Raw genomic sequence first — 42,529 nt, 5'->3', positions numbered from 1 at the left:
GACCTGAGATGCTCGTAGGCGGCGGCCGCGAGATCCGCGAGCGCCAAGGATGAGTAGGGAGCGAGATCCTCGGCGGGCACCCGGCCGAACAGCACGGGGACGAAGATCGGCGGGACCAGTTTATGCCTGGTTTCCAGCATCGCTACGGCTTGCGCTGTCAATTCGCTGCCGCTGGTTGGCGTTTCCAGCTTCATGCGCCTGCATCCTCAATCGACGATCCTTCGCGAGGGTTGGCACAGGTCCGTGAACCGCGCAACACCTGCCCGTGTCTTGGGGCGCAGAAGAGCCAAAATAGGATGCTTATCCTGAAAACGCAGCATTTTCGGCTGCGTGCGCGCAGTGAAAAGAAAAAGCCGCCCGTGTGGGCGGCTCGCACGAAAGAAAGTATTGCCCCGACTCTGGGAAATTGGCCCGGCCCACCAATCGTCCGGGGGGCTGGGGGGCTGACTATCCGGATGGACGATGGACCGGGCCGTCGAGGCAACGTTCGTTTTTCGCGCCGCAAAAGGGCTGCGAAACGGCGCGATTGCGGCAAGATTGCGGCTTGGTTGACGATGGCGTGAACCCTTGCGACAGGGCGGGTTGCGCCGGGCCCCGGGTCGTCCCATCATCACCAAACCAACATTCGCCGGAGGCATCATGAGCGAAGGTGAAACCGGGGAGCCGCGACGCGGCAGCCCGCTTCAGGGATCGACACACCATTCCGCCCCCGTGCTGTCCTTCCCCGTCACGCCGAAGCGGGTCTCATTCGACCGGCTTGAATTGCAGACCATCCTGAATGTCTACGGACGCAAGGTCGCCGAGGGGGAGTGGCGCGATTACGCCATCGATTTCCTGACCGACAAGGCGGTGTTCTCAATTTACCGGCGCAGTTCCGAAGTGCCTCTCTACAGGGTCGAGAAGGAGCCCCGTCTCGCCCGAAAGCAAGGCGCCTATTCGGTGGTCGTGGCGAGCGGCCTCATCCTCAAGCGCGGCAACGACTTGGCAACCGTCCTGCGGGTCATCGACAAACCCCTGCGGGTCGTCGGCGGCTGACGACGCCTTCCCGTTGCTGATTTACGGAACGGAAACCCGCGTGGGCGGCGTCGCGGTGCCGGGACCGAGCTGTCTCTGCATCAACACGCTGGCGAGCCACCGCCCGTGCTTGTAGCCGATCCCCGGCAGGCTCCCGACCATCTCGAACCCGAGGCTGCGGTGGAGAGAGATGGACCCGTGCGACTCGGCATCGCCGATCACCGCCACCATCAGCCGGAAGTCCCGCGCCTCGGCTTCGCGGATGAGCTCGGTCAGAAGACGCCGGCCGATGCCGGTGGCCTGCGCGGCCGGCGCGACATAGATCGAATCCTCGACCGTGGAGCGGTAGGCCGGACGGGGACGGTAGGGGCCCGCATAGGCGTAGCCCAGGATCTCGCCGCCGCGCTCTGCGACCAGGTAAGGAAAACCCGCCTCTACCAGCGCGACGCGCCGGCGGGCCATCTCGGCCGCATCGGGGGGCGTCAGCTCGAACGATGCCGTTCCGTGCGTGACCGCATGCGCGTAGATGGCGGTGATGGCGGGGATGTCCGTGGCGAGGGACGGGCGCACCAGAATGGTCATGGGTCGCTCATATCAAAAAAGCCCCGGCATCTGACAGCCGGGGCTTCTTGGCAAAAGTTTCGTGGACGATCTTACTGGTTACGGTTTCCGAACAGCGCAAGCAGGAATTGGAACATGTTGATGAAGTCCAGATACAAGGTCAGCGCGCCGAAGACCGACACCTTGGCGGCGGCCTCGGTGTCGTAATTGCCGTAGAGATACATCTCTTTCAGCTTCTGGGTGTCGTAGGCGGTGAGGCCTGCGAAGATCAGAACGCCCAGCACCGAGATGCCGAACTGAAGCATGCTCGACGCCACGAAGATGTTGACGATCGAGGCGATGATCAGGCCGACGACGCCCATGATCAGGAAGGAGCCCATGCCCGACAGGCTGCGGCTCGTGGTGTAGCCCCACAGCGACAGCGCCCCGAAGGAGGCCGCGGTGATGAAGAACACCTGCACGACACTGGCGCCCGTGTAACGGATAAGGAGCGTCGAAAGCGAAGCGCCCATGACCGCCGCGAAGGCGAAGAACGTCATGCGGGCCGAGGCGGCCGACATCTTGTCCATGCGGAACGAGAACATGAAGATGAAGGCCAGCGGCGCGAGCGCCACCACCCACATCAGAGGCGTGCCGTAAAGCACGCGCCCGAATTCGGTCAGGCCTAYGCTGCCGATGCGGGCGACGGCCAGCGACGGATCGCTGGTGACGGCCAGCATGTTCACGCCCAGGGCGATCACGGCCGAAATGGCCAGACCCAGGACCATGTTGTTGTAGACGCCTAGCATGAAGGTGCGGAGGCCCTGATCGACCTGCGCAGCCGACCGGGCAAAGCCGGTGCCGGCGGCATACTGATTCTGCTCATACGGTTGCATCGGAGCCCTTTCTCACGGTGTCCCGTTGTGTTCCCTCGAAAAGGTCGAGACATCGACCTTCGGCCGCCATCTCATGGCGACTTTCGGAATATGAGTTGTCGGCCGGGGATACGCAAGGGGGAAGGCCAAGCTTCAATTCTTCGTGACAAAGAATACTCAAGTTGTGCCGGCTACCGGGTATCGTAGCAACCGGGCGTCACCTGCGTGCGCATGCCGCAACCCCTAAAGGTTTCTTAAATACTGCGCAGGTTTTTGACTGAGAATTCTCCAGGTGCCGGCAAGGCCAAGACCCACCGTCACCAGCACGGCGAGGGCGGAGGCCAGTAACGCGCCCGACAGGTCGAACGAAAAACCGAGATTCATGACACGCGTGAGGATGAGATAGGCCGCGAGCGTGCCGGCCATCAGCCCGAAGACCGCGCTGGCGATGCCGAGAATGCCGTATTCGAGCGCATAGGCCGAGAGCAGCCGCGCCCGGGTGGCGCCCAGCGTCTTGAGCACGACCGCATCATAGAGCCGGGCCCGATGACCCGCCGCGAGGGCGCCGGCGAGAACCAGAAGGCTCGACACAAGGGCGATCGCGCTCGCGCCCCGGATCGCCATGACGAGTTGCGACACGATGTCGTTCACCGCCTCCAGCGCGTCCTTGACCCGCACGCTCGTCACCATGGGAAAGGTTTGCGCGGCCTGACGTAGGATCTGCGCGTCGGTCCGCGCATCCGAGCCGTTGGCAAACGTCACCGTGGCCAGGTGCGTGTGCGGCGCCCCCGCGAAGGCGTTGGGCGAAAACACCATGACGAAATTGATGCCGAGCGAACGCCACTCTACCAGTCGCAGATTGGCGATGGTGGCGGTGATGTTCCGGCCCAGGACGTTGACGGTAATCTCGTCGCCGATCGAGAGGCCGAGGCCCTCGGCGACCTTCGCCTCGAACGAGACCAGCGGCTTGCCGCGATAATCGGCCGGCCACCATTCGCCGGCGGTGAGGTTCGAGCCTTCGGGGATCTTCGTCGCATAGGTGATGCCGCGATCGCCGTCGAGCACCCACGACACCTCTTCGCTGGCCTTGATCTGGCTCACGGGCTGGCCGCGCAGGGTGACGAGCCGGCCGCGCATCATGGGCACCCGCTCCACATGGGCCGTCGGCGCCTCTCGTTTCAGGAAACCCTCGAAATCGTCCGCCCGGGCATTCGGGATGTCGAGGAAGAAGAAGCTCGGCGCCTTTTCGGGGAGCGTCTGCTGGAGCTGGCGGGTAAGGTTGGTGTCGATCACCGAAAGCGTGACCAGGAGCGTGATGCCGAGGCCGAGCGAGAGCACGAGCGAGGGCGTAAGAGCCCCTGGACGGTGCACATTGGCCAGCGCGAGGCGCGGACCCGTGCGCCGGGGACGCGGAAGATTCCGGGCGATCGCCATGATCGCAAGGGCAACAAGCCGCAACAGCGCGAAGGAGGCCGCCGCCGCTCCGACGAACATCAGCGCGATGCGGCGGTCATAGGCGGCGAAGACCGCAAGGCTGACCAAAGCGGCGACCGCGAGCGCCAGCGCCACGAGGTAGCGCTTGCGCGGCCAGGAGCGGTCGGGCTCGATCTGATCGCGGAAGAGGCCCGAAACCGGAATGTCATGGGCTCGCCCGAGCGGCGCCAGCGCAAACACCAGCGCCGTCAGCAACCCGTAGAGCAGCGCGATTCCGAGTTCGCCCCAGGCGAGCGTCGGCGCGATGGGAATGGGCAGCAGATGGCCGAAAAGGGCCGTGACGATGAACGGCAGCGCGGCGCCGACCACAAGCCCGATGGAGATACCGATGGCGGCGATCGCCATCACCTGCGTCATGTAGAGCGCCACCACCTGTCCGCCGGGCGCACCGAGGCTTTTGAGGGTCGCCATGGAGGCACGTTTGCGATCGACGAAGCCGCGCACCGCATTTGCCACCCCGACGCCGCCGACCAGGAGCGCCGTCAGGCCCACCAGGGTCAGAAACTGGGTGAAGCGCTCGATATTCTTGGCAAATCGCGGATCCGCGTTCATGCGGGTGCGGATGCTCCATCCGGCTTCGGGCAGCGCCCGCGCCGCCTCCGCCTCGACCTGCAGCAAGCCCGCATCCGTGGCGAGAACCGGCGGGAGCATGAGGCGGTAGGTCCAGCGCACGAGGCTCCCCGGCTGCACGAGCCCGGTCGCGGCGAGCGCCTCCTGCGAGACCAGAAGACGGGGTCCGAGGCCGATGCCGCTCGCGATCTTGTCGGGCTCGGACGTCAGGCTGGCGCGAAATTCGACGGTGGCGTCGCCGATCGTCACGCGATCCCCCACCTTCATGTCGAGACGCGCCAGCAGGACCGGGTCGGCGGCGGCCCCGAACGCGCCGTCCCGCCTCGCCAGAAGCTCGGCCGGCTGCATCTGCGGATCGGTCTCGAGGGTTCCGACCGCCGGATAGGAACCGTCGACGGCTTTCAATTCCACAAGGGCCGAGCCCTTTTCGCCGGCGATCGCCATGGCCCGAAGGCCCGCCACCGTGCCGACCTGGCCTTTGGCGGACAGAAACGCCCGCTCCACCGGATTGGCCTCCCGCTGCAGGAGCGAGAAGGCCATGTCGCCGCCGAGGATGCGGCGGCCCTCCCGGCCGATGCCTTCGGTGAGCGACCGCGACAGGGAAGAGATCCCGGCTATCGCCGCCACGCCCAGCGCGATGCAGGCGAGGAAGATCCCGAAGCCCCGCAGGCCGCTGCGCAATTCGCGTAACGCCAGACGCAGGATCAGCGGAGAGGCGGGCGTGGGCCGGGGACGGGGCTGGGGAAGCGCGACGGTGCCGTGCATCACGCCGCCCCTTCGGTCGGCAGGGATACGGAATCGGCTTCGAGGCGCCCGGATCGCAGCCGCACCATGCGGTCGCAAAGCCGCGCGAGATTGAGGTCGTGAGTTACGAGAACGAGCGTGGCACCGCGGTCCCGCTTCAGCGCGAACAGCAGGTCGATGATCGATTGTCCGGTGCTCTCGTCGAGATTGCCCGTCGGCTCGTCCGCCACCAGAATCGCCGGATTGGGGACGATGGCGCGCGCAATCGCCACACGCTGCTGCTCGCCGCCCGAGAGTTGTGCGGGATAGTGCTGGAGCCGGTGGCCGAGGCCGACCGCCTGCAACTCCGCCTCGGCGCGCTCAAAGGCATCGCGGCTGCCCGCGAGTTCGAGCGGCAAGGCCACATTTTCGAGGGCCGTCATGGTGGGAACGAGATGAAAGGATTGAAACACGATGCCGATGCGGCGGCCGCGAAACCGCGCCAGCGCATCCTCGTCGAGGGCCGCGAGATCGGTACCCTCCACGACGATCCGGCCGCTATCGGGGCGCTCCAGTCCCGCCATCGTCATGAGAAGCGTCGATTTGCCGGAGCCGGAGGGACCCACGAGCCCGACCGCTTCGCCGGTCGCGATGTCGAGGCTGAGACCCTTCAGGATGTGAACCCGCGCGGCCCCCCGGCCGAGGCTCAAATCGACATCGTGCAGCGAAATGGCCTTGTCGTGCATCCCCGGTCACCCGATCTCTTTGATGTTCTAAACTTGGAAATTCGCCAAAAGAAATCCGGCACACGTGAGGCCGGCTCCATCCGAACCATATGGGAAGCCATTTGATGAAGCGCCAACCCGGCCCATTCATGACGATCATTTTTGCGTGCGCGGTGGCGTTTGGCGCCACCATGGCGACTGCACCGCGGACCTTTGCCCAGAGCAAGCCCCTTTCCATCGTGGCCCTGGGCGACAGCCTGAGCGCCGGCTACGGCCTGCCGACCGAGGCAGCCTTCCCCGCAAAGCTGGAGAAAGCGCTCAAGGCGAAGGGCCACGCCGTCGAGATCGTGAATGCGGGAGTGTCCGGCGATACCGCGTCGGCAGGGCTCGACCGGCTCGACTGGTCGATCCCCGACGGCACCGACGGCGTCATCGTCGAACTGGGCGCCAACGACATGCTGCGCGGCCTCGACCCGGCAGTGCCGCGCCGCGCCATCGAGGAAATCGTCGAGCGCCTGAAGGCCCGGGGCATCCCGGTGATGCTCGCGGGGATGGTTGCGACTCCCAATCTGGGCGCGACCTACGCCCGGTCGTTCGACGGGCTCTACCCGGAGATTGCGGAGAAGCACGACCTTGTGCTCTATCCGTTTTTCCTGGATGGGGTCGCGGGCGAAACGAACCTCAACCTCCCCGACGGCCTACATCCGACGGCCCAGGGGGTGGAGGTGATCGTTTCGCGCATCCTGCCCGTCGTCGAGAGATTTCTCGCGACCCTCACAAAACGCTGACACGTCGTCGGCACCGTCCCGATCACACGCGAAAGGCCATAGGGGCCCCACGCGAGGAGTATTATCGATGGAATATCGCCGCCTCGGTCGCACCGACCTGAATGTCAGCCTGATCTGCCTCGGCACGATGACGTGGGGCCAGCAGAACACCGAGGCCGAAGGCCACGCCCAGCTCGATTACGCCCTCGATCAGGGCATCAACTTCATCGACACGGCCGAAATGTACTCGATCCCGCCGCGGGCGGAGACGCAAGGCTCGACCGAGCGGATCATCGGCTCGTGGTTCAAGGCGCGCCGCAACCGCGACAAGGTCATCCTCGCATCGAAGGTCGTCGGCCGTTCGACCAGTACGTGGCTTCGTGACGACGGCTCGCCGAGCGAATTGTCCCGCGCGCAGATCGAGGAGGCCATCGACAAGAGCCTCAAGCGGCTCGGGACCGATTATCTCGACCTCTATCAGATCCATTTTCCGGATCGGCCGATGCCATGGGGTTCGAACCCGACCGTTTTTCGGATGCAGGAGGGACAGTCCCACCCGATCGAGGAGACGCTCCATGTGATGGGCGACCTCGTGAAAGCCGGCAAGATCCGCCATTTCGGGCTCTCCAACGAGAGCGCATGGGGCACCATGACGTTTCTGAAGCATGCCGAGGCCCGCAATCTTCCCCGCGTCCAGTCGATCCAGAACGCCTATAATCTCCTGAACCGCACCTATGAGGTGGGTTTGGCGGAAATCTCCATGCGCGAGGAGGTTTCGCTGCTCGCCTATTCGCCGCTGGCGCAGGGCTACCTCACCGGCAAATACCTGGGCGGCGCGCGTCCGGCCGGCACCCGCACCACCCTGTTCAATCGCGGCCAGCGCTATGAGAATCCGGTCTCCGAACAGGCGATCCGCAAATACATCGCGCTGGCGCGGGAATTCGATCTCGATCCGGCCCAGATGGCGATCGCGTTCGTCAATTCGCGCCCCTTCGTCGCGGCCAATATCATCGGCGCGACCTCGATGGAGCAGTTGGAAACCGACATCGCCGCCATCGGCGTCACGATCTCGCCCGAACTCGAGGCACGCATCGATGCGATCCACGTGGAGCATTGCAATCCCTGCCCGTGAGTGGCGCGGCGGGGAACGGCTCCGAACCTGTTGATCGCCGCAATCGGCGCTTGTGGGGGCGAAGCCTTCGCCCCCATGATCGGCCGCGAGACCCAGCGGCGTCCGGGAGGTTTTCATGCCACGGCTGTTCACCGGCATCGAGATTCCCGCTGAGATCGGACAGGCGCTCGCAGCCTTTCGCGGCGGCCTGCCCGGCGCCCGCTGGATCGATCCCGAATTCTATCACATCACCCTTCGCTTCATCGGCGACATCGACGAGCGCATGGCGCGTGAGGTCTATGCGGTTCTGGCGGAGGCGCGCGAGCGCGCCAAGCTGACCGTCACGATCGAGGGCCTCGATACCTTCGGGGGCGGCAAGCCGCGCGCGGTCTTCGCCCGCGTGGCGCCGACGCCCGAAATCCTCGACCTGCAGGCCGAGCAGGAACGCCTCATGCGGCGCATCGGCCTGCCGCTGGAGGCGCGCCGGTTCACACCCCACGTGACGCTGGCGCGGCTGCGCACCTCCTCGCCCCTGGACGTCGCCGATTACTTCGTGGCGCGCGGACATTTTCCGCGGATCAGCTTCACGGCGGAGCGCGTGGCGCTCTTCTCGGCCAAGGATTCGGTGGGCGGGGGGCCGTACATCGTCGAGGCGGCATATCCACTCGGGTAGAGCTGGACGAAGCGGCCATGCTTCGTTACGGCGTTGCGCCATGTCGTTGATCATTTTCCTCACCCACCCCGAAGTCGTCATCGATCCCGCGCAGCCTATCCCCGAATGGCCGCTCTCGGAGGTCGGACGCGCGCGGATGAGCCGTTTCGTCGGCATGCTGTCCGCCCGCCGCGTGACCGCCATCTATGCGAGCCGCGAGCGTAAGGCGATGGACGGCGCCGAAATGGTCGCCGGGGCTTTGGGCCTTCCCTTCCGCACCGCGCGGGATCTCGGCGAGAATGGCCGCGAATCCACGGGCTACATCGCGCCGCCCGAATTCTGGGAGGTGGTCGCGGAGTTCTTTGCCCACCCGACCCGCAGCGTGCGCGGGTGGGAGCGCGCCATCGACGCGCAGGCGCGCATCGTCCGGGCGGTGAGCCAGATCGCCGCGACCGAGCCAAGCGGCGGCGACATCGTGATCGTGTCCCACGGGGGTGTCGGCGCCCTTCTCACGGCGCATCTCCAGAAGGTCGAGATCGGCAAGGAAAGCCGCCCGTCCCATCCGGGCGGCGGATGTTTCCTGATCGTCGATCGCCAATCGCTTGCGATCACACATGACTGGCGGGCGATCGAGGACGGCCTGCCCGCATAAAGGTGCGCCGGATCTTGAAACCGCCGCGCTGACGGCACATGACCAAAGGCAGCGCCACGAAAACGAGGGCCCGCCATGCCGAAACTGACCGACGAGGAACGCACCGCCCTGCTGCCTGCGCTCGAGGGCTGGGCGCTTGTGGAAGGCCGCGACGCCATTCGCAAGACCTTCGTGTTCGGCGATTTCAGCGAGGCCTTCGGCTGGATGACGCGGGTCGCCCTGCAGGCCGAGAAGCGCAATCACCATCCCGAATGGTCCAACACCTACCGCAAGGTCGAGGTGACGCTGACGTCACACTCGGCCAAGGGGCTGACGCGCACCGATATCGAGCTGGCGCAGGACATGGATCGGTTCGCCGCCGGCATCGCCAACCAGGAGTAAACTCACTTCGGCTGCATGCGCAGCGCGCCGTCGAGGCGGATGGCTTCGCCGTTGAGCATGTCGTTTTCGATGATGCTGCGCACCAGCGTGGCATATTCCTCCGGCCGGCCGAGACGGGACGGAAACGGCACGTTGGCCTCAAGCGACTTGCGGTAATCCTCCGCGATGTTGTCGAAGAGCGGGGTATGGAACAGGCCCGGCATGACCGCCATCACGCGGATGCCGAAACCCGCGAGATCCCGCGCCACCGGCAGCGTCAACGCCAGCACGCCGCCTTTGGAGGCCGAATACCCTGCCTGACCGATCTGCCCGTCCTGCGCCGCGACCGACGAGGTGTTGACGATGATGCCCCGTCCCCCATCGGCTGTGACGGGGTCGAGCGCCGCCATGGCGGACGCGCATTTGGCGATCATCCCGTAAGTCCCGATCAGGTTGATCTCGACGGTCCGCCGGAAGCTTGCGAGATCGTGCGCGATCAATTCGCCGGTTTCACGTTTCCGGGTGACGGTGCGCCGCCCCGGCGCGATGCCGGCGCAATTCACCAGGATGCGCTCGACCCCGTGGGCTTCCCGGGCCTTCGTCAACGCCGCGTCGATCGAAGCCTCGTCGGTGACATCCGCCTGGCAGAAAAGGCCGCCGATCTCGCCGGCCACGCGCTCGCCCGTCTCGGCATTCATGTCGAAAATGGCGACCCGGACGCCCTCGGCTGCGAGCATCCGCGCCGTCGCGGCTCCGAGACCGGACGCACCGCCCGTGACGATGGCTGCCATAGATTTGTCGAGCTTCATGGGTCTTCTCCTGCCACAGACGATTCTGTGCGGCATTGCCGCCCGGTGCACATAAACGCCCGAAACGCGGATTGTCGAAGGAGTTCTGGGTTGGACGAGATATTTACGAAGCCGTTCACGAAATCCGAGATGGACGCCATGCGCGGCGCCACTCGCGAGGAGGCGGCCATCCGACAGAACTTCTGGGCCAAGCTGAAACGGCTGGGCGGGCGGATTCCCTTCGCCGAGGACCTGATCGCGGCCTATTATTGCGCGGTCGATCCCGCGACGCCGAATCGCGTGCGGATGATTCTCATGGGTGCCATCGCGTATTTCATCCTGCCCACCGACGCGGTGGCGGATTTTCTTCCGCTGCTGGGTTTCGCCGACGACGCCGCCATCCTGGCAGCAGCCATCACGCAGGTCGCAGGCGCCATCAAGCCCGAACACAAGGCGCGGGCGAAAGCTGCGTTGGGCGAGACGCTTTCCCCAGCGGAGCCATCGTGACGACGCTGCGCCCGCACATCCACCATCCGCAGAGCCGCGAGGCTCGACTGTGATTTTCTGCCATCTTTGAGCCGTTCTCCTCAACGTAAGCCCCGCCGACACCTTCGCGAAAATCCTGCGTTGAGGTTTTTGATCCCGTTTATTTCTGTCTAATCTTATTGCTTTTTGTTTTTATACGATATATTGTTTCTGTATTACTTCTTTTGGTTTCAGCACCATACGATTTCCTCCCAGCCTGAGAGGCCGTCTCACAACGGCCTCTCTTTTTTTGCCCCGGTTCCTCCGCCTCCGTCATTTCGCCGCAGCTTTTTTGGCCCGCACGGTGAAGAGTTCTTAACCATCCGGTGTATAGGCTGCGCCTCATGAATCTCGCATCCCTTCAGCGCGGCCTCGCCGCAGGCGTTCTCTGCGCCGTCGCCGCCTTCGGTGTCATTCCCGAGGCCTTCGCCCAGAATCAGCGCCCCACCTCCAAGCCGGCAGCAAAGCCCGCGCTCGCCAAACCCGCGGCGACACCCGCCAAGCCTGCCGCGACAGCCGCCACACCGGCGGCGAAACCCGCGCCGGCAAAGCCCGCAGCCGCCAAACCCGCGGCGCAAGCCGCCACGGGCCCCGGCGGCGCGTCGCGCCTGGCCTCCATGGGCGATTGGGGCGTCTACACGGCGCAATCGGGCCGCTCGAAAATCTGCTATGCGCTGACCCAGCCCAAAGATCGGCTGCCCAAGAATCTCAACCGGGACCCCGCCTACCTGTTCGTGTCGTTCCGCCCGGCCGAGAACGTCAAGAACGAGCTCGCGCTGGTGCTCGGCTTCTCGGCCAGGGATAACGGCCCTGCCTCGGCCTCCATCGGCCCCTCGTCGTTCGTGCTGATCACCAAGGATTCGAACGCCTGGTTGAAAAATCCGGCCGAAGAGGGCCAGGCCATCGCCGCCATGGGCAAAAGCTCCGGCGTCACCATCAAGGCCCAGTCGGCGCGCGGCAACAGCCTGACCGACCAATACTCCCTGAGCGGCTTCGCGGCGGCCCTCGACCGCGCCCGCAAGGAATGCTCCTGAGGCAGGCGGTCCGCCGCTTGGCGGAAAATATCCGCGCTCTCACGTTTCCGACGCAATCGTGTTATAGAGCGCGCTCGCATTCCACAAAACGCAAGGCATGATCTCCCATGGCGACGGCGCTCGACATCGCCAAGCGTAACTCCAACGCGGCTCCCGTGACCGTGAGCGACGCCGCGCGCGCCGCCGGCCTCGACACCCTCGCCATCGAAAAAAAGGCCGAGCTGAGCGTCGTTCCCGGCATGGCTCTGGGCGGGACCACCCTGGTGGGCCTCACCCGCGACCAGCTCAAGGACAAGCTCGGCGAGATCGGCGTGCCGGAGCGCGAGCGGAAGATGCGGGCGGCCCAGCTCTGGCACTGGATCTACCTCCGGGGCGCCAGAGACTTCACCGAGATGTCCAATGTGGGCAAGGGCCTGCGCGCAGCGCTGAGCGAGGCCTATACGCTCGACCGCCCCGAGGTCGTCTCCGAGCAGGTGTCGAAGGACGGCACGCGCAAGTGGCTCATCCGCATGGCGCCGACGAGCGCCCACGACAAGGGCGCCGAGATCGAGTGCGTCTACATTCCCGAAAGCGATCGCGGGACCCTCTGCGTGTCGAGCCAGGTCGGCTGCACGCTGACCTGCTCGTTCTGCCATACGGGCACGCAGCGCCTCGTGCGCAACCTGACGGCGGCCGAAATCGTCGCGCAGTTGATGGTCGCCCGCGACCGTATCGGCGACTGGCCCGACCAGATGCCGCCCGATGACGGCTTCCTGCCCCGCGAAGCCCCGCGCTTCATCACCAATATCGTGTTCATGGGCATGGGCGAGCCGCTCTACAACACGTCGGAGGTGATCGATTCCATCGGCGTCATCGCCGACAATGAAGGCCTCGGCCTCTCCCGCCGCCGCATCACCGTCTCGACGTCGGGCGTGGTGCCGCAGATCGAGCGCCTCGGGACCGAGGCCAACACCATGCTGGCGATCTCGCTGCATGCGGTGCGCGACGAGCTGCGCAACGAGCTGGTGCCGATCAACCGTAAATATTCGACCAAGGACCTGCTCGATGCCTGCCGCGCCTATCCGGGCCTGTCGAATGCCCGCCGCATCACGTTCGAATACGTGATGCTGAAGGGCGTCAACGATTCAGACGCTGATGCCCGCGACCTCGTGCGGCTTCTCAAGGGCATTCCGGCCAAGATCAACCTGATCCCGTTCAACCCGTGGCCGGGCTCGAAATACGAATGCTCGGACTGGGACCGCATCGAGCGCTTCTCCGACATCGTGTACCGCGCCGGCTACGCCTCCCCGGTCCGCACGCCCCGCGGCCGCGATATCCTGGCCGCCTGCGGCCAGCTCAAGAGCGAGACCGAGAAGCTCCGCGCCCGCGCCCGGCTGATGCTGGAGCAGGGCATCGGGGCGGAAGGCGTTTATGCGCTGGGGGACAGCGAGTAGCGGGATCGTCGGCGCCGGTGCCGCGCGCCATCAGCGGCTGGATTTACTGGCGCATTGCAATCGGCGGACGGCCGCGCGTTCCCATGTTATAGCGGATTCATGACCCGCTACCTCCTCCTCATCCCCTTCGCCCTGCTGATCGCCATCGGCACGAGCTCGTTGTTTCTGTTGATCGCCTCCGTTTTCGATCCGGTAATGGCCGTGCTGACCGGCAATACGCTGCTGGTGGGGTTCTGGAGTTTCGTCGACGAGGTCTTCACGTCCGAGGACCCCGGACCCATCGTGGCGGCGGCGTTCGAGGCGGTGGGGCGGATCGTGTTCACGCTTCTGGTCTTCCCGCCCTTGCTCGTCGCGGCCTTGAGCGAGGTGATCCGGGCCCGCAGCGCCATCTGGTACGGCCTCGCCACGGGCATCCTGACGGCGGCGATTCCGTGGATTTTGCGCGGATCGGCCCGGATCGGATCGCCAGGGGAACTCCATGTGAGCTTTGTCCTGGGGCTCACGGGCGCGGTCGCAGGCCTCGTCTATTGGGCGATTGCCGGCCGCGACCCCGGCCGCGCCTCCCCCGCTACCGCGCCGACGTCGCCAGGATCCTGATCGCGAAGGCCGAGAACAGGCCCGCGAACGTGTAATCGATCGTGCGCATGACCCGCGGCTTGCTGCGCAGAAGCGAAATCACCTTGTCGGCGAACACGATCATCACCGCCGCCATGGGCGCCGTCAGCACCACGAAATAGATGCCGAGAAACATCAGTTTCTCCGAGGCAAACGGGTCGCCGGCCTGCACGAATTGCGGCAGGAACGTCACGAAGAACAGCACGATCTTGGGGTTGGTGAGGTTGATGCCGACCCCTACGAGGAAGGTCTTCCAGAACGGCAATTCGGCCTTTTTCTCGTCCCGCACGCTCAGCGCCGAGCCATTGCGGACGGCGTCGAAGGCAAGCCACAGCAGGTAGAGCGCACCCACCACCTTCAGGATCATGAAGGCCGTGACGGAGGCGGCCAGCAGCGCCGACAGGCCGAGTGCGGCGAGCAGCGTATGAACGCAGCACCCGGTCATCGCACCGAGCATCGCGGCAAGCCCCGCCTTGCGCCCGCCCGCCATGGTCTTTGCCAGAAACAGGCTCATATCGGGCCCCGGCGTAATGAACAGCACGAGGCAGGCAAGCGAATAGGTCAGCAGGGTGGCGGAATCGGGCAGAAACGTCATGAGCGGCCTTCGGGCGATATCGCGCGGCCATCATGCCCGAATCGCCGGAGGCGCTCCAGACAAAAGCGACTTGTTGAACCGGGCGGTTTGCCCCATTTGTGAAGCGTCTAGAGGCCGCAACGATTCGAAAGTCGAAACTCCATGATGTCGATGGCTCTGCCGAACCCGATCCGCATGGCCTTGACGGGCTTGGTCCTCGCCTTCGGCCTCTCGGCCTGCGGGATCAACAACGTGCCGACCCTCGAAGAGCAGGCGAAATCCGCCTGGAGCGAGGTACAGAACCAGTATCAGCGCCGCGCCGACCTCATCCCCAATCTCGTCGAGACCGTGAAGGGCTTTGCCCAGCAGGAGCGCGAGGTTCTCACCCAGGTGATCGAGGCGCGCGCGAAGGCGACCCAGATCAAGGTCGATGCGTCCACCATCACCGACCCGGAGAAGTTCCGGCAGTTCCAGGAAGCGCAGAACCAGCTCTCCGGCGCGCTGAGCCGCCTTCTCGTGACGGTGGAGCGGTATCCCGAACTCAAGTCGAACGCCAATTTCCTGGCGCTCCAATCCCAGCTCGAAGGCACCGAGAACCGCATCGCGGTGGCGCGGCGCGACTACATCGAGACGGTAAGGGCCTTCAACACCGAGCTGCGGACCATTCCCGGCCGCTGGATCGCCGCCATCCTGTACCCCGATGCCAAGCCGATGCAGACCTTCGCGGCGACCGCCGGTTCCGACAGGCCGCCGGCGGTAAAATTCTAGCATGCGGCAGCGCTCGCTCGTGTCGTTCCTTCCATCTCGATGGGGGGCCATCTGCGGCGCGGTGATCCTTGGGCTTTCGCTTGTCGCCGGGGCCTTGCCTGCCTCCGCCCAGACCTTTCCGGCGCTCACCGGGCGGGTGGTCGATCAAGCCAACATCCTGAAGCTCGACGAACACACCGCCCTCGAAGCGAAACTCAAGGCGCATGAGGACAAGACCAGCGATCAGGTGGTGGTGGCCACCGTGCCGTCGCTCGAGGGCTACGAGATCGAGGATTATGCCAACCGTTTGTTCCGCCAGTGGAAACTCGGTCAGGCGAAGACCAATAACGGCGCATTGCTGCTGATCGCCCCGAAGGAGCGCAAGATTCGCATCGAGGTCGGTTACGGGCTCGAAGGAGCCCTGACCGACGCCTTGTCCCGGGTCATCATCGCGACGGCGATCGCGCCGCAATTCCAGAAGGGCGACTTTGCCGCCGGCATCAACGCGGGGGTCGACGGCGTGCTGTCGATTCTCACCGGCGATGCCGAGGAATGGCAGCGGCGCGCGGAGGTTCGGGCCGACGACAAGTCCGTGCCGATGTCGCTCTTCCACTTCGTCGTGATGGTGATCGTGATCGTGATGATCCTGCGCGCCATGCGTGGCGGGCTCGGCGCGCAGCGCCACCGCACCCGAAGCGGCCGCTGGATCACCACCGGATCGGTCCTGGGCGGAAGCGGCTGGGGTGGCGGCGGCGGCGGCTTTGGAGGCGGTGGCGGCGGGTTTTCCGGCGGCGGCGGATCGTCGGGCGGCGGCGGCGCATCGGGGAGCTGGTAGAATGATCTCATCGGAGGAACAGGACCGGCTGGCGCTGGCGATCCGCGAGGTCGAAAGCGATACCGATGGGGAGATCGTGCTGGTCGTAGCGCGCGAGGCCGACGATTACCGGCTTTTTCCCGCGCTCTGGGCGCTCGTGGGGGCGTTCTTCGTGCCGTGGCCGCTGATCTGGCTCACGCAACTCGGCCCCGCCACGATCTTTTTCATTCAGGCGCTCTCGGCGCTGGCCTTGAGCCTGCTGTTCTCGATCCCGGCCATCCGCTGGGCCCTGATCCCTCCCGCGGTGAAACGAACCCGCGCACACGCGGCCGCGGCGCACGAATTCATGGCCCACGGGCTGACCCGCACGCGCCATCGCTCGGGCGTGCTGATCTATGTGGCGCGGGCCGAGCACTACGCCGAGATCCTCGTCGATACGGGCATTGCCGAGCGTGTCGGCGCCGAAGTCTGGAAGGACATCGTCGCGACGCTCATCGAGGCCATCAGGGCGGGACAGGCGGCCGGCGGCCTGATGAAGACGATCAGGGATGTGGGGGCGATCCTTGCCGTTCACGCGCCGGCGCGGTTCGACGACACCGACGAATTGCCCAACAAGGTCATCGTTCTTTAGAAACCGCTAAAGTCCCTTGCTCTTGGCCGCGCCGAGGATCGCGCTCGGAATGTTGTCTTCCACCGTCTGCAGCAGAACCACGTAGCCGTCGCCCTTGCCCCGGGCCGTATCGACCGACACCTGGTAGCGCGCCGCGCCCCCGCGCCATTCCCCGACGCGGTTCATGCCGCGGACAACGTTGGCGTAAGTGACCGTGCGGCCCCGATTCTCACCCCGCCCGATCTGCACGGTCTGGCTGCGGGAGACGGGCAGGATCCAGATTTCGGCGACCCGCGTGATGGTCTGCGGTGTGTCCCGGACCAAGATGGTCACCGTTCCGTTGGACTCGGCGATCTCGAGATTGACCGGCAGGGCCCCGCCGGCCGCGCTGGTCGCCTTGATGGATTCCTCGACCCGCGCGCGATCCGAACCGATGCATGGCTTGGTGCCGTTGACGATCATCTGCGGGGTATAGACCTGCCGGTCGCTGCGCGATTGCGCGTAGGCCTTCTGGCGCGCCGTGAAGGCCGAATGGGCCAGCGTGTCCTTCCACCCGAGATAATCCCAGTAATCGACCGGGAACGACAGGGCGACGATGTCGGGCTGGCGCGCAAGATCGGCCAGGACCGCATCGGCGGGGGGACACGAGGAGCAGCCTTGACTGGTGAACAATTCGAGGACGGCCCGGGGCGGCTCCGCCAGAGCGGGCCGAATCAGGAGGACGAGGCCGCAAGCGACCGCGAAAAACTTCAAGCGTGAAACCATGGTGGGCTGCATGGAACACGAAACAAGGCCGCAGGGGAACTCACTTTAGCTTGAGGCAGTGGGGGCGACCTTCGGGGCCGGGACGCGCCAGCGCCGGTGCATCCACAGCCATTGGTTCGGATTTTCGCGAACCCAGCCTTCGACGACGCTGGTCATGGCCTGCATGGCGCCCTGGACGTTGATCTGCCCATCCGCATCGCGGGGCAGCTCGAGCGCCGGCGTCAATTGCAGCCGGAACCGGTGATTGGGCAGGCGGATGACGCGGACCCCATGGACCGGGCAATCGAACCGGCGGGCGAACTTGCCCAGGATCGGGTTGACGAGGGCGGGCCGTCCCATGAACTCCACGATCACCCCGCGGGTGAAATGCTGGTCGATGAGCATTCCCAGATGGCCGCCTTTTTCCAGCGCCCCCTGCATTGCGAACGCCGCGCCCTGGCGGGCCGCTTCCAGCCCGCCCATGGTGCCGGACCGGATTTCATGGAGCACGCGGGCGATCGCCGGGTCGTTGGGGGCGCGGAACACCGCTGTGGCATCGAGCCCGAAGCGGGCGGCGCAGATCGCCGGCAATTCCCAATTGCTTAAGTGCGCCGAGAAGATGATTCCGGGCCGGCCATCGTCCCGCAATTCCAGAAAATGCTCGATGCCGTCGACTTCGGTGCGGCCGGGCACGGGGCTGTCCGGGTCGAAATCGAACAGCTTCGCCAGATGCGGATATTCCCCGCCGGTGCGGCCCAGATTGTCCCAGGCGCCCTTGGCGATCGCCCGCGCCTCGACGTCCGATTTCTCCGGGTAGGCGGCCCGAATGTTGGCAAGCGCGGTCTTGTGGGCGGGGAGCAGCGGACCGATCAGCCGGGCGATCCCGGCCCCGAGGCCGCCGGAACGCTCGGGCCCGATCAGCCGCGCGAAGCCGAACACCGCGCGCACGAGCCCCACCATGACCATCTCGATCAGGCGGGAGAGCGCGGTGCGCCGTTTGTGGGGATGTGCCAACGATCTCGTCCCGCCCGCTCTAGAACGTCACCACGATCTTGCCGAAGGCCTTGCGGCTCTCCAGCCGTTCGAGCCCCTGCTGGAAATCCTCGAGCGGGAACACCGAGTCGATGACCGGAGCCATGCCGCCCGCCATCTTGTCGAGGGATTGGCCGATGTTCTCGATCCGGCAACCGAAGGAGCCGAAGATCCGGTATTGCTGCTGGAAGAGCTGCATCAGGTTCATGGTGGTGGAAACACCCGAGGTCGAACCGCAGGTCACGAGGCGGCCGCCGCGCTTGAGGCAGAGCAACGACCCGTTCCAGGTCTCGGCCCCCACATGCTCGAACACCACATCGACGCCTTTGCGCTTGGTGAGGCGGCGCACCTCCCCTTCGAACCGTTCGGTGCGGTAATTGATGACGAAATCGGCGCCCAGCGCCTTGGCCTTGGCGCCCTTCTCGTCGTCGCCCACCGTCGTATAGACCGTGCAGCCGATGGCCTTCGCCATCTTGATGGCGGCCGTGCCGATGCCGGACCCGCCCGCATGGACGAGGATGGATTCGCCCGCCTCCAGCTTGGCGTTGTCGAACAGCATGTGTTGCACCGTGCCAAACCCGATCGGCGCACAGGCCGCCTGCTCGAACGAGACACCCTTCGGCACCGCGATCACGAGGCGCTCGGGCCGGTTGACGTATTCGCGCGCAAAGCCGTCGATATGAAAGCCCATGATGCCCGCGACGTTCTCGCAGAGATTGTCGCGGCCTTCGCGGCAGGCCTTGCAATGACCACAGGTCTCGGCGCCGTACATGGTCACCGGATCGCCGACCTTGAACCGCGTGACGCCTTCGCCCACCGCCGCGATTTCGCCCGAAGCCTCCACGCCCACCACCTGGGGCATCTTGCGCTTGGCGAACGCCATGCCGCGAAAGCCCCAGACGTCGAGATAGTTGAGCGCCAGCGCACGCACCCGCACCTGCACCTCGCCGGCGGCGGGGGGGGGCGGCGCGTCTATCTCGGTAATGCGAAGATCGCGGTCGCCGAAGAGCTGAAGGGCACGCATGAGAGATTCCATTGTGAGCGTCGTCCTCGGTTTCATCGGGACCCGCACGGAGGGCGAAGCCAAGCCGAAAGCGCGGGCGGCCGGAAAAACCCGGCCCTGACGGAATGAAGCTGCTAGCGGCGGCTTAATGGGCCAGCCTCAGAATGACAAGCTCCGCGCGTCGCTGCCGAGCCGGATGAGAGGCCGATAAGGCCGGGCCGGGCGCTAGCGTCCGGCGATGTGCCGTTCCGCGAGCAATATTGCCAGACAACTGGAAGCGTGGACGATCTTTCCGTTCACCACTCCCTCGACCGCATCGGACAAGGACATTTCCACCGGTTCGATATATTCACCCGGATCAGGCCGCGATGGTGTGGGGGCGAGGCCCTCGGCCAGGAAGAGGTGACTCGTCGAATTCACACCGGCGGTGAAGGGTTGAACGACGGTCAGAGGTGTCAGCCGCGTTGCCGCGAATCCGAGTTCCTCGGCGAGTTCACGATGCGCCGCCGCCGTGGGCGTTTCCCCCGGTTCGATCGCCCCGCTTACCGCCTCAATGCTAAAATCCCCCAGGGCATGGCGGTATTCTTTCGCGAGGATGAGCGTGCCCGAGGAGGTGAGCGCCACCACATTGACCCCCGCAGGCTTGGTCACCACCGCATAACTGCCTCTATGCCCGTCCGCGAAATGCACGTCATCCAGACGGACGTGCGTCCACGGATCTTCATAGATGGTCTCGGAAGAGGTGGTCTTGCCGCGCATCGAAAAACTCCATCAGGCGCAGAGGTCTATCCCGGCGTCTCTTGTTTCTTCAAGGGGCGTCGAAATGCGCGAATGGTTTCGGCAAAGACGTCGGCAATATTTACGTGCCCCACCATCCCGCGCGAACCGCCAGGCTTGACGGTCTCCCCATTATCGATATTATTATTGATAATAACTCATTCTGGGGAGCCGATGTACGCCGCACCCATCAAACGGCCCCGCGACGTTGTCTATGACACGGTCAAGCGGCGCATCATGATGAACGAGATGAACCCGGAGGTCGCGTTGACCGAACTCGGGCTCGCTCGGGAATTGGGGTGCAGCCAGGGCACCGTTCGGGAGGCGCTCTTCCGGCTGCAGGAGGATGGACTCGTAGCCCGGGCAGGACATCGCGGCACGACCATCACCCGCATCGACCCCGAGGAAGCCGACGAAATCCTGGCGCTCCGCCGCCGGATCGAGATCCGCGGGGCCCCTCGCGCAGCGCAAAACGCCACGCCGGAGTCGATCGAGCGGCTGAGGGACATCCAGGCCGACATGGAGATTGCGGCGCGCAAGGGAGACGAATACGGGCTCATCGAACTCGACATGGTGTTCCACCTCACCATCTTCCGGCTCTCGGGCCTCGAGGCCCTCGAACAGATCCTGACTCGCTGCACCCTGCATTCGCACCGATCGAAGCTCTGGGCCCCCGGTCACCGCCGGCCTCTGCTCGACACCGCTCTGCGCCACCGCCCCCTCATCGATCTTCTGACCGCCGGCGACGGCGCTGGTCTTGCCCGGGCCATCGGCGAGCACATCGACACCATCGTCACCCGCGAGGATCAACCATCGTGAGCCCTGCCGACGCGACGCCCTGGATCGATCCGCAGATGGATGCCATCCTGCGTCGGCTTCGCGCCGAGCCTGCGATCGACCTCGGTGCCCTGCCCGTCGCCGAGGCGCGCCTCCTGTCCGACGCGGCGACGATCCCGTGGAGCGACGGCGCACCGGCGATACCGGTCGAAAACCTTGCGATCAGGAGCGGCGAGCATGTGCTCCGGGCGCGCCTCTATCGACCGGTGGGTCAAGGGACKCTGCCCGTCATCGTGTTCGTGCATGGCGGCGGCTGGACCTTCGGTTCCATCGACACCCATGACGGCACGATGCGCAACCTCGCGGTGGAATCCGGCTGCGCGGTGCTCGGCGTCGATTATCGTCTCGCGCCGGAGCACCCGTTTCCAGCGCCCCTCGACGATGTGCTGGAGACCATCGCGTTCGTGGAACGCGGCGGGCTCGGCACCGGCTTCTCCAATTCGGACATCGCCATCGCGGGCGATTCCGCGGGCGCGAATCTTGCATTGGCGGCGTTGATGGCGAGGCGGGATGCGGGGCAGAAGAAACTTGGCGCCGCGGCCTTGTTCTACGGCTGCTATGAGCCTGATTTCAGCACCGCGAGYCACGCCGCGTTCGGCGGCGGCGATTATCTGCTGACCACCGAAAAAATGCACTGGTACTGGGGCAATTTTCTAGGGTCTGAGCGTCACGACACCACGAGCCTCGCGGCGCCTTCGCGCGGCGATCTGGCGGGATTGCCGCCGCTCTACCTGTCGGCCGCCGGACTCGATCCCTTGCGGGACGACACGCTCGTTCTCGCGGCGCGCCTCACCGAGGCAAGCGCCTCGTTTCGCTACGATCACTTTCCCGGAATCGTGCATGGCTGCCTGCGCATGACACGGGAGCTCGATGCCGCGCACCGGATGATCGCGGCGGGCGGGCGCTATGTTGCCCATCACCTCAACGATAAAACAACGGGAGGATTACAACCATGGAACGTCGCGAATTCATCAAGCTAGCGGGTGCCGCAGCTCTTGCGGCTCCGCTTGCAAGCCCCGCCATCGCGCAAGGTGCGACGAATGTGCGCTGGTGGTATCATTTCGACAACCCGCAGCATTCGCCCGCCGAGCTCGTGTCGAAATTCGAAGCCGAGAATCCCGGCATCAAGATCCAGGCCGAAAGCATTCCGTGGGGCGGCGGCAACGATTATCAGACGCGCCTCTTCGCAGCGCTCGTGGCCGGCAACGCACCCGACTGCGCGATGGTGCGGCTGTCATGGCATGCGCGCCTACAACTCATGAAGGCGCTTGAGCCGCTCGACAGCTTCATCGGCGGTTGGGCCGGACGCGCCGACATCGCCGACAACATCTGGAAGATCAATCGCGGCGCCGACGGAAAGCAATATTACCTGCCGCTGCAATATGTGGTGCTCTACCTCTATTACCGGCCGGATCTCTTCGCCAAAGCCGGCCTGAAGCCGCCGACGAATTTCGAGGAGTTCCGGGGCGCGGCGAAAGCCCTCACCAAGGACGACATCTCGGGCTTCGGCCTTCGCGGGGGAGCCGGCGGCTTCGACCATTGGGGACCTTTCGTTCTCGGCGGCGGCGCCTCCTTCGAGAAGGGCGGCATGGTGACCGAGAAGGCGCTCGCGGCGAATCGCTGGTTCGTCGACCTCGCCACCAAGGACAAGGTGGTGCCCGCATCCGCGCCGACCGACAGCTTCCGGCAGATCGTCGATGCCTTCAAGGCGGGCCGCACCGCCATGACGATCCACCATGTGGGCTCGGCCAACGAGGTCGTCGGCGTGCTGGGCGACAACGTCTCGGCGGTGCCGGTGCCGCGTGCGCCCGACGGCAAAGGCTGGACCTATTTCGGTGACGAATCGAATGCGGTCTTCGCCTCCAGCAAGGCGAAGGAAGCAGCGTTCCGCTGGGCCGCGTTCCTGTCGACGGCGGAAAACAACGTCGTGCTGAACAAGTTCACCGGACAATTGCCGATCGCCACCTCGGCCGCGGCGAACTGGACGCTGCATCCCAAGCGCTTCGTGGATGCCAGCATCGCCTCGCTGCCGATTGCCGCGTCGTTGCCGGATTCGCCGAAGACGCCGGATTTCATCGCACGCGTGTGGCCCACCAACATGCAGCGCGCGCTGCTTGGCCAGATCCAGCCGGACGACATGATGCGCGCCATCGAGCAGCACTTCCACGGCTGAGAGATCGCGGGTTCGGTTCGCCGATCCCGCCTTCCGGACGATCGGGTTCGCGGTGATTTCGCTTTCCCGGCACCGCTTTTCAGGATCAATATTGTGTCATCCATTGCCGCAATCGAGCGTCCATATTCGACCCGGCGTCGCCGCCGGGTCTGGACGCCGTTCTGGTTTCTTCTGCCGGCGATCCTCGTCACCTGCGGGGTCGTTCTTCTGCCGGTGGCGCAGACCGCGTGGCTCAGCATGCAGAATTATCTGCTGTACGATCCATCGAGCGCGGCTTTCATCGGCATCGGGAACTTCGTCGCCATCGCCAACGACGAGGTGTTTTGGATCTCGTTGTGGAACTCGCTCGTCTGGATCGTCGGCGTGGTCGGCCTGCAATTTCTGCTCGGCCTCGGCGCGGCGTTGCTTTTGAACCAGAGCTTCTGGTGGCGGGGTCTCGCCCGTTCCCTCATCATCATCCCGTGGGCGCTGCCGAGCGTCATCATCGGGCTGATGTGGACATGGATGTACGATTTCAATCTCGGCGTCATCAACGACATGTCGATCCGCATCGGCATCCTCGATGCGCCCATCGCCTGGCTCGCGCGGCCCGACACCGCTCTCGCCGCCGTCATGCTCGCGCTGATCTGGCAGGGCTTCCCGTTCTTCGCCGTCACGATTCTCGCCGGATTGCAGACGGTGCCGGCGGAACTCTACGAGGCGGCGGAGATCGATGGCGTCACGCCGTTTCAGCGCCTCATCTACGTCACGCTGCCCTCCATCGCCGACGTGCTGGCGACCGCGCTCCTGCTGCGCACCATCTGGGTGGCCAATTCCCTCGACGTCATTCTGGTGATGACCGGGGGCGGACCCGGCTATGCCACCCACACCCTGCCGCTCTACTCGTTCCTGCGCGCCTATAGCAGCATGGAATTCGGCTATGGGGCGGCGCTCGCGCTGGTCCTGACATTCCTGCTTCTGGCTGTCGTGTGGCTCTATGTGCGGCGGGCCTCGAAGGGATTGGAAGGATGATCGACCGTCGATCCCGCACCCGCCGGCTCCTCGAGGTCGAGCTGCCGGTCCTGCTCGTCGTGCTGTTCGCCATCGCGCCCTATGCGTGGATGATCCTCACATCGATCAAGCCGCAGGCGGAGCTTTCGATCTGGCCCGTGCAATATCTGCCGCGCGAAGGCACGCTGCAGCACTATCGGGACCTCATCAGCCGCACGAGCTTCACGGGCAATCTCGGCAACAGCATGGTGATCGCCTGCGGCTCGGCGCTCATCGGCCTGGGCGTCAGCATACCGGCGGCCTATGCGTTCTCGCGGTTCCGGTTTACCGGCAGGCGGCAGCTCATGACGGCGTTTCTCGTCATCAACATGTTCCCGATCGTGCTTCTGATCATCCCACTCTTCCTATTGATGCGGACGCTGGGCCTCATCGACACGTTCTTCGGGGTCATTCTCGGCCATTCGACCTTCGCCATCCCGTTCGCGATCTGGATGCTGACGAGCTATTTCAATGCGATCCCGAAGGATCTCGACGAAGCGGCGATGATCGACGGTGCGAGCCGGTTCGACACGATCAGGCTCGTGGTCCTGCCGCTGGTGATGCCGGGCGTCGTCACCGCCGGCATCTACATCTTCATCACCTCCTGGAACGAATATCTCTTCGCCATGATGCTGTCGGGACAGGCTGTTCGAACGGTCACGGTCGCGCTCCAGCTCTTTATCGGCGAATTCACGATCCAGTGGGGATTGCTGACCGCCGGCGGCACGCTCATCGCGCTGCCGGTGACGATTCTCTTCCTTCTCGTTCAAAAACGGCTCGTGGGGGGACTCACGGCCGGCGCGGTGAAATCATGACCATGTCCAACGCCATCGGGGTGATCTCGATGTTCTACGCCCGCCCCTTCACGCGGGAACATTTTTCGACATTCTCGCGCATGAAGCGGGCGGGAGCGGACGTGGTCGAACTCCTGGTGCCCGAACCGGGCGAACTCGATCTTAAGGAAACCCGCGCTGCGATCGAGGATGTGGGACTGAGCGTGGTGCTGGCGGCCCGCGTCAACATCTCGCGCGATCTTGCGAGCGCCGACGAGGCCGCGAGCCGGGCTGGAACGGCCTATCTGGAGGCTTGCGTCGATATCGCGGCGGCTTTGGGGGCACCCATCGTCGGCGGCCCGCTCTATGGCGCGCCGCTCGTCTTTGCGGGACGTGCGCCGTCACCGGTGGATGAGCGCGAACGTGCGCGACGGATCGCCGCCGTGGTCGCCGGACTGAAACAGGCCGGTCGCCGGGCCGCCGATGCGGGTGTGACGTTCGGCGTCGAACCCCTCAACCGATTCGAAACCGACATCGCCAATACGGCGGGTCACGCGATCGAGATCGTCGAGGCAGTCGCGTCTCCCGCGGTCGGCGTCATGCTCGATACCTTCCACATGAACATGGAGGAGTTCGACCTGCCCTCCGCGATCCGGCGAACCGGGTCAAGGCTCGTTCACTTCCAGGCCAACGAGAACAACCGCGGCTTCGTCGGATCCGGTCACATCGACTGGCCGTCCATCGCCCGCGCGCTCCATGACGTCGTCTACAAAGGCCCTATCGTGCTCGAACCCTTCCGCCGCAGCGATGAAGGCGCCGGTGTCACGCTCGCCCAGTGGCGTGCGCCCGCCGCCGATGAGGATGCCGAGCTTGCCGCCAGCATCGCGTATCTGCGGGGCGCGCTCATCTTCGCCGGAAAGGCCGCCGCATGAGCACGCTTCGCATCGGCTGGATCGGCTGCGGAACGCACGCCAACGAGATGCTCCTGCCGCAGCTCACCCGCCACGACGTGCGGATCGCCGCCCTTTGCGATTCCGACCCGCAGCGCCTCGCTGCGACGGGCGCGCGCTACGGCCTGGCGGCGGACGACCTCACGACCGACTGGCGCCACCTTCTGGAGCGCCAAGACATCGACGCGATCGGTCTCGCGGTCGGTCCGAAGGGTCATTACGAGATCGGCCTCGCGGCGGTCGCGCGCGGGCTGCCCGTCTTCATCGAGAAACCCCCGGCGCCGACCGCCGCCATGGCGGAAGAACTGGCGGCGGCCGCCTCGAAGGCCGGCGTGCCTGTCATCGTCGGCTTCATGAAGCCCTATTCGACCGCAAACCGGATCGCCCTCAACGTCGTCGGCTCGGAGGAGTTCGGGGAGTGCGCGAGTTTCCTCGGGCAATACATGACGGCGCCCACCTATTTCGCCAAGGACCCGGATTATTCCGGCTTCTACCTGCATCATTGCGTGCATTACTTCGACCTCGTTCCGCGCCTGATGGGACCCGTCGCCGATGTAAGCGCGCGGCGGCACGAGATGGCGCCCGGCAAGCTTCTGCTCCATGTGGATTTCCGCTTTCGAAGCGGCGCCATCGGCACGCTCGTGATGGGAACCCATCAGTCGCGCGGGACACCGATGGAATGGTGGCAGGTGATGGGCGACCATCGCCGCGTCGAGGTCCGAAACGTCCATGAGGTCCGCTATTTCCGCGCTCCGCCCTTCAAGGTGTCGGACGCGAATGCGACCTTGCGCGACGGCGAGGACACGCTGGTCTGGGAGCCGAACCTGACGGCCGCCGCCAACGAGGACCACAAGGGCTATCACGCGCTGCTCGGCGATTTCGTCAGGGCCGCGCGCGGCGACGTGACCGCGGCGCCCACCATCGAGGACGGAGCGCGCGCGATGGCGCTTCTCGAACGCGTGATCGCAAGCGCGACCTGAATCTGGAGAACTGCCTCGTGGTCGGCGTATTCCGAGTGCGCATCCGCCGGGCGCTGCCGATAATCAGCCGGCGGCGGTCGCGCCGCTGAGGCTGCGCGCCGGATAGCGCAGGGTCGGATCGAACGGATTGAGACGTTCGGCAATGCCTTCGGCTTCCTTCTGCAGAAGCTGCACCACGATGGGAAGCCGGTCATCCTTCAGCCGCTCGGCCAGGGTGCCGATGCTCAAAGCCGCGACGGCGCGACCCTCCGCATCGAGGATCGGAACGCCGACTCCGGCCATTCCCGGGATGAGCCCCGTATTGATGTTGGCCCATCCGAGCTGCCGCACATGGTCGACCTGCATGCGCAAACCGACCTCGTCGAGAAAGCCCCGATCGAGCAGCCGCGGAATGTTGAAGCGGATGACCGCCTCGCGCTCGCCGTCGGGAAGGAACGCCAGCATGGCAAGGCTTCCCTGGCCGATCCCCAGCGGCACCTTGCCGCCGATATCGCCGGTGAACGACCGGATCGGGAACGGTCCTTCGATGCGATCGAGGCAGACGGCGTCGAAGCCGTTGCGCACCAGCAGGAAGATGGTGTCGCCCAAGGTGGCGGAGAGCCGCAGCAGCGCCGGGCGGGCGAGATTGCGCAGGCCGTCTGCCTGACCGGCGCGGGCCGCCAACACGAAGAACGCCAGAGCGAGACGATATTTCCGACTGCCCGCCACCTGCTCGACAAAGCCTTCGGCAATCAGCGCCTTCAGCGCGCGGTGGGTGCTCGGCTGGTTCAAGCCGCTCGCGGCAGCGACGTCGGTCAGCCGCATGCCGCCGGACTCGCCGGTTGCCAACACCTTCATGACGCCGAGCGCCCGCCGAATCCCCGAGCTGTCCGCTTCTTTCATTCTGAAGAAACCCACTAATGTCGGTCTGTTTATTCCACTGAATGGAATAAAAATCAAAAAGATTTCCTCCTGTGGAATCCTTGCATTGACTCGCCGGCCCGTTCCAGCCGTCATCCGAAGCAGGCTAAGGGATTGCTTGTCCCCCGCGGCCCGAACCGAATGCAGGATCGGAGGATCACGTGGCCTTTCTGGCGCTTGAGCGGCTTTCGAAGCATTACGGAAACATGGCGGCTGTCGACGACGTCGCGCTCACCATCGAGAAGGGTGAGTTCGTGTCGCTCCTCGGTCCCTCCGGCTGCGGCAAGACCACGACGTTGCAGATGATCGCCGGTCTGGTGGAGCCCTCCGCCGGGCGGATCACCCTCGACGGCCGCGACATCACGAACGAGAAGCCCAACAAACGCGGGCTCGGGATCGTCTTCCAGAGCTATGCGCTCTTCCCGCACATGACCGTCGCCGAGAACGTCGCCTTCGGCCTCGAGATGCGCCGGGTTCCGCGTCCGGAACGACAGGACCGCGTGCGCGAGATGCTGTCGCTCGTGCAGCTCTCGGCATTCGCCGACCGCTATCCGCGCGAAATGTCCGGCGGCCAGCGCCAGCGTGTCGCCATCGCACGGGCGCTCGTGATCGCTCCGCCAGTTCTGCTCCTCGACGAACCGCTCTCCAATCTCGACGCCAAGCTGCGCGAGGAAATGCAGTTCGAGCTTCGCCGCATCCAGCGCAAGGTCGGCACCACCACCATCATGGTGACGCACGACCAGGCCGAGGCGCTCTCCATCAGCGACCGCGTGGTGGTGATGGAACAGGGCCGCATGACCCAGGTGGATGCGCCCTACAGGCTATACGAGCAGCCCTCCAACGCGTTCATCGCCTCCTTTGTCGGCAAGACCAATCTCATCGCCGGGACCTGGCGGCGCGAGGGCGGTGCCGGCGCGGTCGATCTTCACGGCCTGCGTCTCGAAGCGCTTGTCGCGGACTTTCCCGACGGGACGCCCGTCACCATGTCGATCCGCCCGGAGAAGATCCTGCTGCGCAAGGCCGGCGAAGGACGGCTCGATGGCGACATCGCGAGCCGCTTCTTCCTTGGCAGCCAATGGCTGTTCACCGTGGACACGCCTGTCGGCGCGATGACGGTGGCGACCCCGAACCAGGGCGAAGAGCCACCCGCGGAGGGCGCATCCGTCGGTCTGGATTGGCAGCCCGCCGATCTGCGCGTGATCTCCGCGACGAACCGGTGAGGAGCGCCCAATGACACCACGGCCCCCATCGTCCCGCGCCTTGACGCCGTGGCTTCTGGCAGGCCCGGGCGCGCTCTTTTTCGCCGGCATGATCCTGCTGCCGCTGGCGCTTACCGTCATTCTGTCGTTTCGCGCCTACGATCATGCGACGGGCATCAAGGACACCTACACGCTCGCGCATTACATCGCGGTGGTGACGGACGAGTATTATCTCGGGATCTTCTGGCGCACCTTGCGCATCGCCGCGCTGACCACGCTCATTTGCGCGATGCTCGGCGCGCCCGAGGCCTACATCCTGGCGCGGATGCGCAATCCGTGGCGCTCGGTGTTTCTTCTCGTCATCATCGGACCGCTGCTGGTCTCGGTGGTCGTCCGCGCCTTCGGCTGGAGCATGCTGCTCGGTTCGCAAGGCCTCGTGAACCAGGCCCTGCAGCTCGTGGGATTGCCGAGCGCGCGGCTTCTCTACACCGAAACCGCGATCGTCATCGCGCTCGTGCACGTGATGCTGCCCTTCATGGTGATCCCGATCTGGACCGCGCTGCAGAAGCTCGATCCGATGGTCGAGGCCGCCGCCTGGAGTCTCGGCGCGTCACGCTTCGCGGCCTTGCGACGGGTCGTGTTGCCGCAGGTATCGCTCGGCATGCTGTCCGGCTGCCTCATCGTGTTCGGCCTCTCGGCCAGCGCCTTCGCGATTCCCGGCCTGCTCGGAGGCCGCAGGCTCAAGATGGCGGCGACGCTCGTATACGACGAATATCTGCACGAGCTGAACTGGCCGCTGGGCGCCGCCATCGCGATCATCGTTCTCGTCGCCAACCTGCTCATCATGCTGGCCTATAACCGCATGGTCGAGACCAGGGCGCGACGGATGCTCGGGTGATCGCGATGCAAAAGAACGGACCGCTCGCCCTCGTCTTTCACAGCCTCGTCGTGGCATTCGTCCTCGCGCCGCTTCTGATCATCTGCCTCGTGGCGTTCACGCCCGAGAACACCCTGTCGCTGCCGACCACGGGCATCTCGCTGCGCTGGTTCAAGGCGGTCTTCGCTCATCCGGATTTCGTCGCATCCTTCTGGAACAGCATCTGGCTCGCCACCTTGTCGGCGACACTCTCGGTGGCGCTTGCCGTTCCCGCGGGCCTTGCCATCAGCCGCCTCGATTTCCCGGGACGCGATGCGTTGAACGCGCTGTTTCTCTCGCCGCTGATCATCCCGCATCTCGTGCTCGGCGTCGCCTTCCTGCGCCTGTTCGCGCTGGTGGGTGCCACCGGCAGCTTCGCGTGGCTGGTCGCCACCCACATCGTGATCGTCACGCCTTATGTCCTGCGGCTCGTGCTGGCGGCTCTGTCCGGACTGGACCGCAGCGCGGAGCAGGCCGCCATGACCCTGGGCGCGAGCAGTTGGACGACGTTCAGGCGCGTCACCGCGCCGATGATCCTACCCGGCATCACCGGCGGCTGGCTCCTCGCCTTCATCAACAGCTTCGATGAGCTGACCATGTCGATCTTCGTCACCGCGCCCGCGACCGTCACGCTGCCGGTGCGGATGTACATGTACGCGACGGAATCCATCGATCCGATGATGGCGGCGGTCTCCGCACTGATGATCGCGCTGACGGCGGTCGCCATGCTGGTGCTCGACCGCGCCTTCGGCCTCGACAAGATCCTCGTCGGTCAACGCTAGGGCGGATTCAGCATGGCCCTCCTGAAACGCCTCGCCAGACGCGATCTTCCCGTCATCCCGTTCATCCTCGACGGCGTGGCGTGCGAGGGCCGGGCCGGCGACACCATCATGACCGCCGCCCTCACGCTGACCGACCAATTGCGGCGGGGCGATTTTTCCGGCACGCCCCGCGCCGGCTTCTGCCAGATGGGCGCGTGCCAGGATTGCTGGGTCCTTGCCGCAGACGGCCGTCGGTTGCGCGCCTGCACGACGCGGCTGGAGCCCGGCATGGACCTTCGCACGCGACCGGAGAAGCGGTCGTGACCCCCTTGCTGCGACCCCTGATCGTCGGGGCCGGACCGGCCGGAATTCGCGCCGCGGAGGTTCTGGCAAAGGCGGGCATACGCCCGCTCCTCGTCGATGAAGCGCCGCTCGGCGGCGGGCAGATCTATCGCCAGCGCCTCGTTGCCGACGAACGTTCGCCGCGCGATCTCTACGGGTCTGAGGCCCGCAAGGCGACGGCGTTGCACGAGACCATCGCGGCGCTTGCCGACCGCGTCGATTACTGGCCGCAGGCTTTGGTCTGGAACATCGGCGGCAATGTCGCCGACATCGCGGTCGCCGGCCATAACCGCCGCGCGGATTTCACCCATCTCGTCCTGGCGACCGGCGCGACGGACCGCGTGCTGCCCTTCGCCGGATGGACGACGCCCGGCGTCTTCAGTCTCGGCGGCGCGCAAGTCACACTGAAATCGCAAGGCTGCGCCATCGGCGAGCGGGTGGTGTTTCTGGGCTCCGGCCCGCTGCTTTACCTCGTCGCCTGGCAATACATGAAGGCGGGTGCAAAGGTCGAAGCCGTCCTCGACACCGCGCCGTTGTCGGCCAAACTCAATCTCCTGCGAGGTCTTGCGCTGCAGCCGGGCGTGATCCTGCGTGGCATGCGCTATGCGGCGGAGCTCGCGGCGCGCGGCGTGCCGGTTCTCTATGGCGTCGAACCCGTTCGCGTCGAAGGCGACGCGCGCGTCACGGCCATCGTGTGGCAGGAGCGCGGCGTTGAGAAACGGATCGCCTGCGACGCGATAGGCTTCGGCCTCGGACTGCGATCGGAGACCCAGCTTGCCGACCTCGCCGGCTGCCGGTTCCTCTTCGACACACGTGATCGGGCCTGGCGTCCGGAGCGCGATGCAGCCGGGCGGACCAGCGTTGCGCGGGTCTATATCGCCGGGGACGGCGCCGGAATCGCTGGCGCCGACGCGGCGGAACTTGGCGGCGAGCGCGCGGGCCTGGCCGTGCTGGAGGACGCGGGTCTTCCGCCCGACCCATCGCGCGTCCGCGATCTCGAACAAAAATCCGCCGCGCTGGAGCGGTTTCGTTCGATCCTGGAGAGCGCCTTCCCGTTCCCGGACGGCTGGACTGATAAGCTCGCCGACGATGTGGTGCTCTGCCGGTGCGAGGAGATCGCGGTGGGAGAGGCCCGACTTGCGGCTGGCACGATGGGCGTGGTCGAGATCAATCGCTTGAAGGCGCTGACGCGCATCGGCATGGGGCGCTGTCAGGGCCGGATGTGCGGAACATCCGCGGCGGAAGTGCTCGCCGCATCCTGTGGCCGTTCGCTCGATGCGGTGGGACGGCTGCGCGCGCAGGCTCCGGTCAAGCCCCTGCCGCTCGATCTCGCGGCCGAGGAGGAAGCCGCATGAGCCGCACCCTCTCGGCAGATGTGGCGATCATCGGGGGCGGCCTCGTCGGCAGTTCTGCCGCCCTCGCGTTGCGGCGGAGCGGCTTCTCGGTGGTGCTGCTCGACAAGGGTTTCTGCGGCGCGCAGGCGAGCGGCGTGAATTACGGCGGCGTGCGGCGTCAGGGCCGTCCGCCCGAGCAGATCCCGCTGTCTCAGCGCGCCCATGCGATCTGGCCGCGTTTGAAGGAGCTCATCGGCATCGACGGCGAATTTTCTCCTTCGGGCCATCTCAAGCTGGCGCGAACCGAGGCCGAGATGGCGTCGCTCGAGCGGTATGCTGCCCTCGTGGCCGACATGCGCCTCGACCTCGAACTCATCGGCCACAATGGCCTGCGCGAGCGGTTCCCCTGGATTGCCGGCGACATGGCGGGCGCGTCCCTGTGCCCTGGCGACGGACACGCCAATCCGCGCCTTGTCTCGGCAGCCTTTGCCAGGGCGGCGGCGCGCGCGGGCGCGACCGTCCTTGAACAGACGGCCGTCCACCATGCACACAAGACACCGGATGGTTTTCGCCTGTCGGCAGGTGACGGGCTCGAAATCAGGGCGACGCATCTGGTGAACAGCGCCGGCGCCTGGGCTGCGCCTTTCGCCGAGGCGTTCGGCGAACATGTGCCGTTGGGGCGAATCTATCCGTGCCTGATCGTCACCGAGCCGCTCGCCGCCATCATGACGGTGAATATTGGCGCGGAGGGCGGCGGTATCTATGCCCGTCAGGTGGAGCGGGGCAATTGCATCGTCGGCGGCGTGCGCGGCGCGCCCCTCGCCGATCCCGATTATTCGCGTCCGGTCGGAGACGCCGCGGTGACGGTCATGAACCGCGCCACTGAAATGTTTCCATCCCTGCGTCATGCCCACGCGATCCGCTTCTGGACCGGCACCGAGGCCGACACGCCCGACCGCAATCCCGTCATCGGCCACAGCATGACAACGCCGGGTCTGATCCATGCGTTCGGGTTTTCGGGCGCGGGGTTTCAGATCGCGCCCGGCGTCGGCGAGGTCGTGGCCGATCTCGTTCGCGACGGCCGCACCGCCACGCCGATCGGGGCGTTCTCCATCGACCGTTTCAACCGCACCAACCAGGGCTCGGGTGCGGCTTCGATCACTGAGCCACAACAGAGGGAAACATCGCAATGATGAAGATCAGACACGTCTTGCTGGGCGCCGTCGCCATGGCGTCGCTCGCCAGCGCAGCCCACGCCCAGACCAAGACGCTTTATGTCGGCATGAACGGCGGCAATTTCGAGAAGACCTTCACGCAGAACGTGCTGCCGGATTTCGAGAAGGCGAATGACGTCAAGGTGGTGGTCGTTCCCGGCACCTCGTCCGACATCCTGGCGAAAGCCACGGCCGCCAAGGACAACCCGCAGATGCACGTGATGTTTCTCGATGACGGCGTGATGGTGCGGGCGATCGGCGCCGGCCTCTGCCAGAGGATGACGGAGAGCCCCGCTTTGGCCGACCTCGCGCCCGGCGCACGCATGAAAGGCGACATGGCGGTCGGCATCGACCTCGGCATGACGGGCCTCGCCTACAACAAGAAAATGTTCGACGAGAAGGGCTGGGCGGCCCCGACCTCGTGGATGGATCTCGCCGACCCGAAATACAAGGAGAAGGTGGTGTTCCAATCCGCCTCCGCGTCGTCGTTCGGCCTGCACGCTTTCCTGATGTTCAACCGCATTCAGGGCGGCACGGAAAAGGATGTGGAGCCCGGCTTCGCGAAGTTCCGCAGCACCATCGGGCCGAACGTGCTCGAATTCATCCCGAGCTCGGCGAAAATTTCCGAAATGGTGCAGACCGGCGAGGCCGCGATCTTCCCGCTGACGCCGACCGCCGTCGCGGCCCTGCAGGAAAAGGGCATTCCGGTCGAATACGCCCAGCCGAAGGAAGGTTCGGTGGTGCTGATGGTGGCCGAGTGCGTGATTGCCAAGAACAGCGAGCCCGAGCTTTCGCAGAAGCTCGCCGCTTACCTCTTGTCGCCGGAGGCGCAGAGCAAGGCACTGCAATTCGGCAACATCGTGCCGTCGAACACCAAGGCGAAGGCGGCGACTCCGGAAGCCGAAGCCAAGCTCGCCAAGTTCCATGGCTACATGAAGAATGCCGTGACGCTGGATTGGGACGCCATCAACGAGAAGCGTCCTGAATGGAACAGCCGCTGGAACAAGATGATCGAGCGCTAGTCTCACGCCACAGGCGGCGGGCGGATGCAAGGAATGCGTCCGCCCGCGCTGCCATTGTCACACCGCCACGTGATCCAGACCTCGCGTTCTCAGATCGCCCGGCGTCGGTGCAAAATTGTAGGCGACGAGTCGTGCCGTTCGCCCCTGCGCCGCATGATCCACGGTGAGAATGGTGAGAGCGGCCGGTGACACCGGCGCCATGCATTCGGGCGTCAACCCGATGAGGATCTGGCAGGCGGCGCGGACCACGCCCTCATGAGTGACTACGACCACGTCGCCCGCGTGTCGTCGCGATATCTCCGTCAACGCCGAATCGACGCGCGCGCAGAAGCGCCCCCAGCTTTCGCCGCCGGGTGGCGTATGAGTTCCCAGCCGCCAGTTACGATAGGCCTTGGCATCCGCCTTCTCGATGTCGTCGATCCAGCGGCCGGTCCATTCGCCCAGATCCATCTCCCGGAGGCGCGCATCGGTCGCCGCATCGGGAAAGCCCAGGATTTCGGCCGTGCGGCGGGCCCGGGTCAGATCGGACGAGACCACGTGCACAGGCGCGGGCGAACCGGCAAAGAACAGCGATGTGCCGCGCGCTTGTTGAAGCCCCCGCGCGGATAGCGGCGCGTCCGCATGTCCCTGCAGCCGCCGTTCGGCATTCCACTCGGTTTCGCCGTGACGGACGAAAATCAGTTTCATGGAAATACGCTCCGGTCTCCACGTCTCGTGGAGTGTCAGGCCGCGACGCGGCTCGCCACGATCGGCAGGAGATCGGGCATCGTGTCGATGAGGTGATCGGCGCCAAGCTCCGCATGCGGCTTGTGGCTGTAGCCGTACGTCACCGCGACAACGACGGCGATACCGGCCGCGCGCGCGGCCTGCACGTCATGGTAATTGTCGCCGACCATGAAGGCCGCGTCGCCGCCAATTCCCATCAGCCGAAGAGCCGCCTCGATCGGTGCCGGATGCGGCTTGCGCTCGGCGAGCGTGTCGCCGCCGATGACGGCGTCGAAGAACGCCGAAAGACCGAGCGATTCGAGGATGGCGATCGTCGCCGCGTGAGGCTTGTTGGTGACCACCGCGAGCCGGAGGCCCATGCGGCTCAAGGCTTCGAGCGTTCCGCGAACACCTGGGTAAGCCAGGGTGTGGCGCGACGCATCGGCCTCGTAGATCTGCATGAACCTCGCCACCAGCCGTGGCAGCGCCGCGACCTCGCCGCTGATCCGCAGGATCGCACGCTCCACCAGTTTCGCGACGCCGTCGCCGATCATCGCCTTGATGTCCTCAAGGCTTACGGGAGGCAGATTCTCTTCCCCGAGCAGCGCGTTCGCGGCATTGCGCAGATCCTCGGCGCTGTCGACCAGCGTGCCGTCGAGATCGAAGATGATGGCTTTGAGTTGGGTCATGGAGCCGTTTCGAAAATCGCCTAGGAGGCAAGCCAGGTGGCGGAGCGCAGCGACAGGCCGACCTTGACGGGTGTTCCCGCGTCGTAGGGCGCGTCGCCCGAATGATACGGCGTGTCGATGAGAACCTCGGTGGCGCCGATCCGGACGCCATAGCGCAGGGTCGAGCCAAGGAATTCCGTGTGGGTGACGATGCCGGGCAGCGCCAGCGCGTCGGGCACCTCCGCCCCTAGGCTCGCATGCTGCGGCCGGAACACGAGCTTTGCACCGTCCGGCACCTCGGCATCCGCCGGGACCGGGATGTTGAGCCCGCCCTCAATCTCGAAGATCCGCGCGTCGCCATTGCGCACCACGCGTCCCGGCAGGATGTTGGCGGTGCCGAGAAAATTCGCCACGAACAGGTTCGCTGGCTTCGCATAGACCTCCATGGGCGTGCCGACCTGCTGGACGACGCCGTCATTCATCACGGCGATGCGGTCGCAGATGGTATTGGCTTCTTCCTGGTCATGCGTCACGAAAATGGTGGTGAGGCCCAGCCGCTGCTGCAGGTCGCGCAATTCGCGCCTCACCTGCACGCGCATCTTGGCATCGAGATTCGACAACGGCTCGTCGAGAAGCAGCACCTTCGGCTCGATCGCAATGGTGCGGGCGACCGCGACACGCTGCTGCTGGCCCCCAGAGAGCTGCGAGGGGCGTCGGTCCGCGAGATGCGACAGGCCGACGAGTTCGAGCGCCGCCGCGACCCGGCTTTCGATCTCAGCCTTGGGCAGTCGCCGCTCCTCCAGGCCGAACGCCACATTCCGCCTGACCGTCATGTGCGGCCAGAGCGCATAGGACTGGAACACCATGCCGACATCGCGCTTCCACGGCGGCAGGCGCGAAAGATCGCGGCCGCCGACCAGCACCTCGCCGCTCTGCGCGTTGTTGAAGCCCGCGATGAGCCGCAGAAGGGTGGTCTTGCCGCAACCCGATGGGCCGAGAAACGCGAAAAACTCGCCCGGCCGGACATGGAGGCTGATGTTCTTGAGGACGTGGTTCGTACCGTAGAACAGATCGACGTTGCGAATGTCGACATCCACCGCGGGCGTGTCGAGTTGGGTTGCGCGAAGAGGCTGGTTCATGAAGGTCGGTCCCTATGAATCGGAAGGGGTTAGAGCGGGCGATCGGGCCTTCTGGCTTCGTTCGATGATCAGATGGGACGCGAAGGTGCACAGGGCCACCAGCAGCACCGCGATCACCCCGAGGGCAGCGCCCGGCCCGCGTCCGGCCGGGGATTGCATGAACACGTAGAGCCCGTAGGCCAGTGGCGCGTCGGCGTTCGATTGCACCAGCATCAGGGTGGCGGACAATTCCACCGCCGCCGTCGCAAAGCTGGTGACGAACCCGGCCAAGATGCCGCCGGCCATCAAGGGCAGAACCACACGCCGCACGGTGCGGGTCTTGGTGGCGCCGAGATTTTCCGCCGCTTCCTCCAGCGAGACGGAGATCTGCTGCAAGGCCGCGTAGCAGGCGCGCAGCGCATAGGGCAGCCGCCGGATGGCGAGAGCCAGCACGATCACGATCCACAGGGTGGCGAGCGGCGTACCGTCGGGAAGCTGTACGCCGTAGAAGGTGCGCAGGTATCCGATGCCCAGAACCACGCCCGGAATGGCGAGTGCCGCGGTCGCGGCCCAATCGAGCCAGGCGCGTCCGATCAGGCGCGTCCGCAGCACCAGATAGGCGATGATGGTGCCGACCACCACATCGATCAATCCCGCCAGCGACGCGTAGATCAGCGTGTTCTTGACGTAGATGAAACTCTCCCCGAACACCCGGCCGTAATGGGCGAGGGTCAAGCCGTCGGGCAGCGGGCTGAACGACCAGATGGTGGCAAAGGAGAGGAGCAGCAAGCCGACATGCGGCGCGAGCACGAGCGACAGGATGAGGAACACGGTCGCGTAGGCGATGACGGTCTCCCACGGCCGCATCTGTCGTCTCGCGAGCCCGCCGCCGCCACGCTGCACGGTGGCGTAATCCTTGCCGCGCATGGCGAGCGCCGAGATCCACATGGCGAGGATCGACATGCAGATGAGCACCACCGAGATCACGTAGCCCATGGGATCGGCGATGCCGATGGATGTCACGCGCAGATAGGCCTGGGGCGCCAGCATGTCCTTCACGTTGAGAAGGAGCGGGGTGGCAAGGTCGTCGAACACCTTCACGAAAACCAGCGATGCGCCGGCGATGTAGCCCGGCATGGCGAGCGGGAAGACGATGCGGCGGAACAGTCGGAAGCCCGAGCTGCCGAGATTCTGCGCCGCCTCTTCCATGGCGCGGTCGATGTTGCGCAGGGAGGTCGAAAGATTGATGAGGATGAACGGGAAATAGTGCACCGCCTGCACGAAGATGACGCCGTTCAGGCCCTCCATGAAGGAGATCTTGAAGCCGAACCAATCGTCGAGCAGGAGATTGACGGTGCCGTTCCGCCCGAACAGCAGCAGCATGGCGACCGCTCCCACGAAGGGCGGCATGATGAGCGGCAGGAAGCCGAGGGTCTGGATCAGGATGGCGCCGCGAAAATCGAACCGTGTGGTGATGTAGGCAAGCGGCAGCGCGAAGATCGAGGCCAGCACCACCGACATCGCCGAAACGTAGACCGAATTCCAGAACGACCGCACGAACAGATCCGTGCGAAAGAAATCGATGAAATTGACCAAAGTGAACGTGCTCGTGCCCTTCTCTGTGAAGGCAACGTAGATCACCGTTCCGACGGGGACGATCAGGAACAGCGCCAGGAACGCCACGATGGCGAGGCTCAGCGCGATCTGACCCGGCGTCGCGGACATGGTGTGGGCGAGCCGTGCRAGCACGGACGGAGCTTGCACTCGCGGGACGGTCGCGGCGACGGACATGGATCCGCTCTCCTGAAATCCGAAAAAGGAGGTCAGGCGGCCCGATATCCCGGGCCGCCCGTTTGAAGCTGGGTGCCTTTGAGGCCTATTGAGCCTGTTTCAGCGCCTGCTCGGCCTTGGTCTTGGCCTGCGCATAGCGGTCCTTGGCGAAAGAGGCCCATTGCTGCTCGAGCTCGGCCTGGCGCGCGCCCTTTTCCTTGCCGCCCGTGAACGCGCCCGCGATTTCAGGCGAGGCGGCCTGCTGCTCGGTGATCGGCATGGCGGCGACGAGATCGCGCGCTTCCTTCACGAGAGCTTTCGCCCCGGCCGAATCCTTCTTGGCAATCGCCGCTTCCGCATCGTGGATCGCCTTGGTGGCGGCCTTCAGCGCGTCGAGCTGGAACGTGATCGTCTGGTCGTAGAGCACGTCCACCGCGTTGGTGCGCTTCTCCGACACGTTCACGTCGAACTTCACGCGCGCGCCCACCGAGGTGTCCTTGAAGGGATTGGGGTAATCCGCGGGCGCCTTGGCGTAGGCCGCCGGATTGACCGGCAGGCGGCGGATCGTCGGCTCGAGCAGGACCTCCTGGCCCTGCGGCGAGACGAGGAACTCCACGAAGGCCTCGGCCCCGGCGCGGTTCGGCGCATTGGCGATGACGCCCACATTGGCCGGCACGATGGTGGTGACCGTGGGATAGACGAACTTCACCGGGAAGCCGGAGGCCTGCGACGAGAATGCGAAGAAGTCGATCACGATTCCGTAGCCGACCTGTCCGGAATTCACCGCCTCGGGCACGCCGAACGAGCGTTCGGTGATCTGGCGAAAGTTGCCCGACATTTCCTTGAGCACGCGCCAGCCCTGATCCCAGCCCTCGCCCTGGAGGATGGTCTCGATGGTCAGGTGCGTGGTGCCCGACCGCGACGGCGCCGCCATCGCGACGTGGTCGAAATAGACCGCCTTGGCGAGATCCTGCCAGTCCTTGGGCTCCGGCAGCTTGTTGGCCTTGGCATAGCGGTCGTTCCACATGATGCCGTAGCCCGAGGCCGCGAAACCCGAATAGAAACCGTCCGGATCGTTGATCGGATAGGAGCCGACCTTCTCGGGAATTCCCTCGGCCTTCGGCTTGTAGCTCTGCAGGAGCTTCTTGCCCTTGAGAACCTCGAAAGCATCCGGCGCAGAGGCCCAGAAGAGATCGACCTGGTTGTTGGCTTTGGTCTCCTCGACGAATTTCACGCCCGCATTGGTGTTGCGGTTCTGGACGTCGAGGGTGACGCCCGGATGAGCCTTCTCGAACGCCTGCTTGAACGGATCGGTCACGTCCTTGGAAAACGACGTGACGACGGTGACCTTGCCGCTTTGGGCGAAGGCGGCGCTCGAAAGCAGGGTCGCGCCGAGAAGAGCCGCGATGGCGGCGGAATGGCGAAGCATCGATTTCCTCCAAATTTGGGACAGGCTTGGGTCCGCCCGCAGGCAGCCGGTCTCAGTCAATGCAAGAACCGGGCCAGACCGCGACTGCGGCGGCCTTGTCCTGAAACCCGGCGAAGGAGGCATCGAGAGGGGAACGAACGGTAACGTCGCGCTGTCGCGATGGGTCAGCCCCGTAACATCACGCTTCCAGATCGCCCATGCGCCCGAGATCGTATTTCTTCATTTTCAGATAGAGGGTCTTGCGCGTGATGCCGAGGGCCTCGGCCGTCGCGCCGATGCGGCCGCCCATTCGGGTGAGGGTATCGTGAATGACCCGACGCTCGGCGATCTCCATCTGCTCTTCGAGGCTCGGCGCGTCGCGAGGGCCTTCCGGCAAGGCTAGCGGGCCCTCGTCGTCCATGCCGAGGAAATGCCGCTCGGCGGCGTTGCGCAGTTCGCGCACATTGCCGGGCCATTCCATCTGCGTGAGCGAATCGAGAAAAGTTGGGTCGGGCTCGGGCGCCGCGCGGCCTTCGCGGGACGCCGCGAGATCGAGGAAATGCCGGAACAGCATCGGCACGTCGTCGCGCCGCTCCCGCAGGGGCGGCAGGCGCAGGGTGACCACGTTGAGGCGGTAGAGGAGGTCCTCGCGGAACGTACCTTGCGTCGCCAGCACCGCGAGATCCGCCTTGGTGGCGGCAACGACGCGGAGATTGACGGGGATTTCCTTGTTGGACCCCAGCCGCTCGATGGTCCGCTCCTGCAGGACGCGCAAAAGGCGCACCTGCGCGGAGGGCGGCATCGATTCTATCTCGTCGAGAAAGAGCGTGCCGCCGCTTGCGTGTTCGAGCTTGCCGATGCGGCGCTCGCGCGCACCCGTGAACGCGCCCGGCTCATGGCCGAACAGCTCGCTCTCGATCATCGTTTCGGGAATCGCCCCGCAATTGACCGCTACGAACCGGCCCTGCCGGCGGCGCCCGAAATCGTGAAGGGCGCGCGCCGCCACCTCCTTGCCGGTTCCGGTCTCCCCGAGAAGCAGCACGTCGGCGTCTGAATCGGAGAGCAGCCTCAGGCTTTTGCGCAACCGCTCGATCGCCGCCGAACAGCCGACGAGACGCCGCGCCAGCGGGTCGTCCATCTCGGCGCGCGCGCGGAGGTTGCGGTTTTCGAGAATCAGCGCGCGATGCGCCGCAGCGCGGCGGATGGTCTCCACGAGGCGCACGGGATCCGCCGGCTTCTCGACGAAATCCCACGCGCCGGCGCGCACGGCGCGGATCGCCATCGGCACGTCCCCGTGGCCCGTCACGAGAATGACGGGGATTTCGCCATCCACCTCCCGAACCGCTTCCAGAAGCGCGAAGCCATCCTGACCGGGCATGCGGACGTCCGACACCACGACCACCGGCGCATCATGCGTCAGACGCGACAGGCCGGCCTTGGCCGAGCCTGCGGCATCAACCGCGAAGCCGTCGAGTTCGAGTGTCTGGCGGGAGGCTTCGAGCACCTCGGCATCGTCGTCGATGAGGATGACGCGGGACATGTCCGTCATGATGCCTTGGCCGTCATCAGATCGATCACAAAAGTGGTTCCCGCGGGTCCGGTTTCGGAAAGGATCAGGTCGCCGCCGAAATCCTTGGCGATGTTGTAGGACATCGACAGGCCGAGACCCAGTCCCAATCCGGGGGGCTTGGTGGTGAAGAAGGGGTCGAACACGGTTCGGCGATCGCCCTCGCGGATGCCCCGGCCCGTATCCGCCACCACGAGCCGCACGCGATCTCCCGATTTGTCCGCGCGGATGTCGATTTCACGCGGATCGCATCCATCGAGGGCATCGAGCGCGTTCGACACGAGGTTGACGACGATCTGCTCGAGCCGAATTTCCTCCGCGCGCACTCGAATCGGCTGGTGGGGAAGATCGAGCCGTACGGTCACGCCGTCCTCGAGGATTCGATGCGTGAACAGCGAGAGGGCGCCCTCGACCGTGGCGCGAAGATCCACCATGTCGAGATCGACGCCCGGGCGCCGCGCGAACCGCTTGAGGTGCTTGATCAGCTCCGCCATGCGGGCGGTCAGCGCCTGGATGCGGTCCAGGCTGGCCCGCGCCTCGTCACCGCGGCCCCGTTCGAGAAGGATCGCGCCGTTATGGGCGTGCGAGCGTATCGCCGCGAGCGGCTGGTTCAGCTCGTGGCTGATCCCCGCCGCCATCTGCCCGAGCGCCGCCAGTTTGGCCGATTGCACGAGATCGTCCCGC

The 42,529-nt window shown here is 65.4% G+C and carries 46 protein-coding genes (1 of these 46 running past the window's edge); 27 read left to right on the top strand and 19 right to left on the bottom strand.

Going from position 1 to position 42,529, the window contains the following annotated elements; genetic code table 11:
* Positions 1-194 (bottom strand): hypothetical protein (locus AC1DVM_RS01375; RefSeq protein ID WP_477251343.1); only part of this gene is annotated, 194 nt, incomplete at its 3' end.
* A gap of 445 nt (positions 195-639) precedes the next feature.
* Here AC1DVM_RS01375 and AC1DVM_RS01370 point away from each other — a divergent pair.
* Complete coding sequence (locus tag AC1DVM_RS01370; protein WP_477251341.1) at positions 640-1,035, top strand: DUF2794 domain-containing protein; 396 nt, start codon at positions 640-642, stop codon at positions 1,033-1,035.
* Between the two features lie 21 nt (positions 1,036-1,056).
* Here the strand turns inward: AC1DVM_RS01370 and AC1DVM_RS01365 are convergent, their stop codons facing one another.
* The 4 genes from AC1DVM_RS01365 to AC1DVM_RS01350 all read right to left on the bottom strand — a co-directional run bounded on the left by AC1DVM_RS01365 (position 1,057) and on the right by AC1DVM_RS01350 (position 5,962).
* Positions 1,057-1,596 (bottom strand): N-acetyltransferase family protein, encoded by a 540-nt coding sequence (locus tag AC1DVM_RS01365; protein ID WP_477251339.1) that lies wholly within the window; start codon positions 1,594-1,596, stop codon positions 1,057-1,059.
* A gap of 71 nt (positions 1,597-1,667) precedes the next feature.
* A complete protein-coding gene (locus tag AC1DVM_RS01360; protein WP_477251337.1) occupies positions 1,668-2,450 on the bottom strand; it encodes a Bax inhibitor-1/YccA family protein in 783 nt (260 codons plus the stop codon).
* Between the two features lie 222 nt (positions 2,451-2,672).
* Complete coding sequence (locus tag AC1DVM_RS01355) at positions 2,673-5,258, bottom strand: ABC transporter permease (protein ID WP_477251335.1); 2,586 nt, start codon at positions 5,256-5,258, stop codon at positions 2,673-2,675.
* Entirely contained in the window at positions 5,258-5,962 is a 705-nt protein-coding gene (locus AC1DVM_RS01350; protein ID WP_477251333.1) for an ABC transporter ATP-binding protein, read from the bottom strand. Before AC1DVM_RS01350 ends, AC1DVM_RS01355 begins: the two co-directional genes overlap by 1 nt.
* A 104-nt stretch (positions 5,963-6,066) precedes the next feature.
* Between AC1DVM_RS01350 and AC1DVM_RS01345 the strand changes: the two genes are divergently transcribed.
* From AC1DVM_RS01345 to AC1DVM_RS01325, 5 genes are all read left to right on the top strand, one after another.
* Positions 6,067-6,729, top strand: a complete 663-nt coding sequence (locus tag AC1DVM_RS01345; protein WP_477251332.1) for an arylesterase — start codon at positions 6,067-6,069, stop codon at positions 6,727-6,729.
* A gap of 67 nt (positions 6,730-6,796) precedes the next feature.
* Positions 6,797-7,840, top strand: a complete 1,044-nt coding sequence (locus AC1DVM_RS01340; protein ID WP_477251330.1) for an aldo/keto reductase — start codon at positions 6,797-6,799, stop codon at positions 7,838-7,840.
* A 115-nt stretch (positions 7,841-7,955) separates the two neighbouring features.
* Positions 7,956-8,492, top strand: a complete 537-nt coding sequence (gene thpR, locus AC1DVM_RS01335) for an RNA 2',3'-cyclic phosphodiesterase (RefSeq protein ID WP_477251328.1) — start codon at positions 7,956-7,958, stop codon at positions 8,490-8,492.
* A gap of 40 nt (positions 8,493-8,532) precedes the next feature.
* Complete coding sequence (locus AC1DVM_RS01330; protein WP_477251326.1) at positions 8,533-9,123, top strand: histidine phosphatase family protein; 591 nt, start codon at positions 8,533-8,535, stop codon at positions 9,121-9,123.
* Positions 9,124-9,198: 75 nt separating this feature from the next.
* Positions 9,199-9,504: a 4a-hydroxytetrahydrobiopterin dehydratase gene (locus AC1DVM_RS01325; protein ID WP_477251324.1), complete on the top strand. Its 306-nt coding sequence runs from the start codon at positions 9,199-9,201 to the stop codon at positions 9,502-9,504.
* 2 nt (positions 9,505-9,506) lie between these two features.
* Here AC1DVM_RS01325 and AC1DVM_RS01320 read toward each other — a convergent pair whose 3' ends face one another.
* A complete protein-coding gene (locus AC1DVM_RS01320) occupies positions 9,507-10,292 on the bottom strand; it encodes an SDR family NAD(P)-dependent oxidoreductase (RefSeq protein ID WP_477251322.1) in 786 nt (261 codons plus the stop codon).
* Positions 10,293-10,382: 90 nt separating this feature from the next.
* Here AC1DVM_RS01320 and AC1DVM_RS01315 point away from each other — a divergent pair, with 90 nt between their 5' ends.
* The 4 genes from AC1DVM_RS01315 (at position 10,383) to AC1DVM_RS01300 (ending at position 13,860) form a co-directional block, all read left to right on the top strand.
* The gene (locus AC1DVM_RS01315) at positions 10,383-10,778 is read left to right on the top strand and encodes a YkvA family protein (RefSeq protein WP_477251321.1); all 396 of its coding nucleotides are present in this window, start codon (positions 10,383-10,385) and stop codon (positions 10,776-10,778) included.
* Between the two features lie 362 nt (positions 10,779-11,140).
* On the top strand, positions 11,141-11,830 hold the full coding sequence (locus tag AC1DVM_RS01310) for an invasion associated locus B family protein (protein WP_477251319.1): 690 nt from the start codon (positions 11,141-11,143) through the stop codon (positions 11,828-11,830).
* Between the two features lie 107 nt (positions 11,831-11,937).
* A complete protein-coding gene (rlmN, locus tag AC1DVM_RS01305) occupies positions 11,938-13,263 on the top strand; it encodes a dual-specificity RNA methyltransferase RlmN (protein WP_477251317.1) in 1,326 nt (441 codons plus the stop codon).
* Positions 13,264-13,362: 99 nt separating this feature from the next.
* Positions 13,363-13,860, top strand: a complete 498-nt coding sequence (locus AC1DVM_RS01300; RefSeq protein WP_477251316.1) for a hypothetical protein — start codon at positions 13,363-13,365, stop codon at positions 13,858-13,860.
* Here AC1DVM_RS01300 and AC1DVM_RS01295 read toward each other — a convergent pair.
* Positions 13,832-14,473, bottom strand: coding sequence for a LysE family translocator (locus AC1DVM_RS01295; RefSeq protein WP_477251314.1), 642 nt, complete (start codon positions 14,471-14,473; stop codon positions 13,832-13,834). The two genes, AC1DVM_RS01300 and AC1DVM_RS01295, sit on opposite strands and share 29 nt — an antisense overlap.
* A 141-nt stretch (positions 14,474-14,614) precedes the next feature.
* On the opposite strand from AC1DVM_RS01295, the gene AC1DVM_RS01290 reads away from it, so the two are divergent.
* The 3 genes from AC1DVM_RS01290 to AC1DVM_RS01280 are packed head-to-tail and all read left to right on the top strand — an operon-like array spanning position 14,615 to position 16,644.
* On the top strand, positions 14,615-15,220 hold the full coding sequence (locus tag AC1DVM_RS01290; RefSeq protein WP_477251312.1) for a LemA family protein: 606 nt from the start codon (positions 14,615-14,617) through the stop codon (positions 15,218-15,220).
* Between the two features lies 1 nt (position 15,221).
* Positions 15,222-16,034 (top strand): TPM domain-containing protein, encoded by an 813-nt coding sequence (locus AC1DVM_RS01285; RefSeq protein ID WP_477251310.1) that lies wholly within the window; start codon positions 15,222-15,224, stop codon positions 16,032-16,034.
* 1 nt (position 16,035) lies between these two features.
* Complete coding sequence (locus AC1DVM_RS01280; protein WP_477251309.1) at positions 16,036-16,644, top strand: TPM domain-containing protein; 609 nt, start codon at positions 16,036-16,038, stop codon at positions 16,642-16,644.
* A gap of 6 nt (positions 16,645-16,650) precedes the next feature.
* Here the strand turns inward: AC1DVM_RS01280 and AC1DVM_RS01275 are convergent, their stop codons facing one another.
* From AC1DVM_RS01275 to AC1DVM_RS01260, 4 genes are all read right to left on the bottom strand, one after another.
* Positions 16,651-17,388: a DUF1223 domain-containing protein gene (locus AC1DVM_RS01275; RefSeq protein ID WP_477251307.1), complete on the bottom strand. Its 738-nt coding sequence runs from the start codon at positions 17,386-17,388 to the stop codon at positions 16,651-16,653.
* Positions 17,389-17,433: 45 nt separating this feature from the next.
* Positions 17,434-18,381 (bottom strand): lipid A biosynthesis lauroyl acyltransferase, encoded by a 948-nt coding sequence (locus AC1DVM_RS01270; protein ID WP_477251305.1) that lies wholly within the window; start codon positions 18,379-18,381, stop codon positions 17,434-17,436.
* Between the two features lie 19 nt (positions 18,382-18,400).
* Positions 18,401-19,423: a zinc-binding dehydrogenase gene (locus AC1DVM_RS01265; RefSeq protein WP_477251303.1), complete on the bottom strand. Its 1,023-nt coding sequence runs from the start codon at positions 19,421-19,423 to the stop codon at positions 18,401-18,403.
* Positions 19,424-19,627: 204 nt separating this feature from the next.
* On the bottom strand, positions 19,628-20,161 hold the full coding sequence (locus AC1DVM_RS01260; RefSeq protein WP_477251302.1) for an NUDIX hydrolase: 534 nt from the start codon (positions 20,159-20,161) through the stop codon (positions 19,628-19,630).
* Positions 20,162-20,353: 192 nt separating this feature from the next.
* Here AC1DVM_RS01260 and AC1DVM_RS01255 point away from each other — a divergent pair, with 192 nt between their 5' ends.
* The 7 genes from AC1DVM_RS01255 to AC1DVM_RS01225 all read left to right on the top strand — a co-directional run bounded on the left by AC1DVM_RS01255 (position 20,354) and on the right by AC1DVM_RS01225 (position 26,921).
* Positions 20,354-20,998 (top strand): GntR family transcriptional regulator, encoded by a 645-nt coding sequence (locus tag AC1DVM_RS01255; RefSeq protein WP_477251300.1) that lies wholly within the window; start codon positions 20,354-20,356, stop codon positions 20,996-20,998.
* On the top strand, positions 20,995-21,996 hold the full coding sequence (locus AC1DVM_RS01250; protein WP_477251298.1) for an alpha/beta hydrolase: 1,002 nt from the start codon (positions 20,995-20,997) through the stop codon (positions 21,994-21,996). Before AC1DVM_RS01255 ends, AC1DVM_RS01250 begins: the two co-directional genes overlap by 4 nt.
* On the top strand, positions 21,969-23,189 hold the full coding sequence (locus AC1DVM_RS01245) for an ABC transporter substrate-binding protein (RefSeq protein WP_477251297.1): 1,221 nt from the start codon (positions 21,969-21,971) through the stop codon (positions 23,187-23,189). The genes AC1DVM_RS01250 and AC1DVM_RS01245 overlap by 28 nt, the downstream gene beginning before the upstream one ends.
* Positions 23,190-23,282: 93 nt before the next feature.
* Positions 23,283-24,200, top strand: a complete 918-nt coding sequence (locus tag AC1DVM_RS01240) for a carbohydrate ABC transporter permease (protein ID WP_477251295.1) — start codon at positions 23,283-23,285, stop codon at positions 24,198-24,200.
* Positions 24,197-25,033 (top strand): carbohydrate ABC transporter permease, encoded by an 837-nt coding sequence (locus tag AC1DVM_RS01235; RefSeq protein ID WP_477251293.1) that lies wholly within the window; start codon positions 24,197-24,199, stop codon positions 25,031-25,033. Before AC1DVM_RS01240 ends, AC1DVM_RS01235 begins: the two co-directional genes overlap by 4 nt.
* Complete coding sequence (locus AC1DVM_RS01230; RefSeq protein WP_477251292.1) at positions 25,030-25,923, top strand: sugar phosphate isomerase/epimerase family protein; 894 nt, start codon at positions 25,030-25,032, stop codon at positions 25,921-25,923. The genes AC1DVM_RS01235 and AC1DVM_RS01230 overlap by 4 nt, the downstream gene beginning before the upstream one ends.
* Positions 25,920-26,921 (top strand): Gfo/Idh/MocA family protein, encoded by a 1,002-nt coding sequence (locus tag AC1DVM_RS01225; RefSeq protein ID WP_477251290.1) that lies wholly within the window; start codon positions 25,920-25,922, stop codon positions 26,919-26,921. The genes AC1DVM_RS01230 and AC1DVM_RS01225 overlap by 4 nt, the downstream gene beginning before the upstream one ends.
* A gap of 63 nt (positions 26,922-26,984) precedes the next feature.
* Here the strand turns inward: AC1DVM_RS01225 and AC1DVM_RS01220 are convergent, their stop codons facing one another.
* Complete coding sequence (locus AC1DVM_RS01220; protein ID WP_477251288.1) at positions 26,985-27,803, bottom strand: IclR family transcriptional regulator; 819 nt, start codon at positions 27,801-27,803, stop codon at positions 26,985-26,987.
* A gap of 179 nt (positions 27,804-27,982) precedes the next feature.
* Between AC1DVM_RS01220 and AC1DVM_RS01215 the strand changes: the two genes are divergently transcribed.
* The 7 genes from AC1DVM_RS01215 to AC1DVM_RS01185 are packed head-to-tail and all read left to right on the top strand — an operon-like array spanning position 27,983 to position 34,609.
* The gene (locus AC1DVM_RS01215; protein WP_477251286.1) at positions 27,983-29,041 is read left to right on the top strand and encodes an ABC transporter ATP-binding protein; all 1,059 of its coding nucleotides are present in this window, start codon (positions 27,983-27,985) and stop codon (positions 29,039-29,041) included.
* Positions 29,042-29,051: 10 nt separating this feature from the next.
* Positions 29,052-29,918: an ABC transporter permease gene (locus AC1DVM_RS01210; protein ID WP_477251284.1), complete on the top strand. Its 867-nt coding sequence runs from the start codon at positions 29,052-29,054 to the stop codon at positions 29,916-29,918.
* A 5-nt stretch (positions 29,919-29,923) separates the two neighbouring features.
* Positions 29,924-30,718 carry an ABC transporter permease gene (locus tag AC1DVM_RS01205; RefSeq protein WP_477251363.1) on the top strand — a complete coding sequence of 265 codons (795 nt, stop codon included), beginning with the start codon at positions 29,924-29,926 and terminating at the stop codon, positions 30,716-30,718.
* Positions 30,719-30,730: 12 nt separating this feature from the next.
* On the top strand, positions 30,731-31,021 hold the full coding sequence (locus AC1DVM_RS01200; protein ID WP_477251282.1) for a (2Fe-2S)-binding protein: 291 nt from the start codon (positions 30,731-30,733) through the stop codon (positions 31,019-31,021).
* Positions 31,018-32,394 carry an FAD/NAD(P)-dependent oxidoreductase gene (locus AC1DVM_RS01195; protein WP_477251280.1) on the top strand — a complete coding sequence of 459 codons (1,377 nt, stop codon included), beginning with the start codon at positions 31,018-31,020 and terminating at the stop codon, positions 32,392-32,394. Before AC1DVM_RS01200 ends, AC1DVM_RS01195 begins: the two co-directional genes overlap by 4 nt.
* Complete coding sequence (locus AC1DVM_RS01190; protein ID WP_477251278.1) at positions 32,391-33,566, top strand: NAD(P)/FAD-dependent oxidoreductase; 1,176 nt, start codon at positions 32,391-32,393, stop codon at positions 33,564-33,566. The genes AC1DVM_RS01195 and AC1DVM_RS01190 overlap by 4 nt, the downstream gene beginning before the upstream one ends.
* Entirely contained in the window at positions 33,563-34,609 is a 1,047-nt protein-coding gene (locus tag AC1DVM_RS01185) for an ABC transporter substrate-binding protein (RefSeq protein WP_477251276.1), read from the top strand. Before AC1DVM_RS01190 ends, AC1DVM_RS01185 begins: the two co-directional genes overlap by 4 nt.
* Before the next feature lie 57 nt (positions 34,610-34,666).
* On the opposite strand, the gene AC1DVM_RS01180 is transcribed toward AC1DVM_RS01185, so the two are convergent.
* From AC1DVM_RS01180 to AC1DVM_RS01150, 7 genes are all read right to left on the bottom strand, one after another.
* Positions 34,667-35,296 carry a histidine phosphatase family protein gene (locus tag AC1DVM_RS01180; protein WP_477251274.1) on the bottom strand — a complete coding sequence of 210 codons (630 nt, stop codon included), beginning with the start codon at positions 35,294-35,296 and terminating at the stop codon, positions 34,667-34,669.
* Positions 35,297-35,331: 35 nt separating this feature from the next.
* Positions 35,332-36,003 (bottom strand): phosphoglycolate phosphatase, encoded by a 672-nt coding sequence (gene gph, locus AC1DVM_RS01175; RefSeq protein ID WP_477251272.1) that lies wholly within the window; start codon positions 36,001-36,003, stop codon positions 35,332-35,334.
* 20 nt (positions 36,004-36,023) lie between these two features.
* The gene (locus tag AC1DVM_RS01170; RefSeq protein ID WP_477251270.1) at positions 36,024-37,121 is read right to left on the bottom strand and encodes an ABC transporter ATP-binding protein; all 1,098 of its coding nucleotides are present in this window, start codon (positions 37,119-37,121) and stop codon (positions 36,024-36,026) included.
* Positions 37,122-37,133: 12 nt separating this feature from the next.
* Positions 37,134-38,825, bottom strand: coding sequence for an ABC transporter permease (locus AC1DVM_RS01165; RefSeq protein ID WP_477251361.1), 1,692 nt, complete (start codon positions 38,823-38,825; stop codon positions 37,134-37,136).
* A gap of 151 nt (positions 38,826-38,976) precedes the next feature.
* Positions 38,977-40,299 carry an ABC transporter substrate-binding protein gene (locus AC1DVM_RS01160; protein ID WP_477251269.1) on the bottom strand — a complete coding sequence of 441 codons (1,323 nt, stop codon included), beginning with the start codon at positions 40,297-40,299 and terminating at the stop codon, positions 38,977-38,979.
* A gap of 178 nt (positions 40,300-40,477) precedes the next feature.
* A complete protein-coding gene (locus AC1DVM_RS01155) occupies positions 40,478-41,827 on the bottom strand; it encodes a sigma-54-dependent transcriptional regulator (RefSeq protein WP_477251268.1) in 1,350 nt (449 codons plus the stop codon).
* Positions 41,824-42,529 carry the 3' portion of an ATP-binding protein gene (locus AC1DVM_RS01150; RefSeq protein WP_477251266.1) on the bottom strand. Its footprint extends 1,202 nt past the window's final position, so the window shows 706 of its 1,908 coding nt (coding positions 1,203-1,908); its start codon lies off the right edge, out of view — the gene reads right to left on this strand; it ends in the stop codon at positions 41,824-41,826. The genes AC1DVM_RS01155 and AC1DVM_RS01150 overlap by 4 nt, the downstream gene beginning before the upstream one ends.

Source organism: Microvirga sp. P4_A5 (assembly GCF_056402495.1).
The sequence above is the reverse complement of the archived record's forward strand: the minus strand, read 5'-3'. Positions and strand labels throughout refer to the sequence as shown.

What these genes read in the sequence shown, in the direction of transcription:
- AC1DVM_RS01185 (WP_477251276.1), top strand. Translation starts at nt 33,563, where the DNA reads ATGATGAAGATCAGACACGTCTTGCTGGGCGCCGTCGCCATGGCGTCG.
- AC1DVM_RS01265 (WP_477251303.1), bottom strand. Translation starts at nt 19,423, where the DNA reads ATGCGTGCCCTTCAGCTCTTCGGCGACCGCGATCTTCGCATTACCGAG.
- AC1DVM_RS01275 (WP_477251307.1), bottom strand. Translation starts at nt 17,388, where the DNA reads ATGGTTTCACGCTTGAAGTTTTTCGCGGTCGCTTGCGGCCTCGTCCTC.
- AC1DVM_RS01290 (WP_477251312.1), top strand. Translation starts at nt 14,615, where the DNA reads ATGATGTCGATGGCTCTGCCGAACCCGATCCGCATGGCCTTGACGGGC.
- AC1DVM_RS01235 (WP_477251293.1), top strand. Translation starts at nt 24,197, where the DNA reads ATGATCGACCGTCGATCCCGCACCCGCCGGCTCCTCGAGGTCGAGCTG.
- AC1DVM_RS01165 (WP_477251361.1), bottom strand. Translation starts at nt 38,825, where the DNA reads ATGTCCGCGACGCCGGGTCAGATCGCGCTGAGCCTCGCCATCGTGGCG.
- AC1DVM_RS01220 (WP_477251288.1), bottom strand. Translation starts at nt 27,803, where the DNA reads ATGAAAGAAGCGGACAGCTCGGGGATTCGGCGGGCGCTCGGCGTCATG.
- AC1DVM_RS01295 (WP_477251314.1), bottom strand. Translation starts at nt 14,473, where the DNA reads ATGACGTTTCTGCCCGATTCCGCCACCCTGCTGACCTATTCGCTTGCC.
- AC1DVM_RS01180 (WP_477251274.1), bottom strand. Translation starts at nt 35,296, where the DNA reads ATGAAACTGATTTTCGTCCGTCACGGCGAAACCGAGTGGAATGCCGAA.
- AC1DVM_RS01225 (WP_477251290.1), top strand. Translation starts at nt 25,920, where the DNA reads ATGAGCACGCTTCGCATCGGCTGGATCGGCTGCGGAACGCACGCCAAC.
- AC1DVM_RS01330 (WP_477251326.1), top strand. Translation starts at nt 8,533, where the DNA reads ATGTCGTTGATCATTTTCCTCACCCACCCCGAAGTCGTCATCGATCCC.
- gph (WP_477251272.1), bottom strand. Translation starts at nt 36,003, where the DNA reads ATGACCCAACTCAAAGCCATCATCTTCGATCTCGACGGCACGCTGGTC.
- AC1DVM_RS01155 (WP_477251268.1), bottom strand. Translation starts at nt 41,827, where the DNA reads ATGACGGACATGTCCCGCGTCATCCTCATCGACGACGATGCCGAGGTG.
- AC1DVM_RS01340 (WP_477251330.1), top strand. Translation starts at nt 6,797, where the DNA reads ATGGAATATCGCCGCCTCGGTCGCACCGACCTGAATGTCAGCCTGATC.
- AC1DVM_RS01210 (WP_477251284.1), top strand. Translation starts at nt 29,052, where the DNA reads ATGACACCACGGCCCCCATCGTCCCGCGCCTTGACGCCGTGGCTTCTG.
- AC1DVM_RS01365 (WP_477251339.1), bottom strand. Translation starts at nt 1,596, where the DNA reads ATGACCATTCTGGTGCGCCCGTCCCTCGCCACGGACATCCCCGCCATC.
- AC1DVM_RS01170 (WP_477251270.1), bottom strand. Translation starts at nt 37,121, where the DNA reads ATGAACCAGCCTCTTCGCGCAACCCAACTCGACACGCCCGCGGTGGAT.
- AC1DVM_RS01325 (WP_477251324.1), top strand. Translation starts at nt 9,199, where the DNA reads ATGCCGAAACTGACCGACGAGGAACGCACCGCCCTGCTGCCTGCGCTC.
- AC1DVM_RS01160 (WP_477251269.1), bottom strand. Translation starts at nt 40,299, where the DNA reads ATGCTTCGCCATTCCGCCGCCATCGCGGCTCTTCTCGGCGCGACCCTG.
- AC1DVM_RS01245 (WP_477251297.1), top strand. Translation starts at nt 21,969, where the DNA reads ATGGAACGTCGCGAATTCATCAAGCTAGCGGGTGCCGCAGCTCTTGCG.
- AC1DVM_RS01300 (WP_477251316.1), top strand. Translation starts at nt 13,363, where the DNA reads ATGACCCGCTACCTCCTCCTCATCCCCTTCGCCCTGCTGATCGCCATC.
- AC1DVM_RS01230 (WP_477251292.1), top strand. Translation starts at nt 25,030, where the DNA reads ATGACCATGTCCAACGCCATCGGGGTGATCTCGATGTTCTACGCCCGC.
- AC1DVM_RS01255 (WP_477251300.1), top strand. Translation starts at nt 20,354, where the DNA reads ATGTACGCCGCACCCATCAAACGGCCCCGCGACGTTGTCTATGACACG.
- rlmN (WP_477251317.1), top strand. Translation starts at nt 11,938, where the DNA reads ATGGCGACGGCGCTCGACATCGCCAAGCGTAACTCCAACGCGGCTCCC.
- AC1DVM_RS01345 (WP_477251332.1), top strand. Translation starts at nt 6,067, where the DNA reads ATGAAGCGCCAACCCGGCCCATTCATGACGATCATTTTTGCGTGCGCG.
- AC1DVM_RS01370 (WP_477251341.1), top strand. Translation starts at nt 640, where the DNA reads ATGAGCGAAGGTGAAACCGGGGAGCCGCGACGCGGCAGCCCGCTTCAG.
- AC1DVM_RS01200 (WP_477251282.1), top strand. Translation starts at nt 30,731, where the DNA reads ATGGCCCTCCTGAAACGCCTCGCCAGACGCGATCTTCCCGTCATCCCG.
- thpR (WP_477251328.1), top strand. Translation starts at nt 7,956, where the DNA reads ATGCCACGGCTGTTCACCGGCATCGAGATTCCCGCTGAGATCGGACAG.
- AC1DVM_RS01190 (WP_477251278.1), top strand. Translation starts at nt 32,391, where the DNA reads ATGAGCCGCACCCTCTCGGCAGATGTGGCGATCATCGGGGGCGGCCTC.
- AC1DVM_RS01205 (WP_477251363.1), top strand. Translation starts at nt 29,924, where the DNA reads ATGCAAAAGAACGGACCGCTCGCCCTCGTCTTTCACAGCCTCGTCGTG.
- AC1DVM_RS01355 (WP_477251335.1), bottom strand. Translation starts at nt 5,258, where the DNA reads ATGCACGGCACCGTCGCGCTTCCCCAGCCCCGTCCCCGGCCCACGCCC.
- AC1DVM_RS01260 (WP_477251302.1), bottom strand. Translation starts at nt 20,161, where the DNA reads ATGCGCGGCAAGACCACCTCTTCCGAGACCATCTATGAAGATCCGTGG.
- AC1DVM_RS01285 (WP_477251310.1), top strand. Translation starts at nt 15,222, where the DNA reads ATGCGGCAGCGCTCGCTCGTGTCGTTCCTTCCATCTCGATGGGGGGCC.
- AC1DVM_RS01320 (WP_477251322.1), bottom strand. Translation starts at nt 10,292, where the DNA reads ATGAAGCTCGACAAATCTATGGCAGCCATCGTCACGGGCGGTGCGTCC.
- AC1DVM_RS01280 (WP_477251309.1), top strand. Translation starts at nt 16,036, where the DNA reads ATGATCTCATCGGAGGAACAGGACCGGCTGGCGCTGGCGATCCGCGAG.
- AC1DVM_RS01350 (WP_477251333.1), bottom strand. Translation starts at nt 5,962, where the DNA reads ATGCACGACAAGGCCATTTCGCTGCACGATGTCGATTTGAGCCTCGGC.
- AC1DVM_RS01310 (WP_477251319.1), top strand. Translation starts at nt 11,141, where the DNA reads ATGAATCTCGCATCCCTTCAGCGCGGCCTCGCCGCAGGCGTTCTCTGC.